Annotated in this window: 57 protein-coding genes and 1 pseudogene (2 of these 58 running past the window's edge); 35 read left to right on the forward strand and 23 right to left on the reverse strand. The window is 64.9% G+C overall.

Annotated features, from left to right (window positions below; genetic code table 11):
- From I6F37_RS05280 to I6F37_RS05290, 3 genes are all read right to left on the reverse strand, one after another.
- A protein-coding gene (locus I6F37_RS05280; protein WP_036012847.1) for a xanthine dehydrogenase family protein subunit M crosses the window boundary here: on the reverse strand, positions 1–603 show its 5' portion. It extends 204 nt beyond the left edge of the window; the window shows 603 of its 807 coding nt (coding positions 1–603); it begins with the start codon at positions 601–603; its stop codon lies beyond the left edge, outside the window.
- Between the two features lie 27 nt (positions 604–630).
- A complete protein-coding gene (locus I6F37_RS05285; protein ID WP_014494194.1) occupies positions 631–1,116 on the reverse strand; it encodes a (2Fe-2S)-binding protein in 486 nt (161 codons plus the stop codon).
- A gap of 149 nt (positions 1,117–1,265) precedes the next feature.
- The gene (locus I6F37_RS05290; protein WP_036012850.1) at positions 1,266–1,712 is read right to left on the reverse strand and encodes a carbon monoxide dehydrogenase subunit G; all 447 of its coding nucleotides are present in this window, start codon (positions 1,710–1,712) and stop codon (positions 1,266–1,268) included.
- 172 nt (positions 1,713–1,884) lie between these two features.
- Here I6F37_RS05290 and I6F37_RS05295 point away from each other — a divergent pair, with 172 nt between their 5' ends.
- The 3 genes from I6F37_RS05295 to I6F37_RS05305 all read left to right on the forward strand — a co-directional run bounded on the left by I6F37_RS05295 (position 1,885) and on the right by I6F37_RS05305 (position 4,540).
- Positions 1,885–3,240 (forward strand): 3-carboxy-cis,cis-muconate cycloisomerase, encoded by a 1,356-nt coding sequence (locus I6F37_RS05295; protein ID WP_225150516.1) that lies wholly within the window; start codon positions 1,885–1,887, stop codon positions 3,238–3,240.
- 15 nt (positions 3,241–3,255) lie between these two features.
- Entirely contained in the window at positions 3,256–4,038 is a 783-nt protein-coding gene (gene pcaD, locus I6F37_RS05300) for a 3-oxoadipate enol-lactonase (protein ID WP_225150518.1), read from the forward strand.
- A 109-nt stretch (positions 4,039–4,147) separates the two neighbouring features.
- The gene (locus tag I6F37_RS05305) at positions 4,148–4,540 is read left to right on the forward strand and encodes a carboxymuconolactone decarboxylase family protein (RefSeq protein WP_024340834.1); all 393 of its coding nucleotides are present in this window, start codon (positions 4,148–4,150) and stop codon (positions 4,538–4,540) included.
- On the opposite strand, the gene I6F37_RS05310 is transcribed toward I6F37_RS05305, so the two are convergent.
- Together I6F37_RS05310 and I6F37_RS05315 are read right to left on the reverse strand one after the other, a co-directional pair.
- Complete coding sequence (locus tag I6F37_RS05310; RefSeq protein ID WP_036012858.1) at positions 4,502–5,041, reverse strand: hypothetical protein; 540 nt, start codon at positions 5,039–5,041, stop codon at positions 4,502–4,504. The genes I6F37_RS05305 and I6F37_RS05310 overlap by 39 nt on opposite strands.
- Before the next feature lie 301 nt (positions 5,042–5,342).
- Positions 5,343–5,504, reverse strand: coding sequence for a hypothetical protein (locus I6F37_RS05315; RefSeq protein WP_192893160.1), 162 nt, complete (start codon positions 5,502–5,504; stop codon positions 5,343–5,345).
- Between the two features lie 263 nt (positions 5,505–5,767).
- On the opposite strand from I6F37_RS05315, the gene I6F37_RS05320 reads away from it, so the two are divergent.
- From I6F37_RS05320 to I6F37_RS05340, 5 genes are all read left to right on the forward strand, one after another.
- The gene (locus I6F37_RS05320) at positions 5,768–6,685 is read left to right on the forward strand and encodes a branched-chain amino acid ABC transporter permease (RefSeq protein WP_057029507.1); all 918 of its coding nucleotides are present in this window, start codon (positions 5,768–5,770) and stop codon (positions 6,683–6,685) included.
- 12 nt (positions 6,686–6,697) lie between these two features.
- Complete coding sequence (livM, locus tag I6F37_RS05325; RefSeq protein WP_225150520.1) at positions 6,698–8,017, forward strand: high-affinity branched-chain amino acid ABC transporter permease LivM; 1,320 nt, start codon at positions 6,698–6,700, stop codon at positions 8,015–8,017.
- Positions 8,014–8,847 (forward strand): ABC transporter ATP-binding protein, encoded by an 834-nt coding sequence (locus I6F37_RS05330; protein WP_036012867.1) that lies wholly within the window; start codon positions 8,014–8,016, stop codon positions 8,845–8,847. Before livM ends, I6F37_RS05330 begins: the two co-directional genes overlap by 4 nt.
- Entirely contained in the window at positions 8,844–9,581 is a 738-nt protein-coding gene (locus tag I6F37_RS05335; RefSeq protein ID WP_025037253.1) for an ABC transporter ATP-binding protein, read from the forward strand. Before I6F37_RS05330 ends, I6F37_RS05335 begins: the two co-directional genes overlap by 4 nt.
- Before the next feature lie 151 nt (positions 9,582–9,732).
- Positions 9,733–10,851, forward strand: a complete 1,119-nt coding sequence (locus I6F37_RS05340; RefSeq protein ID WP_036012868.1) for a branched-chain amino acid ABC transporter substrate-binding protein — start codon at positions 9,733–9,735, stop codon at positions 10,849–10,851.
- A 94-nt stretch (positions 10,852–10,945) separates the two neighbouring features.
- Here I6F37_RS05340 and I6F37_RS05345 read toward each other — a convergent pair.
- A pseudogene (locus tag I6F37_RS05345) lies at positions 10,946–11,333 on the reverse strand (response regulator).
- A gap of 233 nt (positions 11,334–11,566) precedes the next feature.
- Here I6F37_RS05345 and I6F37_RS05350 point away from each other — a divergent pair.
- From I6F37_RS05350 to I6F37_RS05360, 3 genes are read left to right on the forward strand one after another with little or no spacing between them, the layout of a single operon-like run.
- Complete coding sequence (locus I6F37_RS05350) at positions 11,567–14,380, forward strand: PAS domain S-box protein (protein WP_036012869.1); 2,814 nt, start codon at positions 11,567–11,569, stop codon at positions 14,378–14,380.
- Positions 14,381–14,435: 55 nt separating this feature from the next.
- The gene (locus I6F37_RS05355) at positions 14,436–15,434 is read left to right on the forward strand and encodes a P1 family peptidase (RefSeq protein ID WP_036043568.1); all 999 of its coding nucleotides are present in this window, start codon (positions 14,436–14,438) and stop codon (positions 15,432–15,434) included.
- 48 nt (positions 15,435–15,482) lie between these two features.
- Positions 15,483–15,695, forward strand: coding sequence for a KTSC domain-containing protein (locus I6F37_RS05360; RefSeq protein WP_036027804.1), 213 nt, complete (start codon positions 15,483–15,485; stop codon positions 15,693–15,695).
- Between the two features lie 13 nt (positions 15,696–15,708).
- Here the strand turns inward: I6F37_RS05360 and I6F37_RS05365 are convergent, their stop codons facing one another.
- Entirely contained in the window at positions 15,709–16,461 is a 753-nt protein-coding gene (locus I6F37_RS05365; RefSeq protein WP_225150521.1) for an EF-hand domain-containing protein, read from the reverse strand.
- Positions 16,462–16,715: 254 nt separating this feature from the next.
- Here I6F37_RS05365 and rpe point away from each other — a divergent pair, with 254 nt between their 5' ends.
- The 5 genes from rpe (at position 16,716) to I6F37_RS05390 (ending at position 18,693) form a co-directional block, all read left to right on the forward strand.
- Complete coding sequence (gene rpe, locus I6F37_RS05370; protein WP_036012875.1) at positions 16,716–17,417, forward strand: ribulose-phosphate 3-epimerase; 702 nt, start codon at positions 16,716–16,718, stop codon at positions 17,415–17,417.
- Between the two features lie 47 nt (positions 17,418–17,464).
- A complete protein-coding gene (locus I6F37_RS05375; protein WP_225150523.1) occupies positions 17,465–18,064 on the forward strand; it encodes a hypothetical protein in 600 nt (199 codons plus the stop codon).
- 90 nt (positions 18,065–18,154) lie between these two features.
- Entirely contained in the window at positions 18,155–18,295 is a 141-nt protein-coding gene (locus I6F37_RS05380; RefSeq protein WP_167361692.1) for a hypothetical protein, read from the forward strand.
- Between the two features lie 5 nt (positions 18,296–18,300).
- Positions 18,301–18,483 (forward strand): hypothetical protein, encoded by a 183-nt coding sequence (locus I6F37_RS05385; protein WP_225114378.1) that lies wholly within the window; start codon positions 18,301–18,303, stop codon positions 18,481–18,483.
- Between the two features lie 54 nt (positions 18,484–18,537).
- A complete protein-coding gene (locus tag I6F37_RS05390; protein ID WP_225130793.1) occupies positions 18,538–18,693 on the forward strand; it encodes a hypothetical protein in 156 nt (51 codons plus the stop codon).
- Positions 18,694–18,720: 27 nt separating this feature from the next.
- Here the strand turns inward: I6F37_RS05390 and I6F37_RS05395 are convergent, their stop codons facing one another.
- The 5 genes from I6F37_RS05395 to I6F37_RS05415 form a co-directional block, all read right to left on the reverse strand.
- Positions 18,721–20,154, reverse strand: a complete 1,434-nt coding sequence (locus I6F37_RS05395; RefSeq protein WP_225150525.1) for a bifunctional serine/threonine-protein kinase/universal stress protein — start codon at positions 20,152–20,154, stop codon at positions 18,721–18,723.
- Positions 20,155–20,157: 3 nt separating this feature from the next.
- The gene (locus I6F37_RS05400; protein ID WP_036043558.1) at positions 20,158–20,898 is read right to left on the reverse strand and encodes a metallophosphoesterase; all 741 of its coding nucleotides are present in this window, start codon (positions 20,896–20,898) and stop codon (positions 20,158–20,160) included.
- A gap of 118 nt (positions 20,899–21,016) precedes the next feature.
- Positions 21,017–21,622, reverse strand: coding sequence for a hypothetical protein (locus I6F37_RS05405; RefSeq protein WP_036027815.1), 606 nt, complete (start codon positions 21,620–21,622; stop codon positions 21,017–21,019).
- The gene (locus tag I6F37_RS05410; RefSeq protein ID WP_036012886.1) at positions 21,615–22,301 is read right to left on the reverse strand and encodes a hypothetical protein; all 687 of its coding nucleotides are present in this window, start codon (positions 22,299–22,301) and stop codon (positions 21,615–21,617) included. The genes I6F37_RS05405 and I6F37_RS05410 overlap by 8 nt, the downstream gene beginning before the upstream one ends.
- Positions 22,298–23,068, reverse strand: a complete 771-nt coding sequence (locus I6F37_RS05415) for a MotA/TolQ/ExbB proton channel family protein (RefSeq protein ID WP_036027818.1) — start codon at positions 23,066–23,068, stop codon at positions 22,298–22,300. Before I6F37_RS05415 ends, I6F37_RS05410 begins: the two co-directional genes overlap by 4 nt.
- A gap of 198 nt (positions 23,069–23,266) precedes the next feature.
- On the opposite strand from I6F37_RS05415, the gene I6F37_RS05420 reads away from it, so the two are divergent.
- The 3 genes from I6F37_RS05420 to I6F37_RS05430 all read left to right on the forward strand — a co-directional run bounded on the left by I6F37_RS05420 (position 23,267) and on the right by I6F37_RS05430 (position 25,714).
- Entirely contained in the window at positions 23,267–24,637 is a 1,371-nt protein-coding gene (locus I6F37_RS05420) for a sensor histidine kinase (protein WP_225150527.1), read from the forward strand.
- 7 nt (positions 24,638–24,644) lie between these two features.
- On the forward strand, positions 24,645–25,298 hold the full coding sequence (locus I6F37_RS05425; RefSeq protein WP_036027820.1) for a response regulator transcription factor: 654 nt from the start codon (positions 24,645–24,647) through the stop codon (positions 25,296–25,298).
- Between the two features lie 110 nt (positions 25,299–25,408).
- Positions 25,409–25,714 (forward strand): hypothetical protein, encoded by a 306-nt coding sequence (locus tag I6F37_RS05430; protein ID WP_074448241.1) that lies wholly within the window; start codon positions 25,409–25,411, stop codon positions 25,712–25,714.
- 35 nt (positions 25,715–25,749) lie between these two features.
- On the opposite strand, the gene I6F37_RS05435 is transcribed toward I6F37_RS05430, so the two are convergent.
- Positions 25,750–26,337: a TetR family transcriptional regulator gene (locus I6F37_RS05435; protein ID WP_036012895.1), complete on the reverse strand. Its 588-nt coding sequence runs from the start codon at positions 26,335–26,337 to the stop codon at positions 25,750–25,752.
- A 563-nt stretch (positions 26,338–26,900) separates the two neighbouring features.
- Between I6F37_RS05435 and purB the strand changes: the two genes are divergently transcribed.
- Both purB and I6F37_RS05445 read left to right on the forward strand, forming a co-directional pair.
- Positions 26,901–28,208 (forward strand): adenylosuccinate lyase, encoded by a 1,308-nt coding sequence (purB, locus tag I6F37_RS05440; RefSeq protein ID WP_109143240.1) that lies wholly within the window; start codon positions 26,901–26,903, stop codon positions 28,206–28,208.
- A gap of 168 nt (positions 28,209–28,376) precedes the next feature.
- Positions 28,377–29,549, forward strand: coding sequence for a M20 aminoacylase family protein (locus I6F37_RS05445; protein WP_036012899.1), 1,173 nt, complete (start codon positions 28,377–28,379; stop codon positions 29,547–29,549).
- Positions 29,550–29,568: 19 nt separating this feature from the next.
- Here the strand turns inward: I6F37_RS05445 and I6F37_RS05450 are convergent, their stop codons facing one another.
- Positions 29,569–31,395 (reverse strand): caspase family protein, encoded by a 1,827-nt coding sequence (locus I6F37_RS05450; protein ID WP_225150529.1) that lies wholly within the window; start codon positions 31,393–31,395, stop codon positions 29,569–29,571.
- Between the two features lie 168 nt (positions 31,396–31,563).
- Positions 31,564–33,471 carry an acyl-CoA synthetase gene (locus I6F37_RS05455; protein WP_036012901.1) on the reverse strand — a complete coding sequence of 636 codons (1,908 nt, stop codon included), beginning with the start codon at positions 33,469–33,471 and terminating at the stop codon, positions 31,564–31,566.
- Between the two features lie 226 nt (positions 33,472–33,697).
- Here I6F37_RS05455 and I6F37_RS05460 point away from each other — a divergent pair, with 226 nt between their 5' ends.
- The 8 genes from I6F37_RS05460 (at position 33,698) to I6F37_RS05495 (ending at position 40,828) form a co-directional block, all read left to right on the forward strand.
- Entirely contained in the window at positions 33,698–34,777 is a 1,080-nt protein-coding gene (locus I6F37_RS05460; protein ID WP_225150531.1) for a preprotein translocase subunit SecD, read from the forward strand.
- A gap of 229 nt (positions 34,778–35,006) precedes the next feature.
- Positions 35,007–35,813, forward strand: coding sequence for a Crp/Fnr family transcriptional regulator (locus tag I6F37_RS05465; protein WP_036012905.1), 807 nt, complete (start codon positions 35,007–35,009; stop codon positions 35,811–35,813).
- A gap of 136 nt (positions 35,814–35,949) precedes the next feature.
- Complete coding sequence (gene murI, locus I6F37_RS05470; protein WP_036012907.1) at positions 35,950–36,747, forward strand: glutamate racemase; 798 nt, start codon at positions 35,950–35,952, stop codon at positions 36,745–36,747.
- Positions 36,748–36,808: 61 nt separating this feature from the next.
- Positions 36,809–37,582 carry an HpcH/HpaI aldolase/citrate lyase family protein gene (locus I6F37_RS05475; RefSeq protein ID WP_225150533.1) on the forward strand — a complete coding sequence of 258 codons (774 nt, stop codon included), beginning with the start codon at positions 36,809–36,811 and terminating at the stop codon, positions 37,580–37,582.
- A 221-nt stretch (positions 37,583–37,803) separates the two neighbouring features.
- The gene (locus tag I6F37_RS05480) at positions 37,804–38,571 is read left to right on the forward strand and encodes an acyltransferase (protein ID WP_036012914.1); all 768 of its coding nucleotides are present in this window, start codon (positions 37,804–37,806) and stop codon (positions 38,569–38,571) included.
- A gap of 222 nt (positions 38,572–38,793) precedes the next feature.
- Positions 38,794–39,411 carry a 30S ribosomal protein S4 gene (gene rpsD, locus I6F37_RS05485; protein WP_036012915.1) on the forward strand — a complete coding sequence of 206 codons (618 nt, stop codon included), beginning with the start codon at positions 38,794–38,796 and terminating at the stop codon, positions 39,409–39,411.
- A 71-nt stretch (positions 39,412–39,482) separates the two neighbouring features.
- Positions 39,483–39,698: a hypothetical protein gene (locus I6F37_RS05490; RefSeq protein ID WP_036012917.1), complete on the forward strand. Its 216-nt coding sequence runs from the start codon at positions 39,483–39,485 to the stop codon at positions 39,696–39,698.
- Between the two features lie 62 nt (positions 39,699–39,760).
- Entirely contained in the window at positions 39,761–40,828 is a 1,068-nt protein-coding gene (locus I6F37_RS05495) for a low specificity L-threonine aldolase (protein ID WP_036012919.1), read from the forward strand.
- Positions 40,829–40,940: 112 nt separating this feature from the next.
- Here I6F37_RS05495 and I6F37_RS05500 read toward each other — a convergent pair whose 3' ends face one another.
- Genes I6F37_RS05500 through grxD form a run of 4 tightly spaced genes read right to left on the reverse strand, consistent with a single transcriptional unit; the run spans position 40,941 to position 44,416 of the window.
- On the reverse strand, positions 40,941–42,200 hold the full coding sequence (locus tag I6F37_RS05500; RefSeq protein ID WP_036012920.1) for a serine hydrolase: 1,260 nt from the start codon (positions 42,198–42,200) through the stop codon (positions 40,941–40,943).
- A gap of 1 nt (position 42,201) precedes the next feature.
- Positions 42,202–43,488, reverse strand: coding sequence for a serine hydrolase (locus I6F37_RS05505; protein WP_036012922.1), 1,287 nt, complete (start codon positions 43,486–43,488; stop codon positions 42,202–42,204).
- 46 nt (positions 43,489–43,534) lie between these two features.
- Positions 43,535–44,086: an O-acetyl-ADP-ribose deacetylase gene (locus I6F37_RS05510; RefSeq protein ID WP_109143232.1), complete on the reverse strand. Its 552-nt coding sequence runs from the start codon at positions 44,084–44,086 to the stop codon at positions 43,535–43,537.
- 3 nt (positions 44,087–44,089) lie between these two features.
- Entirely contained in the window at positions 44,090–44,416 is a 327-nt protein-coding gene (grxD, locus tag I6F37_RS05515) for a Grx4 family monothiol glutaredoxin (RefSeq protein ID WP_018647423.1), read from the reverse strand.
- A 238-nt stretch (positions 44,417–44,654) separates the two neighbouring features.
- Between grxD and egtB the strand changes: the two genes are divergently transcribed.
- Positions 44,655–45,950, forward strand: a complete 1,296-nt coding sequence (gene egtB / locus I6F37_RS05520) for an ergothioneine biosynthesis protein EgtB (protein WP_036012927.1) — start codon at positions 44,655–44,657, stop codon at positions 45,948–45,950.
- Between the two features lie 48 nt (positions 45,951–45,998).
- Positions 45,999–46,970 carry an L-histidine N(alpha)-methyltransferase gene (gene egtD, locus I6F37_RS05525; protein ID WP_036012966.1) on the forward strand — a complete coding sequence of 324 codons (972 nt, stop codon included), beginning with the start codon at positions 45,999–46,001 and terminating at the stop codon, positions 46,968–46,970.
- Between the two features lie 9 nt (positions 46,971–46,979).
- Here egtD and I6F37_RS05530 read toward each other — a convergent pair whose 3' ends face one another.
- Entirely contained in the window at positions 46,980–48,173 is a 1,194-nt protein-coding gene (locus I6F37_RS05530; RefSeq protein ID WP_192893417.1) for a low temperature requirement protein A, read from the reverse strand.
- A gap of 42 nt (positions 48,174–48,215) precedes the next feature.
- Positions 48,216–48,452: a BolA family protein gene (locus I6F37_RS05535; protein ID WP_036012929.1), complete on the reverse strand. Its 237-nt coding sequence runs from the start codon at positions 48,450–48,452 to the stop codon at positions 48,216–48,218.
- 197 nt (positions 48,453–48,649) lie between these two features.
- On the opposite strand from I6F37_RS05535, the gene I6F37_RS05540 reads away from it, so the two are divergent.
- Positions 48,650–49,009 carry a DUF427 domain-containing protein gene (locus I6F37_RS05540; protein WP_036012931.1) on the forward strand — a complete coding sequence of 120 codons (360 nt, stop codon included), beginning with the start codon at positions 48,650–48,652 and terminating at the stop codon, positions 49,007–49,009.
- Positions 49,010–49,165: 156 nt separating this feature from the next.
- On the opposite strand, the gene I6F37_RS05545 is transcribed toward I6F37_RS05540, so the two are convergent.
- Positions 49,166–49,339: a DUF1328 domain-containing protein gene (locus I6F37_RS05545; protein ID WP_036012969.1), complete on the reverse strand. Its 174-nt coding sequence runs from the start codon at positions 49,337–49,339 to the stop codon at positions 49,166–49,168.
- A 175-nt stretch (positions 49,340–49,514) separates the two neighbouring features.
- Between I6F37_RS05545 and I6F37_RS05550 the strand changes: the two genes are divergently transcribed.
- On the forward strand, positions 49,515–50,702 hold the full coding sequence (locus tag I6F37_RS05550; RefSeq protein WP_085969166.1) for an acyltransferase: 1,188 nt from the start codon (positions 49,515–49,517) through the stop codon (positions 50,700–50,702).
- 126 nt (positions 50,703–50,828) lie between these two features.
- Here I6F37_RS05550 and purL read toward each other — a convergent pair whose 3' ends face one another.
- Positions 50,829–53,039: a phosphoribosylformylglycinamidine synthase subunit PurL gene (purL, locus tag I6F37_RS05555; RefSeq protein WP_036012933.1), complete on the reverse strand. Its 2,211-nt coding sequence runs from the start codon at positions 53,037–53,039 to the stop codon at positions 50,829–50,831.
- A gap of 186 nt (positions 53,040–53,225) precedes the next feature.
- Between purL and I6F37_RS05560 the strand changes: the two genes are divergently transcribed.
- A complete protein-coding gene (locus I6F37_RS05560) occupies positions 53,226–53,705 on the forward strand; it encodes a PaaI family thioesterase (RefSeq protein ID WP_036012934.1) in 480 nt (159 codons plus the stop codon).
- A 76-nt stretch (positions 53,706–53,781) separates the two neighbouring features.
- Positions 53,782–54,703, forward strand: the 5' portion of a protein-coding gene (locus I6F37_RS05565; RefSeq protein WP_036012972.1) for a DMT family transporter. It continues 44 nt past the right edge of the window; 922 of the gene's 966 nt are visible here — the first part of the coding sequence; it begins with the start codon at positions 53,782–53,784; its stop codon lies beyond the right edge, outside the window.

The raw sequence follows: 54,703 nt of genomic DNA on the forward strand, positions 1-54,703 counted from the left end.
GACCGCAACGCGCACGTCCGAAGGACGCCGCGCCACGAACACCCCGACAAGCGCATAGCGCGAGGCCTGGTTGCGGAACTTGACGTAAGCGGCCTTCTTCGGCAGCGGGAACATCACCTTGGTGATGATCTCATCCGCTTCGAGCGCGGTCGTGAACAGGCCCTGGAAGAACTCTTCCGCCTTGAGGCGGCGCTTGTTGGTGACGATGGTGGCCCCGAGCGCGAGCACCGCGGCCGGATAATCGGCAGTCGGATCGTTGTTGGCGAGCGAGCCGCCGATCGTGCCCTTGTGACGCACGGCGGGATCGCCAATGCCGCCGGCAAGGTTCGCCAGCGCCGGAATGGCTTCACCGACGATGGCGGAGGTCGCGACCTCGGCATGCTTGGCGGTGGCGCCGATCACGAGCGAGCGGCCCTTCATCTCGATCGCATTGAGCCCCTCGATGTGGGAGAGGTCGACCAGATGCGGGGGACTGGCGAGGCGCTGCTTCATGACGGGAATCAGCGTGTGGCCGCCGGCGATCACCTTGGCGTCCTCGTTCTTCACCAGGAGGTTGGCCGCCTGGCGAACGGTCCCAGGGCGATGATATTTGAATTCGTACATCTGTATGTCCTGATCGCGGGAGGCGCGTTACGCGAGGTCGGATTTGGCCATCGCCTTCGCGCCGGCGGAGATCGAGGCGACGATGTTCTGGTAGCCCGTGCAGCGGCAGAGATTGCCTTCGAGCTCCTCGCGAATGGTGTGGTCGTCGAGCTCGTGGCCCTTGCGGTGCACGATGTCGATCGCGGTCATGATCATGCCGGGCGTGCAGAAGCCGCACTGCAGGCCATGGTGCTCGCGGAAGGCCTCCTGCATCGGATGCAGCGGCGCGCCGTCCGCAGCCAGCCCCTCGATCGTTTTGACCTCGTGGCCATCGGCCATCACCGCAAGCGTGGTGCAGGACTTCACGGCCTTGCCGTCGAGATGCACGACGCAGGCGCCGCACTGCGAGGTGTCGCAGCCGACATGGGTGCCGGTCAGCCGCAGATTCTCGCGCAGGAATTGCACCAGGAGCGTGCGGGGATCGACATTGGCGGTGACTGGATTGCCGTTCACGATGAGGGAGATTTTTGCCATAAGCACTCTCTGTCAGCACCCCGACGGGTCCCGTCGAAGCGGTTCTTATAATTATTCCAACCCATCATATGGGCCATTATGCCCCGGGGCAACATCGCCCCGGGCGCAAGGCGCCATGCCGAAGGCGCTACCCTAAAGGTATTGGACCTTCAGCCCTGTACGGCCTTGGCGAAGTTCGCGAAAAACTCGTCGGCAAGCTTCTTGGCGGCGCCGTTGATGAGGCGCTGGCCGAGCTGCGCCAACTTGCCGCCGATCTGCGCCTCGACGTCGTAGGAGAGCAGCGTGCCGCCGTCCTTCTCGGCGAGCTTGACGGCCGCACCGCCCTTGGCGAATCCGGCCACCCCGCCTTCGCCCTCACCGGAGATTTTGTAGCCGTTCGGCGGGTCGAGATCGGACAGCGTGACCTTGCCCTTGAAGCGCGCCGACACCGGGCCGACCTTCATCTTCGCCGTCGCGCGGAAGCCGCCGTCGTCGGTCTTCTCCAGCTCCTCGCAGCCGGGGATGCAGGCCTTCAGCACCTCGGGATCGTTGAGCTTGGCCCACACGGCCTCGCGCGGCGCTGCAAGCTGGACTTCGCCGTTCATCGTCATGGCCATGAGGGTGCCTCCCGGATCGCGTAACTATAGTGCTGATCAAGTAACGCAGCGGCGCGGCAAAGAAAAGGCCGGCGCCCGGTCACGTGCAATGCATATTCGCAACTGCAAAATGACGTGTGCGGGCGGTGGGGGATTGGCACGGCCGGGCCATGATGATTAGGTCGCGCGCAACATGAGCACATCCATCTCCCCCCTGCTCGCACCGATGCTGTCGAGCGCCGCCATGCGCGTGGTCTGCGACGATCGGTCGACCTTGCAGGACATGCTCGATTTCGAGGCAGCCTTGGCACGGGCCGAGGCGGCCAGTGCGGTGATTCCCGCATCCGCCATCGGACCAATCGAGGCGGCGTGCAAGGCCGATGGCTTCGACATGGCCGCACTGGCCGAGGCCGCGACGCGGTCGGGCAATCTCGCGATTCCCCTGGTCAAGATGCTGACCGCCAATGTCGGCAAGAAAGACGCGGAGGCCGCGCGCTACGTGCATTGGGGCGCGACCAGCCAGGACGTCATCGACACCGCGACCATGCTGATGCTGCGCGCCGGCATCGCGGCGCTGGATGCCGACCTCAGCCGCGCCATCAAGGGCTTTGCCGCACTGGCGCGCAGCCATCGCAACACCGCGATGGTGGCGCGGACCTGGCTCCAGCACGCGCTGCCGATGCCATTCGGGCTGAAGGCCGCCGAATACGCCTCGAGCCTTGCCCGTGCCCGCTGCCGGCTGCGGCGGCTCTCCCGCGAGGGCCTCGCGCTGCAATTCGGCGGCGCCGCCGGCACGCTCGCTGCGCTCGGCGACAAAGGGCTCGCGGTGGCCGAACGGCTGGCGCAGGAGCTCGATCTGCCGCTGCCCGAGGCGCCTTGGCATACCCATCGCGACCGGATCGCCGAGGCCGCATCCTGCTTTGCCATTCTCGCCGGCAGCTGCGGCAAGATCGCGCGCGACGTCTCGCTGCTGATGCAGACCGACGTCGCCGAAGCGTTCGAGCCGGCCGGCGAAGGCCGCGGCGGCTCCTCGACCATGCCGCACAAGCGCAACCCGGTCGCCGCCGCAAGCGCGCTGGGCGCTTCCACCATGGCTCCGCAGCTCGCCGCGACGATCTTCGCCGCCCAGGTGCAGGACCACGAACGCAGCGCCGGCCCCTGGCACGCCGAATGGCCGACGCTGCCGCAATTGATGCTGGTCACATCAGGCGCGTTGGCTGCCGTCGTCGACATCGCCGAGGGTCTCGAGGTCGATGCGGCGCGCATGCGCAGCAATCTCGATGCGACGCATGGCTTGATCATGGCCGAGGCCGTCACCTTCGCGCTCGCCGAAGCCATCGGCAAGAGCAACGCGCATCATCTCGTCGAGGCCGCGAGCAAGCGTGCCGTCGCCGAGAAGAAGCATCTGCGCGAGGTGCTGTCGGCCGATTCGCAAGTCATCGCGCACCTTTCGCCGGAAAAAATTGCGGCATTGTTCGAGCCGATGGCCTATCAAGGGGCGTCACAGGCGCTGATCGACCGGCTGCTCGACAACCTCGATCAAGATTAAGAACGGAGACGCCGCATGCCCATGATCGATGCCGACGGATGCCTGCTCAACGTCTCCGTCGAAGGCCGCGACGGCGGGCCGACCTTGATGCTGTCGAACTCGCTCGGCTGCACGCTGCAGATGTGGGAGCCGCAGATGAAGGCGCTGACGCAGGTGTTCCGTGTCATCCGCTACGATCGCCGCGGCCACGGCAAGTCGAACGTCCCGCCTGGCCCCTACACGATGGAGCGGTTCGGCCGCGACGTGCTCGCGATCCTCGACGACCTCAACATCGAGAAGGTGCATTGGTGCGGCCTGTCGATGGGCGGCATGGTCGGGCAATGGCTCGGCGCCAATGCGCCCGAAAGGTTCGGCAAGCTGATCCTCGCCAACACGTCCTGCTACTATCCCGATCCAACAAACTGGCACAACCGCATCAAGGCGGTAAAGGAGGGAGGCATCGCCGCGGTCGCGGATGCCGTGATCGCGGGCTGGCTCACCCAGGATTTCCGCGAGCGCGAGCCTGCGATCACCGCGAAGATGAAGTCGATGCTGCTCGCCTCGCCTGTCGAGGGCTATCTTGCCTGCTGCGAGGCGCTGTCGACGCTCGACCAGCGCGCGCTGCTGCCGAAAATCAAGAGCCCGACGCTGGTGATCGCCGGCCGCCACGACGTGGCGACGCCGATCTCGGCGGCCGAATTGATCCGCTCCAGCATTCCCGGCGCCAGCATGACGATCATCGACGCCGCGCACATTTCGAACGTCGAGCAGCCGTATGCGTTCACGGATGCGGTGGTGGGGTTCCTGACGCAGCGCTAGCAACAACCGTCATTGCGAGGAGCGTAGCGACGAAGCAATCCAGTCCGTCTCCGCGGACACATGTCTGGATTGCTTCGCTGCGCTCGCAATGACGAAAGAGGAGGATGGAATGGACGACCAGAAGCGCCGCGATGCCGGCATGAATGTGCGCCGCAAGGTGCTGGGCAATGCCTGGGTCGACAAGTCGATCGCGAACCGCAATGCCTTCAACACCGACTTCCAGGACCTGATCACCCGCTACGCCTGGGGCGAGATCTGGACGCGGCCGCATTTCGACGAGCGCACGCGGCGCGTGCTGGTGATCGGCACCATGGTCGCGCTCGGGCAATGGGACGAATTCCGCCTGCACGTGCGTGCGGCGCTGGCCGAGGGCGGCTTCACGCCCGACGACATCAAGGAGATCCTGCTGCAGCAGGCGATCTATTGCGGCGTGCCGGCGGCGAACCACGCGGTCAAGGAAGCCTCAGCGATTGTGCAGGAGCTCGGCCTGCTCAAGACCTAGAGGCTGAAGATTCGGCGGTGCGGCGACCTCGGCCGCCTTCGACGCTGCCTCCGGCTTCTCGATCACGAGCACGACGGCGGCACCGAGCAGCATCAGGAGCTCGGTGGCGTGGAGCCGAAGCGCGGCCATCTCGCCGACCTTCGAGGCCATCACCATGCTGGCAAAGGAGATCAGGCTGCCGATCGCCAGCGCAATCCCGAGCGCCTCGTCACTGCCGCCGCCCTTACGGGTGCGGGGAATACAGAGCAGCACGAGGTAGATTGCAAAGAACGCCACCACGGTCAGCCTTCCGAGCGCCAGCAGCCAGGCGGCACGCACCGTGTCCATGCCCGCCATCTGCAGATGGTCGCTCAGGTACAGCGCCACCGCGACGCTCGGCCGCTCGTAGAGGCCGCGCACGGGCGCGACGATGATGCTGAAGGCTATGAGGCTCCAGACGGGAATGAAATAGGCCGCCAGCAGCGCGCCGTTGACCGAGCCGATCCGCCAATTCCTGAACATGCCGCTTCCCGCCTGGTTTGCCGAGCCTTCGATGGAAGGCGGCGGCCATGCCGGAGCTAACTCGCATCAGACTGTGGCGGCAATTTAAACCCTTTGTTTACCTTAACTGCCCGCCCGCTTTCGTCATTCCGGGGCGGCTCGCAGGAGCCGAACTATGGTGCGCAATTGCGCACCTGAGAATCTCGAGATTCCGGGCCTGCTGCTGACGCACCATCCCGGAATGACGGGCAAACGATTGCCCCAAGAAAAAAGGCCCCGCCTTCCGGCGGGGCCTCTCCTCACTCCTGGGCTCCCAAACTCGCTATTCCTGGTCGCGCTGGCCGCCCTGCTGCTGGCCCGGGCGATCGCCCTGGCGCGGGTCCTGCTGCTGCTGTCCGGGTTTCTGGCCACCACCCTGCTGCGGATTGCGCTGGCCGGGATTCTGATTCTGCTGACCCGGATTCTGGTTCTGCTGCTTCGTCATTCGGGGAAACTCCCTTGTTGGACGTCAGAGGGGAGACAACGGCCGGCATCCACTTTGGTTGCCTCGGGAACCGGGTTCCTCGCAGGACCTCAGGGAACCCGGCGCCGAAATGATCTCTGTACAAGCCTTAAGGTGGAGACCGGGCCAGTTGCAGCCGCCAGTTCCCTCCTGTTACAAAACCCAAACGCTCAAGGGCTGCCGGGGCCCAAGAACTCTCTGCAAGAGCTCCCTTTGAGCCGCGTCAAGTTTGGGTACGGCAGCTTATGGATTATTTCGCCCAGCAGCTCATCAACGGCCTCGTGCTCGGCTCGATCTACGGCCTGATCGCGATCGGCTACACGATGGTCTACGGCATCGTCGGCATGATCAACTTCGCCCATGGCGACGTCTTCATGATCGGCGGCTTCATCGCCCTCATCACCTTCCTGATCCTGATCTCGCTCGGCCTCACGGCCATTCCCCTGATCCTGCTCGTGGTGCTGCTGGTCTCGATGGCGATCACCGCGCTCTATGGCTGGACCATCGAGCGCATCGCCTACCGGCCGCTGCGCCATTCCTTCCGCCTCGCCCCGATGCTGTCGGCCATCGGCATGTCTTTCGTGCTGACGAATTATTCGCAAGTGGCGCAAGGCGCCCGGGTCAAGCCGATCCCGCCGGTCATCACCGGCGGCTATACGCTGCATGAAAGCGCGGACGGCTTCGTCATCCAGCTTTCCAACATCCAGATCATCGTCGTCATCACCACCATCGTGCTGCTGGCGATCTTCACCTGGCTGGTGTCGAACACCCGGCTCGGGCGCGACATGCGCGCCTGCGAGCAGGATCAGACCATGGCAGCGCTGCTCGGCGTCAACGTCGACCGCACCATCTCCATGACCTTCGTGATCGGCGCGGCGCTCGCCGCCGTTGCGGGTCTGATGTACCTGCTCTATTACGGCCTGGTCGACTTCTTCATGGGCTTCGTCGCCGGGATCAAGGCCTTCACCGCCGCGGTGCTCGGCGGCATCGGCTCGCTGCCCGGCGCCATGCTCGGCGGCCTTGCGATCGGCCTGATCGAGACGTTCTGGTCGGCCTATTTCTCGGTCGAGTACAAGGACGTTGCTGCGTTCTCGATCCTGATCGTCGTGCTGATCTTCATGCCGACCGGCCTGCTCGGCCGTCCCGAAGTCGAGAAAGTCTGACGGACCGGCCGCGTGACAGCACCCTCCACCCACACGACCAAACCTGCAACGAGCGTCCCCGCTCTCCTCAAGACCGCCGTCATCAACGCAGTGATCGCGCTGGTGCTGTTTTCGCTGATGGTGGGCGTCCGCACCGAGGCGGGCTCCGACGGCCAGCTCACCTATTGGACGCGATTCGGCGAGCTCGCCTCCCTCGTCGCCGCGGTGTTCGGCGGCTCGATCGTGATCGAGCTGCTCAGGCAATGGATCGGCCCGGCCGGCACCGAGCAGCTGGTGCCGCCAGCGTTGCAGAAGGGCATGTCGCTGGTCGGCCGCTACCTTGCGCCCGCGCTGCTGATCTTCACGCTGCTGGTGCCCGTGATCTTCTATAACCAGCGCTACATCCTCGACCTCGCCATTCTCGTGCTCACTTATGTGATGCTCGGCTGGGGCCTCAACGTCGTGGTCGGGCTCGCCGGCCTGCTCGATCTCGGCTACGTCGCGTTCTATGCCGTCGGCGCCTATTCCTACGCGCTGCTCGCCACCAATTTCGGCTGGTCGTTCTGGATTTGCCTGCCGCTCGCCGGCATCCTCGCCGCGTTCTGGGGCGTGCTGCTCGGCTTCCCCGTGCTGCGCCTGCGCGGCGACTACCTCGCCATCGTGACGCTCGCCTTCGGCGAGATCATCCGCCTCGTCCTGATCAACTGGCAGGATCTGACCGGGGGACCGAACGGCGTGTCCGGTATTCCGCGTCCGACCCTGTTCGGCATTCCGCTGAGCAACACTGACGATGGGCTGGCCAACAAGCTCGGCATCGAGTACTCGGCGACCCACCGTATCGTCTTCCTGTTCTATCTGATCCTGGCGCTGGCGCTGCTCACCAATTGGGCGACGATCCGCCTGCGCCGGCTGCCGATCGGGCGTGCCTGGGAAGCCTTGCGCGAGGACGAGGTCGCCTGCCGCGCGCTCGGCATCAACACCACGACGACCAAGCTCACGGCATTTGCGACCGGCGCCATGTTCGGCGGCTTCGCCGGTGCGTTCTTCGCCACCCGCCAGGGCTTCATCAGCCCGGAATCCTTTACCTTCCAGGAATCGGCGCTGGTGCTCGCCATCGTCGTGCTCGGCGGCATGGGCTCGCAGCTGGGCGTCGCGCTCGCCGCGCTGGCGATGATCGGCGGCTTCGAGCTGTTCCGCGGCCTCGAGACCTATCGTATGCTGGTGTTCGGCTGGGCCATGGTGCTGATCATGATCTGGCGGCCACGCGGCCTGGTCGGCCATCGCGCGCCGACCGTTTATCTGAAGAAGGCGCAGGCCATCTCCTCCGACCTCGTCAAGGAAGGACACGGATGAGCGGCGACAAGATCCTCAGCGTCGACCGGCTGACGATGCGCTTCGGCGGCATCGTCGCCGTGCAGGATCTCTCGTTCGCCGCCGAGCGGAAGAAGATCACCGCGCTGATCGGGCCGAACGGCGCCGGCAAGACCACGGTGTTCAACTGCATCACCGGCTTCTACAAGCCGACCGGCGGCGCCATCCGCCTCACCCACGATGACGGCAAGGAAATCGCGCTCCAGCGGCTCAACGACTTCCGTATCGCCAAACAGGCCAAGGTCGCGCGCACGTTCCAGAACATCCGCCTGTTTCCCGGGATGACCGTGCTCGAAAACCTGATGGTGGCGCAGCACAACATGCTGATGCGCGCCTCGGGCTTCACCTTGCTCGGCCTTGTCGGCGCGCCTGCCTATCGCGACGCAGAAAAGCGCGCGATTGATCTCGCCTCCGACTGGCTGAAGCGGGTCAACCTGCTGGACCGCGCCGACGACGCGGCCGGCAATCTCGCCTATGGCGATCAGCGCCGCCTCGAGATCGCGCGCGCGATGTGCACCGAGCCCGCACTGCTGTGCCTCGACGAACCGGCTGCCGGCCTCAACGCGCGAGAGAGCGCCGCGTTGAACGAGCTCCTGCTTTCGATCCGCAACGACCTGGGAACGTCGATCCTGCTGATCGAGCATGACATGTCGGTGGTGATGGAGATCTCCGACCACATCGTGGTGATGGATCACGGGGTGAAGATCGCACAAGGCACGCCGCGCGAGGTGCGCGACGATCCCAAGGTGATCGCCGCCTATCTCGGCGCCGACGAGGAAGAGGCCATGGCCGTCATGGAGAGCGGATCGTGACGGCGGCATCCCCCCTGCTCGCGATCCGGGGCCTGCGCGCGGCCTACGGCAAGATCGAGGCCTTGAAGGGCGTCGACGTCGACATCAATTCCGGCGAGATCGTGGCGCTGATCGGCGCCAACGGCGCCGGCAAGTCGACGCTGATGATGACGATCTTCGGCAAGCCGCGCGCCCGCGCCGGGCAGATCCTGTACGAGGGCAAGGACATCACGGCCGTCCCGACCCACGAGATCGCCCATTTGCGCATCGCGCAGTCGCCCGAAGGCCGCCGCATCTTCCCGCGCATGAGCGTCGCCGAGAACCTCCAGATGGGGGCCGACGTCACCGAGAGCACGCCGGCGGAACGGGAGAGCACACTCGAGCGCGTGTTCGCCCTGTTTCCCCGCCTGAAGGAACGTTTCGCCCAGCGCGGCGGAACCCTGTCCGGCGGCGAGCAGCAGATGCTGGCGATCGGCCGCGCCTTGATGAGCCGCCCTCGCCTGCTCCTGCTCGATGAACCCTCGCTGGGGCTCGCCCCGCTCATCGCGCGGCAGATTTTCGACGCCATCCGCACACTGAACCGGCAGGACGGCCTGACCGTGCTGATCGTCGAGCAGAACGCCAACCACGCCCTCAAGCTGGCCCATCGCGGCTATGTCATGGTCAACGGCCTGATCACGCTGGCCGGCAGCGGCGCCGAATTGCTGCAGCGCCCCGAAATCCGCGCCGCTTATCTGGAAGGCGGCCGGCACTGACCGGCCCCGCCCTGCGCGAGAATGCGGCTAGATATCTTGGCGTATGCCCGTATTTTGCCGGTGACTTCTCCTCGAATTCATTCAAGAATGGCGCCGGTTTGAACCGGGCATGCCCGGCAACTTCCACAGGCGACCACCCGCGAGGTATCTCATGAAATCACTGAAGCTCATCGGTCTGGCATTCGGCGCATCGCTCGCGCTATCGAGCGCGGCATTCGCGCAGGATGTCACCGTCGCAGTCGCAGGCCCGATGACCGGCGGCGAGTCCGCCTTCGGCCGCCAGATGAAGAACGGCGCCGAGATGGCCGTCGCCGACATCAACGCCGCCGGTGGCGTCAACGGCAAGAAGCTCGCGCTCAACGCCGAGGACGACGCCTGCGATCCGAAACAGGCCCGCTCGATCGCGGAAAAGATCGCCGGCGCCAAGATCCCGTTCGTCGCCGGCCATTTCTGCTCGTCGTCTTCGATCCCGGCCTCTGAAGCCTATGCGGACGGCAACGTCCTGCAAATCACCCCGGCTTCGACCAACCCGCTCTTCACCGAGCGCAAGCTGTGGAACGTGGCGCGAGTCTGCGGCCGCGACGACCAGCAGGGCCTGATCGCCGCGCAGTACATCGCCAAGAACTACAAGGGCAAGAACATCGCGATCCTCAACGACAAGACCACTTACGGCAAGGGTCTTGCCGACGAGACCAAGAAGGCGCTCAACAAGGCCGGCATCACCGAGAAGATGTACGAATCCTACAACAAAGGCGACAAGGACTTCAACGCGATCGTCTCGCGCCTGAAGAAGGACAATGTCGAGCTCGTCTATGTCGGCGGTTACCATCAGGAAGCCGGCCTCATCCTCCGCCAGATGCGCGATCAGGGCATGAAGACGGTGCTGATGTCGGGCGACGCGCTCGCGGACAAGGAGTACGCCTCCATCACCGGTCCCGCCGGCGAAGGCACGCTGTTCACCTTCGGTCCCGACCCGCGCAACAAGCCGACCGCGAAGAAGATCGTCGAGGCGTTCAAGGCCAAGGGCATCGATCCGGAAGGCTATACGCTCTATACCTACGCTGCGCTGCAGGTCTGGACGCAGGCGGTCAAGAAGGCCGGCACCACCGACGCCAAGAAGGTCATGGAGACCATCAAGGCCGGCAAGTGGGACACGGTGCTCGGCCCGATCGAAATTGACGCCAAGGGCGACCTCAAGCAGATCGACTATGTCGTCTACAAGTGGGACGCCAAGGGCAATTACGCCGAGCTCGGCGCCAAGGGCTCTTGATCGAGAATGCTCTTCGGGGATCCCGATCAGCGATCGCCCGAAGGCTCCCGCCATCGCGACCACGCCCCGGCTTGCCGGGGCGTTCTTTTGCCGGTCAGACCGCGGCCGAAATCTCGTCGCCGGCCGCGGCCTGGGCCTTTCCGCAGGGCCTGCAGCAGATCGTTCGGCCGAAACGGCTTTTGCAGGCCGACCACGTTGGCGAGGTGGGGCGATTGGTCCATGAAATCGAGTGCCGTCATCCCGGATACCGCAATCACCGGCAGCGCCGGCGCGCGTTCGCGCAAGGCGGTGATGACGTCGACGCCGCTGGTATCACCGAGGAAGATGTCCACAATCGCCGCGTCAAAGCGGCTTTCCGCAAAGGCCTTCAGCCCCGCCGCGCCGGTTTCGGCCTCCACGACCTCGAAATGGTTGACCCGAAGCACGATCGCCACCATCGCGCGGACGTCCTTCTGGTCGTCGATGATGAGAACGCGGGGCATGGGCAAACTCCCGATCTCGAAATCAAAATCGCCTGTTTCAAGCCTGGAACCGGCCGCAGCGGCAGGGCATTATGACACCGCCCAGTAAAGTGCCCCTTACCAATCCCTGTTCCGTGCTCTCACCGAAATTAGGTAAGCTGTAACCCTCGGTTGAGTCGTAAACCGGTTCCGTGACCACCTGCGCCCAGAACCCGCTACGATAAACGGACTGCCGGCGAATGAGACTAGCGGAGATGCTCAAGCCCATCTACTCGCGCGAAATGGACGTGCCTGCGCCGATCGACCGAAGCACATTTCTGTCGACCCTGCCGGCCACGTCGGCCGACCGCACTGCAGCATTGACGATTGTCGGTGTGTCCTCGCTCCTGTTCGCCGCAGCCGTGCCCTTCGCCGGTACCCCGCTCCTGCCGGTGCCAGCCTTCGTCGCCAGCTATCAATCCGCGCTGGCCGTGAGCGACATCGTCACGGCAGTGCTGCTGCTGTCGCAATTTGCGATCCTGCGCACCCGCGCGCTGCTGTGGCTCGCCAGCGGCTATCTCTTCACCGCCGCGGCGGCGCTGGTTCATGCCCTCACCTTCCCAGGGCTGTTCACCCCGACCGGACTCCTGGGCGCGGGCCGACAGACCACGGTGTGGCTCTACATGATCTGGCACGCCGGCTTTCCGCTCTGCGTGATGGCATATGCCTGGCTGAAGGAGAAAGACGGTGGGCCCCGGATCCGCGGCGCGGTAAGCACCGCGATTTATGCCTGCGGGCTCGGCGTCGTCGCCGCGATGGCGGTCTTCGCCTGGATCGTCACCGCGCAGCACGATCTGTTGCCGGTCCTGTTGAGCGAGGGCCGCTACACGGCGACCATGATCGGCGTCGTGTCCTTCGTGTGGTCGCTGAGCTTTGCCGCGCTGGTCTCGCTCTGGTTCCGCAGGCCGCATACGGTAATCGACATCTGGCTCATGGTGGTCATGTGCGCCTGGCTGTTCGACATCGCCCTGTCGGCGATCGTCAACGTCGCGCGCTTCGATCTCGGATTCTATGCCGGCCGGCTCTACGGCCTCGCCGCGGCGACCTTCGTGCTCGCGGTGCTTCTGATCGAGAATGTCCGCCTCCAGGCGCATACAGTGGGCCTCGTCGGAAAGCTGCGCCAGCAATCGGCCTCGCAACGCGACTATTTCGGCAAGCGCCTCGCGCTGTACGGCGCCGTGGTCGAATCCTCCAATGACGCGATCATCACCAAGTCGCTCGACGGCATCATCACCAGCTGGAACAAGGCCGCCGAAAACCTATTCGGCTACTCCGCCGCCGAGGCCGTCGGCAAGCCGATCGACATCATCGTGCCGCCGGATCGCAAGGGCGAGATCAGAAGCACCCTCAACCAGATCGCCAGCAATGAATCGATCGCCCAGCACGAGACGGTCCGAATCCGCAAAGACGGCCGCCCGCTCGACGTCGTCCTGAACGTCTCGCCGCTGCGGACCGACGATGGAGAGATCATCGGCGCTTCCAAGATCGCCCATGACATCACGGAAGAAAAGCAGGCTAGAGAGAAGCTGCGCCGCGAGACCGAGGAACGCCAGCGGATTTTCGAGACATCGCAGGACCTGATCCTGGTCACCGACGGCTACGGCAATTTCGTCCAGGTCAGCCCGAGCGTGCAGAACATTCTCGGCTACAGCCCCGAGGACATGGTCGGGCACAGCGCGATCGAGTTCATCCATCCCGACGATCTCGAGAAGACGCGGAGCGAGATGCGCGCGGCCCGTCGCGGCGCGGTCAAGCGCAGCTTCGAGGCGCGCTACTACCATTACGACGGTCACGAGGTCACGCTGAACTGGATGGGCACCTGGTCCGAGCCGGTGAAACGCCACTTCTTCATCGGCCGCGACCTCACCGACAAGCAGGCCGCCGAAGCCCAGCTCCGGCAGGTCCAGAAAATGGACTCGATCGGCCAATTGACCGGCGGCGTCGCCCACGACTTCAACAACGTGCTGACCGTGATCACGGGCACGATCGGCATTCTCAGCGACGCGGTCGCCGACCGGCCCGATCTTGCCGCGATCACCAAGCTGATCGACGACGCCGCCGAGCGCGGCGCGCAGCTGACCAAGCACCTGCTCGCCTTCGCCCGCAAGCAGCCGCTGCAGCCGCGCGAGATCGACGTCAACGCACTGGCGCTCGAAGCCGCCAAGCTCTTGCATCCGACGCTCGGCGAGCAGATCACCATCATGCCGCAGCTCACCGAGGATGCCTGGCCGACACTGGTCGACCCGGGCCAGCTCTCCACCGCGATCCTCAATCTCGCGCTGAACGCGCGCGACGCCATGCCCGAGGGCGGCACCCTGGTGCTAGAGACCCGCAACATCTTCCTCGACGACGGCTATGCCAGCATGAACCCCGACGTCGTTGCCGGCAATTACGTGATGATCGCGGTCAGCGACACCGGCACCGGAATCCCTGCCGAGCTGATCGACCGGGTGTTCGATCCCTTCTTCACGACCAAGGAGGTTGGCAAGGGCACTGGCCTCGGCCTCAGCATGGTGTTCGGCTTCGTCAAGCAATCGGGCGGGCACATCAAGATCTACAGTGAGGAAGGCCACGGCACGAGCGTGAAGATCTACCTGCCGCGCTCGACGGGTGTGCAGGAGACCGAGTTCGAATCGCTCCAGAATGCGCCAATCACCGGCGGTAACGAGAAGATCCTGATCGTCGAGGACGATGCCTTGGTGCGGCAGTATGTCGTGACGCAGGTCAAGAGCCTCGGCTACACCGCGCTCGAGGCCGCCAACGGCGCCGAGGCGCTCAATATCATCGACAGCGACGAGACCATCGACCTGCTGTTCACCGACATCATCATGCCCGGCAACATGAATGGCCGCCAGCTGGCCGACGAAGCCCACAAGCGCCGCCCCGACCTGAAGACGCTGTTCACCTCGGGCTACACCGAGAACGCCATCGTCCATCACGGCCGGCTCGATTCCGGCGTGCTGCTGCTGGCCAAGCCCTACCGCAAGTCCGAGCTCGCCAAGATGCTGAGGACCGCGCTCGCCGGTTGAGCCTGCGGCATTGCTGCGCTATCGCAGATCGTGAATTCTCAAACACGAGGCCGCCTTGAAGAACCTTCTCACCGATATCGCCGGCGTCCGGGTCGGCCACGCCGAAGATCCGAAAGTCGGTTCCGGCGCGACCGCGATCATCTTCGATTCTCCTGCGATCGCCGCGATCGACGTGCGCGGCGGCGGCCCCGGCACGCGCGAGGATGCACTGCTCGATCTCGCCAACACGGTCGAGCGCGTCGACGCTATCGCGCTGTCGGGCGGCTCGGCCTTCGGCCTCGACACCGGCGGCGGCGTGCAGGCCTGGCTCGCCGAGCAGGGCCGCGGCCACCGGGTTCGCGAAGCGCTGATCCCGATCGTGCCGGGGGCGATCCTGTTCGACCTGCTCAATGGCGGCGACAAGGCCTGGGGACGCTTCTCGCCGTATCGCGACCTCGGCTATGCCGCGGCGACTGCCGCCACCAGCGCGGATTTCGCGCTTGGCAGCGCCGGCGCCGGCTTCGGCGCCACCACCGCGACGTTCAAGGGCGGGCTTGGCTCGGCATCGGCCGTGACGCCGAGCGGAATCAAGGTCGCGGCGATCGTCGCCGTCAACGCCGTGGGCAGCGTCACCGTCGGCAATGGCCCGTGGTTCTGGGCGGCGCCGTTCGAAGTGGACGGCGAATTCGGTGGACGCGGCCTGCCGGACAAGTTCACCGAGGACATGCTCCGCATGCGCATCAAGGGCGGTCCTGCCGCGAGCGCGCGCGAGAACACCACCATCGGCGCCGTCGTGACCAACGCGGTGCTGACCAAGCCCCAGGCCAAGCGGCTGGCGATGATCGCGCATACCGGCTTCGCCCGCGCGATCTATCCGGTGCATGCGCCGACCGACGGCGACGTGCTGTTCGCCGCCGCCACCTGCGAAACGCCGATCGAGCCGCTGGTTGGCCTCACCGAGCTCGGCACGATCGCCGCCAACGTGGTCGCCCGCGCGATCGCCCGCGGCGTCTACAGCGCGACGGCCCTACCGTTTCCGGGCGCGCAGGCGGCTTGGAAGGACCGGTTCGGCTAGAAACGAAACCGTCACCCAAGCGTTACCCGGCGGACAAGGTGTGCGGCCATGCCCTCTTCCGTGATCCGCTTTTTTCGCTATGCGCCAGAGAGACGCGAACTGAAGGTGACGTTCGTCAGCGGGCGCCTCTATGTCTATGAGGATGTTCCGCCCGAGATCGCTGCTGCGTTCAGGGATGCGCGCGCAAAAGGAACGTTCTTCAATCGCGAGATCCGCGACCGCTATGCCTGTCGTGACATCACGCACGAACTTGCCGGGTAACTTCGGGACGCGCTCACACGCTGATCGACATCGATGAAGCTGCTGATCCCGCAGTGGCCTGCGCCTGGCGCTGCATCATCTGCCCGAACCAATCGTAAGGCGAATTGCCGCCACCTTTCGCATTCGACGAGCTGGCGGCGCCCGGCACCGTGGTCGACATCTTGAAGCCGTCGGCATAGGTGACGGTGGTGGTGGTCGAGCCGTCGGCATTGGTCGTCGTGGTCGACGTCGAGCCGCGGCTGGATTGCGACTGGGAATCCGAGTCATCGCCCGCGCCTTCCGCGTGATCACGGCCGTGACCACCCCTCAGCGCCTTCGTCATCTCGCCGAGATTGACGCTGCCATCCGCATTCGCGTCCATCTTCGAGAACACGTCGTCGGCCTGGGCCAGGTTGGTGCCGCCCGCTCCGAGCGCGTCCTCGAACTCGGACTTGGTGATCTTGCCGTCGGCGTCAGCGTCGATCTGCGAGAACAGATCCTTCAGCGCAGCCTCCCGGCCCTTCGACGACGAGGATGTGCCGTTGGCCGACTGGCCCTGCGCCGCGAACAGCGCATTCATCGTCTCCGCCGAGATCTGCGGATATTTACCTGCATTGACCGACGAGGTCGCGCCGGTCGTGCTGCTGCTGCCGCTGTCGATTGCGAACGGATTGGTCGGCGCGCTCTGCGAGGAGCCGGTCTTGTGCGCCGCCGACGACGATTTCGCGTTTGTCAGCGACTGGATCGCGTCGAGCGCGCTCGATACCGCACCAAGGGCGAACAACATTGCACAACTCCAACAGGATGCGGCATGCCGCGACCAATGTTCTGCGGCTGAACTCAGCAAGCGCCGTGCCATCGCGAAAAGCTCAACGAATTCCGCATCCGTCGGGTCGTGCAGGCCGCGGGAACATCGGCAATTCATGCCGCCGGCGGCAGAAATTTCCGCCCACAGGAAGCGCGCCCCTCCTGCATTGCCCGCCACAAGAGCCCATGTTAGGCGAGGCCATTCGTCGTCCGTCCGCCCCGGGAACACGCGCCATGACCCAAGCTTTCGCCCCCCGCCCCCTGGCCATCGCGCCCTCGATCCTGGCCTCGGATTTCTCGAAGCTCGGCGAGGAGGTGCGCAGCGTCGACGCCGCCGGCGCCGACTGGATCCATCTCGACGTGATGGACGGGCACTTCGTTCCGAACATCTCCTACGGTCCTGACGTCATCAGGGCGATGCGCCCGCACACCAAGAAGATCTTCGACGCGCATCTGATGATCTCGCCCTGCGATCCCTATCTCGAGGCCTTCGCGAAGGCCGGCTGCGACCACGTCACCGTGCACGCGGAGGCAGGTCCCCATTTGCACCGCTCGCTCCAGGCGATCCGCGCGCTCGGCAAGAAGGCCGGCGTCTCGCTCAATCCGGCGACGCCGATCAGCGCGCTCGAATACGTTCTCGACCTCGTCGACCTCGTGCTGGTGATGTCGGTCAATCCCGGCTTCGGCGGCCAGGCCTTCATCCCCTCCGCGATCAACAAGATCCGGGACATCCGCGCGATGGTTGCGGGCCGCCCGATCGACATCGAGGTCGACGGCGGCGTCGGCCCCGATGTCGCGGGTGCGCTCGCCGCGGCCGGCGCCAACGCTTTCGTCGCGGGCACCTCGGTGTTCAAAGGCGGCACGCAGGAGGCCTACAAGACCAACATCGCCGCGATCCGCAACGCGGCACTTGGGGCACGCGGCGAGGCGATCTGAGACCATCGCTATCCGAACCGGAGCCGCGGCCGCTACGACCAAGTGGAATGGATAAACTCCGCGCCACTCCGTTTACTGCCGGCCTGCTTCGTCTTCTCGCCGAGTCCCTTCAGGATGGAGAGCAAGTGGTCTGGCAGGGGCAGCCCGACGCCATCGCCAACGCGACAATGTGGCGATTTCTCTGGTGGATCGGATTTCCCTGGTTGTTGCTGACCGTCATCGCCGTCAGCAACGATTGGATCGACCAAGCGACCCAACCTCTGGCAATGATTGGAGTTGGGATGATTGCAGCTCCGTTCGTGATGCTGCTTCAAGACCGGCAGACGCTTTATGTGATCACCGACCGCCGCGCGCTGATCGTGCGCACGGCCTGGAGCAGACGCAGCGTGACCGCTACTTCGTTCGACGCCATGGATGAAGTGTTCGAAATCCTCGACATCGGCGGCGGCGTCGGCCACCTGAACTTTGCGTCAGGGCGCTCGACCCGTTCGCCCGATACCGACTACACCGGGCGCTATGGGTTTCGCTGTGTTCGAGACGCAAGGCGCATCCGGGATATCCTCGATCATGCGCGCACCGGCAAAGTACGTCGGTCGCACGCGGGAAGAACTGCGGCTTCCACGGGTTCTGCAAGGCGCAAAGCTTAAAATTGTAGCCTTGGTCCGTACTCATCCGGACTTCACTGATTCGCGCAAATCATTGCAAGTGATTCCTGCCTGTTTTCGCGGGAGCACATCATGACGACGACCCTGGTTTGGACTGGCGTGGCGTTGTGGATTGGTTTCAGTGCGTTTGTGGTGTTCGGTCCCTCGGCCGGACCGGTCGAGGCCCCGGCACGTCCGGCCCGCAACATCCGCCGCGACCGCACCAGGGGCTGACGTCCATGCAGATCGCACTCGTGAGGCGTCAGCCGAAGCGCCGGTGCCGGATTCCACGGCGCCCGCATCCGAGCCTCGATTATTTCTTCGGCCGCCTCGAGCGCGGCGATGGCACGCTGGACGACGATGCCGGGCTCGACAATTCGGACCTCGACCTCCGTTCGCCCGGCTCGCCGCGCCGACACTAAGACCTCTTTTCCGGACCGCCCATGAAACCGCATTGCCCGAACTGCCTGAAGGAAATGACAAAGGCGTCCGCGTCGCGTAACCTGTTCAATTGCGAGCCCTGCCGCGAGATCATCCAGTATTTCGGCGGCAGCGCCGATCACGGCGAGCCGGGACCGCAATTCTCCTGGCCGATCCGCCGCAAGCGCGCATTTGCCGTCCACGCGGCCTGATCCGGCCCGCAAATCGCCCCGGCCGGCCTAACCTTCGCCGGCATCCGGCCCGCCGCCGTCCCCCGCCAATCGCGGCGGCCGCACCACGGTGACGGTGCAGCTCGCCTCCGAGGCCACCTTGGCCGACACGCTGCCGAGCAGCATGCGCCGGAACGAGCTCTGTCGCGCGCCGATGATGACGTGGTCGACCTGGTTGGCCTTGGCAAACTCCAGGATCGCGGCGGCGGGATCGACCGCCTCCAGCACATGAGCCGACAGCCGGCTCTCGTCCAGCTTGAGCGGCGTTGCCCAATGCCTGAGCGCGACCAGACGATCGATATGCTTGTTGGAGCCCTGCTCGTCCAACGTCCGATCGATCGCAATCCGGTTCAGCTTGAGCACGTTGACGCAGGCAAGCCGCGCCGAGGGCAAGGTGGCGAGGATGCGCTGGGTGGTCACGCGCAGCGCCTCGTTCAGCTCCGGAGCGCCCTCCGCCGTGTCGAGCGCAACGGCGAGGATCGGGCTCGATGCGATCTGGGCTGCGACATCCGATTTCGCGCGCGGCACCATTGCGCCCTGGTTGAAGCGCCGGCGCCAGACGATGCCGAGGGAATCGCGCTTCACCCGCTCCGAGCGCGCGGTGAGCTTGACCTGGTCCGGATAAGCGAGATCGAAGGCAAGCTGGGCCGCAGTCGGATAGCGCCACACCGGCTCGATCTCCAGACAGCGCAACACCACCTCCTGAAGCCAGGGCGGATAATCCGCACGAAGCTTCCGCGGCGGATGCGGATCGCGCCACAGCCGGCGCCGCATCGCCCGCAGCGTCTCGCCCTCGCCGAACGGCCGCTCGCCGGTGGTGAAGAAATAGAGCAGCACGCCGAGCGAAAACACATCGCTGCGCGGATCGTCGCGCACCCCGAGCAGCCGCTCGGGTGCCATATAGGGCGCGGTGCCGTAAGGCAGGCGGAATTCCTCCTGCAACAGGTCCGGCAGGTGGTTGTGATGCGACAGGCCGTAGTCGATCAGCACCGCTTCGCCGCTCTCGCGGAACATGATGCTGCTCGGCTTGATGTCGTGGTGGATCACGTTCTGCCGGTGCAGATCCGCAAGCGCCGTGGCGATCCTGGCGACGAGCTGCCGCGCCTCGTCATAGGGCAGCGGCAGGTCGGGGAGCCGCTTGTACAGCGTGGCACCGGGAATGCGCTCGATCACGACATAGGCTTGGCGGGCGAAATCACCGGTGCCGAAGCAGGCCGGCACGTGCGGCCCCGCCAGCCGCGGCAGGATCATCATCTCCATCTCGAAGGAGACGATCGCGGCGGCGTCCTCGCCCTCCGACACCCGCGGGATCTTCATCAGCAAGGGGACGTCGATGCCGGGATGGGTGACGGTCCACAGCGTCGCCATGCCGCCGGCATGAACGCATTCGCCGATCGTAAAACCGTCGATCTCCGCGCCTGACTTGACCAGGGGTTTCGGCATCCGTCAGCGCCCCTGCAACAAGCGGTCGGCAAGCCAAGGCGGCAGACCGTTGTCGCGGATCCTGCTCGCTGCGGTCTCGACGTCATAGGGCGCGCGGCAATAGGTGATCTGGCACGACTCGGTGTCGAACAGCACGAAGGCCGCCGACGGATCGCCGTCGCGGGGCTGGCCGACCGAGCCGAGCACGGCGAGCCATTGCCGTCCGCGCAGGAGCTGCACGGGGACGTCGGTCTTCGGCACGAAGCTCGTCATCTTCGCCGTGACCGACATCGAATAGAGCGCCGGCCTGTGGATGTGGCCGCAAAAGGTGACGTGGGCCCGTGTCGCAATCAGGCTCTTGGCGGCGTCCACGGTCGAGCGGACATAGTGCCAGCGCTGGGGATGCGAGGCTTCCGCATGCACGAACAGGCGGCCATCGTCCTCCACCTGCATCGGCAATTCGGCCAGAAACCGCCGCTGCGCCGTGTCGAGGCGGCCGCGGGTCCATTCGATCGCGATCTGCGCCTCGGCGTTCATCGTCTCGGCCGTGGAATTGATCGCCTGGTCATGATTGCCGCGCACCGCGACGGCGCCCTGCGCGACCAGCTCCATCGCGGTGTCCACCACCCATTCCGGATCGGCGCCATAGCCGACGAAGTCGCCGAGCAGGACGATGCCCTCCGCGCCCTTCGCACGCGCGATCTTCAGGCAGGCCTCGAACGCCTGCCTGTTGCCATGGATATCCGAGAAGACAGCGAGAAGCACGCACCCTCCACCCCTCAAATTCTTATTCGGGGCCGATGAGGCCAAATTGAGGGAGGTCAACAGGATGCGCCAGCACTGGGCCGTTTGCCAGCGCTGCTCTACGATGATGGTGATGGGCCTATTGCTCGTCCTTCGGCGGCATCCGGGGCGGCGGAATCGGCGTGAACACCGCGTCCTGGGCACCGGCCGGCGGCGCAGTGAACTCGCCGGTCGAGGAATCGCCGCCGCTGGTCTCCAGGATGGTCTTCGGCGTCACATATTCTCGAACCAGGTCGATCAGGCTGCCGTCGCCGCCGCCGAAATCCGCCGCGCGCCCTCCTTGGGGATGTCCGGCCGCGATCTCGTTCTCGGCGGCGTGGGTCTTGTCGGCCAGCCGGTCATTGTACGGCACACGAAAAGCGCGCGGGATGCCGCTCGGGCGATTGTCCTCGTCCAGCGCCTCGACCCAGAGATAGATCGAGCCGGGATCGCCCTCAAGCGAATGCGGCTCGACGATGCGGGCCTTCAGCAGCTTGAACGTGGTCGGCAGCCGCTCCGTGCTGGCCCAACCGAGCAGGCCGCGCATTTCCGTGAAGCTGACGATGTAGAAGGTGCTGGTCACGACCACGGCGACCGCCTTCAGCGACCAGTGCAGCCGCGCATAGACCAGAACGACCAGCAGCAGCGCGCCGATGACGGCATACGCGACCGATAACGTCAGGATGACCGTTTGCAGGTTACTCACGGCGTACCCTCGTAGCGTTCCTGCTCACACCGGTCCTGGCATCGAGATCGCCGCCGTTGCGCCAGCTGCTGCGGAACGTCTCCAACAGCGATTTCGGCCGCTGATCGACATCGACGACCTTGCCTTCCGCATCGATCCGGAATCGGACCGCGGTCTTCTCGTCGCCGGTGTGGTCGAGCGTGAACTTGTTGTCGAAGATCACCTGCGCGGTGGGATTGAGCTTCTGCACCTTCACACCGGCCGTCACAGGCTCGCCGGTGGTGGCGACGAAATGCGAGACGTTCACGACGTACTCGCCGGCGAGGATGCCACGCACGGTGACGATCTCCTCGCGGATCGGCGAGGCGATCTTCTTGCCGTTGACGATGATGAAATTGTTGGCCCCGCCGCGGTCGTCGCGGTCGAGCGTGAGGAAGCCGGCCTCGCGGTGGCGATACCAGGCGATGTTGCCGGCGGGATCCTGCACGAACAGGTCGAGATCGTCGGGGTGGTTGTCCGGCCAGTCCAGCGTGATCATGAACTCCGCCTTGGAATCGATCTTGCCGTCCTTGGCGTCGGGGGAGACCGCCAGCAGCGCCAGGAAGAACAGGAAGGCGATCACCTGGAGCGCCTTGAACAGCATCACGCCCAGCGGGTCGAACGGCTCCTCGCGCGGATAGAGACCGAAATCATCCATCATGACGGCGTTCCCGAACCCTTGCGCTCCAGCACCGGCGTCACATAGGTCTCGGTCAGCACCACCGCGTCCGAGAACACCCGCTGGGTCGCGGCGTCGAGCATGTAGTACTGGATGCGGATCAGGATCGAGCCGACAAGGCCGGCCAGCGTCGTGTACATCGCGATCGCCATGCCGTCGCTCATCAAGCCCATCGAGGAGCGCATCGCGACCTTGTCGGCGGCGTCCAGCCCCGCGATCGGCGCCAGCATGATGATGAAGCCGATGATGGTGCCGAGCAGACCGAGCTTCATCAGCGTATCGGAGACGAAGGCGCCGAACCCGTTGGAGCCGCGCAAGCGATCGGCGAGATTACGTAGCAGCAGCGTCTGGTCGACCGGCCGGTAGTCCTGCGCCGCGGCCTTGGTCACCAGGCTTTCGATGTGGTCGCGCACCAGACCGCGCGGCAGCGCCACGGCGCTCGCATCGAGCGCCTTGCTGCCGCCCGCTGCCGACAGCACCGCGCGGCAGCGCCGCGTCGCCGCCCCTTCCCGCGCGATGGCCCGGGTCCGCAGGAAGCAGTGGCCGCAGGTGAGGACGTAGAGCGCCGCGATCACCGCTGAAATGTAGGTGCGATCCGAGGTCAGCATCAGGTGAATCAGGCCGAAGCGCCACAGCAGCACGACAGCGAAGATCGACAGCCCGGTGAAGATCATCCAGAACAGCAGCGCGCTGCGCTCAGATGGATCGGCAGCCTGGCTTGCGATTGGTCCAATCGTTATCGAACTCATGCTGCACCGCTCCTGGCTTGCAGGCGCCGGCCTGCAACGTGTCCTCACCGATTAGATCAAAGCCGCCGTTTCTGGTCCAAAGACCCATGCCCAATCCGGCTTGGGAAATTTGCCCGAGCTGCAATCCCTAGCGTTCTGCGATTGGCAAGGCACGGCGGCGTTGTTAGGCTGACCTTAGCAAACGTCGGGGGTGATCGCATGCGCCTCGTGCTTCAGCTTGTAGCTCGCCTGCTTCTAATCGTAGCGCTGTGCCTGGGAGCCGCGACCGTATGGGCCACGTTCGATGCCTATCGCAGCGTCGATCGGGCGACGGCGGCGTCGGCGCAGCGGGTCGCGCAGGCGCTTCAGGCGCTGTATTGGCGCGAGCTGTTGTTGCGCAGCAGCAGGGCGCGCGAGCATCTCCTGCCGGTTCCGGAGTGGCGCACGCTGGAGACGATGAAGCTGATCTCGCCCGGCGTCTGCGTCGAGTTCCAGCCCGCGGCGGCCTTCGAGAAGCCGCTCTGCGGCCAGAGCGAGGGGCTGGGCAAGACGCCGCCGCGCTGGTTCGCCGCCATCGTGCCGACCTTCCTCGGCAGCCACGCCGAGGTGGTGCGGCCCGTCAGCCCCCGCGCCGCAGCCGCCGGCACCGTCGTTGCGACGCCCGATGCAACCGCCGCGATCGCGCTCGCCTGGGACTACATCCTCAACGTCATCGACGTCGCGCTGCTGATGGCGGCGGCGATCGCCCTGCTCGCCTCGCTCGCCATCGCGCACGCGCTGGCGCCGGCGCGCGCGATCGTCACCGCGCTTCAGCGCATGGCGCGCGGTCAGTATCGCACCAGGCTGCCGCGCTTCCGCTCCATGGAGCTGGCAATGATCGGCAGCGCCGTCGGCGAGCTCGGCGGCCGGCTGGAGGAAGCGACCGAGCAGCGCGCCGCGCTGACGCGCCGCCTGATCGAGATCCGCGACGACGAGCGCCGCGCGCTCGCCCGCGAGCTGCACGACGAGTTCGGGCAGAATCTGTCCGCCATTCTCGCCTTCGCCAACACGATCGAGACGGCGAGTACGAAGCGGCACAAGGATGATGGGATCGCGCAGGACGCGCGCATGATCTCGCAGGCGACGCACCATCTGATGGCCTCGCTGCGCGACGCGCTGAACCGGCTGCGCAATCCGCTGCCGGAGGAGCTCGGGCTCGAGGCGAGCTTGGTCAATCTCGTCGACAGCTGGCGCTCGCACAGCGCCGCGCGGCCGGCGATCCAGCTCGATCTCAGGGGCGACCTCACGGACATCAGCGGCCCGGCCGCCACCACCGCCTATCGGGTCGCACAGGAATGCCTGACCAACGCGCTGCGCCACAGTGCAGCGCGCGAGATCTCGCTCCGCGTCGAGCGGCGCGCCGGCGAGGACGATGCGCTGCTGATCCGCGTCGAGGACGACGGCGGCGGCGATGCGGAGCGTGTCGCGCAATCGGCCGGCTTCGGCCTCACCGGAATCCGCGAGCGCGTCACGGCCGCCGGCGGATCGCTGTCGATCCTGCCCGCGAACCGCGGCCTCAGCATCGCCGCCACCATTCCGCTCGCTGCATGAGGCCGGAATGAACGAGGTGGCGGCAACAGGCATCTCCGTGCTGCTGGTCGACGACCATCCGATCGTGCGGCAAGGCTATCGGCGCGTGCTGGAGAGCCAGGGCGATTTGCATGTCGTGGCGGAAGCCGACAACGCCGCCGACGCCTACGGCGCGTTCAAGGCGCATGACCCCGACGTGGTGGTGCTCGACATTTCGATGCCCGGCGCGAGCGGGCTGGAGGCGATCCGCAACATCCGCGCCCGCAGCCCGCGGGCGCGCATTCTCGTCTTCACCATGCACAATGAGGCCGTGCTGGTGAAGGCGGCCTTCGGCGCTGGCGCCTCCGGCTTCGTCACCAAGAGCAGCGAGCCGTCCGCGGTCGTGAACGCCATTCGCAGCGTCGCCCGCGGCGAGCGCGCCATGAGCGATGACATCGCGCATGTGCTGGCGGAGGACAGCCTGTCCCCGACCGGCTCGGTGCTGGACCAGCTGGGCGAGCGCGAGATCGAGATCTTGCGCCAGTTCGCCGGCGGCGCCACCACCGAAGAGATCGCGGCGCATCTCAATCTCAGCGTCAAGACCGTGCAGAACTATCACTACCTGATCAAGTCGAAGACCGGCGCGCGCACCGATGCGCAGCTGGTGCGGCTCGCCGCGACCTGCGGGCTGACGAGGATCTAGCAGCAAAGCTGCCGCACAGGCTCATCCCTCGCGATCCTCAATCTGCCGAACGAAATTGGAACGGTTCCGATCCGGCTCCGGTTAGTACGGCAGACAAGGAGTAAAGGGTCATGAGTAAGGGTCACCCCAAAGCAGTCGACCATCCCCCCATCATCACAGTAGGCGAGCTCATCGACGAACTTTGCCGCCTGCCGGACACCGCCATCGTCCACTTTCGCTGTCCGATGTTCGATCAGGAGCTGACATTCTACCGGCTTCGAAGGCGGTCGAAGGACGCCGTCGAAATCGCGGTCAACGCTTATCCGGATAGTCCGCCGGTCGTGCCATCGTCCGATCCTGCCTTCCACACGCGCAGACATTCGGCATCCGCACCCTTGCCCCGCGACGGCGCCGCTCTCCAGAAAACGCGAGGTTGATTGACAGCACCCAGGGCTGAACGGGTTCTGCGGCCTTAGGCCGCCTTCAGCCCACGCAGCAGCAGCGCCAGCGTCGCATCGAGGCGCGCGGGGAGATCGGCGTCCTTCCATTCCTCGGCATGGGCCGGATGGTGGAAGCGGACGGTCGCATCGAAGATCGCGCGCGCGGTCACCTTGACGTCGCCCACGGCGAACTCGCCCTGCTGCACGCCGTCGGTCAGGATCGCGGCGATCTGGTCGATCATAGTGTCCTTGTGGCACTTGACGGCCGCGCAGGCCTCACGCGCCAGAGTCAGATAAGTCTCGAACATTTCAGGATCGTCGAGCACACGCGAACGCTTGGCCGCGAACAGCGTGCGCAGCCAGCGGTCGAGCCTGTCGGGCGCCGATCCCTGCTCCCTGGCGATCGCCAGCAGCGGGGCGTCGATGCGGTCCAGCCAGCGCTTGGCAACGGCCTCGCGCAGCGAGGCCTTGCTGGGGAAATGACGGTAGACGCTGCCGTGGCTCACATCGAGCGCACGGGCAACGTCGACCACGGTGGCCTTGGCAAGTCCGTAACGCCTGAGCACGTCCTCGGTGACTTCGAGGATCCGCTCCGGCGTCAAGACAACGGCTTCATTCATGCCAGCACCATGTTCCCGTTCAGGGCTCAGTTTACTCCGGCAGTAGGGCTGCTTCCGAAGCGCCCTGGCCGGTCGTTTCGGAAAGCCTATGCCTTAATGCGGCAGTTTTGCAGCCTGCGCCGCGATCTGGCGCGCCACCAGCAAATTGAGCCAATGCCCAATCACGCCAGTGAAATTGAGGATTTCGGTCGTCATTGTCTAAGTCTCCATTCGTCCGCGGTCCCCGCTCTTCAATCCGCCCTCCGATCCGAGCGTGGCTCGGATGTCGGGCTCCCCGGGGCTTGTCGCGGGACGCCCAATCGGAGCGTCCGAGAACGGATATACACGTCTCGCTGACAGATTTCAATATCTGTCAGTCAATGATCCGTGATTGACAGTTAATATCTGCGGCCAAGCGCCGCCATCCCGGCCGGCCGGTCCGGTGGAAAGGTCGGCGATGCCCTTCTTCCGGGGCCCAGACCGTTTGTTTCGCCCTGCCTGCTCTGTTACATCACGGCGTAAAAAGCATTTTGGCCGGCGCCGCCGTTCTCGGGACCGCCCGCCCACCTTCCTGGAGCCGCCCCATGATCCCCCGCTACACCCGCCCGGAAATGGCCTCGATCTGGGAGCCGCAGACCCGGTTCAAGATCTGGTTCGAGATCGAGGCGCATGCGGCGGACGCCCTCGCCGAGCTCGGGACCATCCCCAAGGAGGCCGCCCGGACGGTCTGGGCCAAGGCCAAGGACGCCATCTTCGACGTCGCCCGCATCGACGAGATCGAGCGCGAGACCAAGCACGACGTCATCGCCTTCCTCACCCACCTCGCCGAGATCGTCGGCCCCGAGGCGCGCTTCGTGCACCAGGGCATGACCTCCTCCGACGTGCTCGATACCTGCCTCAACGTCCAGCTCACCCGCGCCGCCGACCTGCTGCTCGCCGACCTCGACAAGGTGCTGGCCGCGCTGAAGAAGCGCGCCTTCGAGCACAAGATGACGCCGACCATCGGCCGCAGCCACGGCATCCATGCCGAGCCCGTCACCTTCGGCCTCAAGCTCGCTTATGCCTATGCCGAATTCACGCGTGCCAAGGAACGTCTGATCGCGGCGCGCAAGGAGGTCGCGACCTGCGCGATCTCCGGAGCCGTCGGCACCTTCGCGCAGATCGATCCGCGCGTCGAAGAGCATGTCGCCAAGGCCATGGGCCTGGTGCCGGAGCCGATCTCGACCCAGGTGATCCCGCGCGACCGTCACGCGATGTATTTCTCGACCCTCGGCGTGATCGCCTCCTCGATCGAGCGCATCGCCGTGGAGATCCGCCACATGCAGCGCACCGAGGTGCTCGAGGCCGAAGAGTTCTTCTCGGAGGGACAAAAGGGCTCCTCCGCCATGCCGCACAAGCGCAACCCGGTGCTGTCGGAGAACCTCACCGGCCTCTCCCGCATGGTGCGCGCCTATGTGACGCCGGCACTGGAGAACGTCGTGCTCTGGCACGAGCGCGACATCTCGCACTCCTCGGCCGAACGCATGATGGGCCCGGACGCCACCGTGACGCTCGACTTCGCGCTGGTGCGCCTCGCCGGCCTGATCGACAAGCTGCTGGTCTATCCCGCCAACATGCAAAAGAACCTCGACCGCCTCGGCGGCCTCGTGCATTCGCAGCGCGTGCTGCTAGCACTGACCCAGAAGGGCGCCAGCCGTGAGGATGCCTACAAGCTCGTGCAGCGCAATGCCATGCCGGTCTGGCGCGGCGAAGGCGACTTCCTTCAGCTGCTGAAGAAGGACAGTGAGGTGAAGACATATCTCACCGACGCCGAGATCGAGGAGCAGTTCGACCTCGGCTATCACCTCAAGCACGTCGACACGATCTTCAGGCGCGTGTTCGGGGAAGCGTAGGATCGTAGGGTGGGTTAGCCTTGCGGCCTGCGCCAAGCGCAGTCCGCTGGGCGTAACCCACCTCTTTCGCTCCCACGGAAACCGTGGTGGGTTACGCCTAGTGGATGCGCTTGCGCATCCACGGGGCTAACCCACCCTACAAACGACAACCAGAAAACGGATTCCCTCATGCCCATCGTCAATCGCGTCGCCGCCCTCTCCGACGAAATGGCCGCCTGGCGCCATGACTTCCACGAGAACCCCGAGCTGCTCTACGAAGTCCACCGCACCGCCGGCATCGTCGCCGATCGCTTGCGCGAATTCGGCTGCGACGAGGTGGTGACGGGCATCGGCCGCACCGGCGTGGTCGGCGTGATCCGCGGCCGCAAGTCGGCCTCCGGCAAGACCATCGGCCTGCGCGCCGACATGGACGCGCTGCCGATCATGGAGACGTCGGGCGTGTCTTATGCCTCGAAGGTCCCCGGCAAGATGCACGCCTGCGGCCATGACGGCCACACCGCGATGCTGCTGGGCGCGGCCAAATATCTCGCCGAGACGCGCAATTTCGACGGCACGGCCGTGATGATCTTCCAGCCCGCCGAGGAAGGCGGTGGCGGCGGCAAGGCGATGGTCGAGGACGGACTGATGACGCGCTGGAACATCCAGGAGGTCTACGGCATGCACAACATGCCGAACCTGCCCGAGGGCCATTTCGCCACCACGCCGGGTGCGATGCTCGCCTCCTCCGACAACATCCAGATCACGGTCCGCGGCAAGGGTGGCCACGCCGGCGCCGGTCCGCACAAATCTGTCGACAGCGTGCTGATCGGCTCGCAAATCGTGAACGCGCTGCAATCGATCGTGGCGCGCAACGTCGATCCGCTGAAATCGGCGGTGATCTCGATCACACAATTCCACTCCGGCACCGCCTTCAACATCATCCCGGAGGTCGCCGAGCTCGCCGGCACCGTGCGCACGCTCGACCCCGAAGTGCGCGATCTCGTCGAACGCCGCATCGGCGAAGTCGCCGACAGCATCGCCCGCGCCTATGGTGGCTCGGCCGAAACGAAATACACGCGGATGTATCCGGTGACGATGAACCATGCCCGCGAGGCCGCACTCGCCGCCGACGTCGCGCGCGACATCGTCGGCACTGAGCGCGTCAACGACAAGTTCGTCCCGATGATGGGCGCCGAGGACTTTTCGTTCATGCTGGAAGCACGCCCCGGCGCGATGGTGCTGGTCGGCATGGGCGACGGCAACGAGTGTCACCACCCGGCTTACGTCTTCAACGACAACATTCTGGGTCACGGCGCCTCGTTCTGGGCGCGGCTGGTGGAAACACGAATGCCTGCGGGGTAGCAGGCGGGCAATCACCAGCTCAGTTGCAGACTTCGACCATGCTGGTGCCGCCGCCGGCCGTTTGGCCGGCAGTCCTATTGCCCCACGTCTCGAGCCGACAACCCTGCCGGACCGGCCGGCACCCTGCACTGTTGCAAAAGACCTGACCGGTCGCCTGCGGTTTTGACGGCGCGGACTCGCTTGCCTTCCGCTCATGGTCTCGCGGTCTGGAATTCTCGCGCGTCGCAACCGGCTTCTTCTCCTGCACCTTTTCGCATTCGTTATCGTCGTTGACACGATAACCGGCCCGGCAGGTGATCTTCACGCATTGGTCGCCGTCGGCCTTGAATCCGAAATTGCACACCAGCGGACAAACCCGTCCCGGCTTGGCCTTCAAAGCATCGAGTGCGTCGACGCTGGCCAGCTTCACGTCGAACTTGGTGCCGGAATCTTTGTTGAACAGCGTCAGCGAGCGCTGCGCGGCCGAGCTCCACTCGCTTTCCGCAGACGAGGTCAGGCAACCGACGCGGCGCAGTTCGCTTTGTACCGATTTGGAAAGCTCGGCCGCCGATAATGTGGATGTGGGTCCGGGCGAGAGCGCAGCCACTTTCTGGTTCTCGACTTCGGGCATCTGCCGATCGGCGGCCGGCTTGGCGGCCTGCTCCGCTTTCTCGGCGGCCTGCTTGGCCGCCAGCTCGGCCTTGGCCCTCTCTGCCGCCTGTTTCTCGGCCAGCGCTTTCGCGGCCGCCGCCTCGGCAGCTTTGCGCTGCTGCTCGGCCGCTTCCGCCCTGGCCTGTTCAATCTGCTTTTGCTTCTCCGCAGCGATTCGCGCCTCTTCAGCGGCCTTCGCAGCAGCAGCCGCCTTCTCCTGCTCGGCTTTCTGGGCGCGCTCGGCGATAAGCCTTGCCTTTTCCTGCTCGGCCGCCTTGGCCTTTTGCTCGGCAGCCAGACGCGTCTCTTCGGCACCGATCTTGTTCAACTGCCCCTTGGCGAGGCTGGCATAGAAGCCGTCCGGATAGGTCGCCAAAAAGGCTTCCCAGGCATCGCGCGTCGCAAGCTGGAGCGCGAGCTCGTAGTCCCTGCGAACCGCGTCCTGGGGATTTGCCTGCGGACCGGTTGCGGCCGGCTTCATTACGAGCGGCACGTCGTCGCCGCCGAGCGAGCCATAGACATAGGGCTCTTGCTTGTAGCCGGTGCTCTTGAGCACGTCGTCGCGCACGAAGCCGAACGCCTTGCGCAGATCGAGGCCCGGCTTCGGCAGGTGCTCGACCAGCGCGGCAGCAAACGGACTGTTGCGAGAATCGCCGTCGGATGCGGTCGAGCCGGCCTTCGCGGCGAAGGCGATCATCGTGTTCGGGCTGGTTGGCTCGACCTTAGCGAGGCCGCGTCCGATCGCCCGCGAGGCCAGCGTGCGCTTCATCGTCTTCGCAAAGGGGTTATCGCGGCAGGCATCGAGGATGATCAGGCGCAGCTGTTTGGCCGGCTCGACCGCGAACAATGCGCGCTCGACAGGAATGGTTTCGTCGAGAACGTCGCCATTCGTCTCCAGCGTCGCGTCGGTCGGAATGAGATAATTGTTGCCGTCGAGCTCGATGCCGTGGCCGGCATAGTAGATCACCGCCATGTCCGCATCGCGTGACCTGCCGGCGAACTCGCGCAACATGCGCCGCATCTCGCTCGCACTGAGATCCAGCCTGACATCGACGGAATCGAAGCCGGCCTTCTTGAACATGCCGCCGATCAGCGTGGCATCGTTCGCGGGATTGGTGAGCTTGGGCGCGCTCTTGTAAGCGGAATTGCCGATGACGAGCGCGACCCGCCGATCGGCGTGTGCCGATCCGCAGGCCAGTAAGGTCGCAAAAATCAATAAACCAAATAGCCGAAACGGAATCACTGCAGCCCCCTCGGATGCAATTTCCTGAGACTATTCGGAGCGCCGACGAAAGCCAAATTTTTCTATGTGAGGCCCATCACATAAACGCCTCGATCGCGGCTTATAGCTAATGCAGTCAGCCCTCGCCCCGCAGGCGCGGACCTACGCCTGCACCACCTCGTGGCGCATCACGAAGGGTGCGAGCAGTGCGTGCACCTCCCCCTCCACCGCTTCGCGCTGCCCAGCCGGCAGGCCCGTCAGCGTGACGGTCGCGATCGAGCCGTGGCTGCCGTGCGGACCGACCTTCACCTTGCAATCGATGCCGCGCTCGACCAGCGGCGCCAGCACCTTGGTGAACACGCGTTCGGCCGCGTCCCAGCGCAGCTGCGGCTTGAACACCTTGCCGACGCCCGTCACCGGCATTGGATCGATCGGAATGACCTGCACAGGAACGGCGGCGCGCTCCGGCGTGCGCTCGCGCACCCAGGCTTCCAGCTCGCCCGGCTCAACCTTTGCGCCGGGCTTCAACTGCACGTAGCCTACCGGCAATTCGCCGGCGTAAGCGTCGGGCTGGCCAACCACCGCGGCGAAGCCGACGGCGGGATGGCGGAACATGATCTCCTCGATCGGCGCCGGATCGATGTTGTGGCCGCCGCGGATCACGAGATCCTTGGCGCGGCCGGTGATCCACAGATAGCCGTCGGCATCGAGCCGCCCGAGATCGCCGGAATTGACCCAGACCCCGTCAATGAAGGCACCCTTGTTGTGCTCGTCGTTGAGATAGCCGCCGAACACGCCGGGCCCGGCCATGATGACGACACCAATCTCGTCCGGCTTGCAGTCGCGGATCAGGCGGCCGTCGGCGTCGAGCTGCACGATGCGCACGCGCGCATAGGGCATGGGAAGGCCAACCGAGCCGAGCCGGATCGGCCGGCCCGGATAAGCGAGCGTGTGCACGCTCGAGGTCTCGGTCATGCCGTAGACCTCGACCACCGGCAGCTTCAGCGTCTCCTGAATCGCCGAGCCGACCGCGACCGGAATCGCCGAGCCGCCGCCGGCCGCATATTTCAGGCTCGAGATATCCGCATTCCCCGGCGGCACCGCGAGCGTCGCGGCGAGCACGGTCGGCACGCTCGACAGCGCTTCGGGCTTGAAGCGCTCGACGAGCTGCCAGATGTTCTTCACCGCATTCGGGTTGCGCCAGCCGCTCGGCGACAGCACGACCAGCGAGCCCCCGCCCGACAGCGTCGTCAGCACCTGGGTCAGCGATCCACCGACGTGAAACAGCGGCATGCCGAACAGCAGGTTGGCGCCGGGCTTGCCCTTCAACAGCAGATTGAGTGCCCAGGCCTGATAGACCTGGTTGGCATGGGTATGCCGCACCAGCTTGGGCGTACCCGTGGTGCCGCCGGTGTGGAAATAGGCTGCGATGTCGCTGCCGCGAATCTTGCGCCCGCTGACCAGCCGATCCGACGGCTGCTGCTTGATCAGGTCGCTGAAGGCGAAGATGCCATCGGCCGGATCGCCGCCGCCGAACACCTGCACGATGGCTTTCAGATGCTTCAGATGCGGGCGGATCTGCTCGACCTTCTGCCAGATGTCGGTGCCCGGCATCGGCCCGAGCGCCACCAGGATCTTGGTGTTCGCAGCTTCCAGGATTTCGGCGAGCTGGTGCGGCTCGAGCAGCGGATTGACGGGATTGGCGATGCCGGCGGCCTCGGCGCCGAACAGAGTGACGAACGCATCCGGCACCAAGGGCAGCATGAAGCTGATGACGTCGCCCTTCTCGGCGCCGAGCGCGTGAAACATGTTGGCGGCCTGGGTGACGCGCGCGATGAAATCGCGGTGCGTGACGACCAGCGGCGCGTCGGCGGGATCGGCATTTTGCAGGAACTGGATCGCCGCCCCGTCGGGATTGCGCTCGGCACCAAGCCTGATGGCGTCATAGGTGCTCTCGGCCGTGACGCGGTCGGCGTAGGGGACCTGCTCGAACGCCCGGACCTCCTCGTCCGTCAACAGTTCCGGATAGTCGTTGCCGATCAACCGATCGAGCGCGTGGATGCCCGCCATGAATTCCGTCCTCCCTCAGATGCATGTCCCCGCCGCCGTATCTTTTGACAGTTTGGTTCGGCGAGGTCTCGGCCGTGTTCGGCCGAGCCGGACCAGAATGATGGATGATTTGCCGTTCGTCCATTGCCTACCGGCTGCGCCACTTGAACCTCTGCGCCTGATCGAGGGACCAAGAACTGCCACTGAATTCACTCGCCAGCGCCCTGCCGCAAGACTCGAGGTCATCATGACGACGCCCCTGCGGAACCGGATCGCACGGCTGGTCGCTGCGTTCACAATGGTATCCGCGATCGCCCTGCCCGGCGCCGCGCTTGCCGACAGCCAGCTCGACAAGGTGCGGATCAAGGTTGCCGCCTTCATCGCCGACAAGATGGAGAAGCTGGGCGGATCGCGGATCGTCTACAGGGTCGACACCGATGCCTTGCGGGAGGCGGTCGTCACGGATTTGCGCGACGACGTTTACAAGATCCTGCGCGAGGGCCGCATCGCGTTCTCCGGACTTGCGATCCGCGACGGCGGCGTCGACGTGAAGATCGCTGACGGCAAAGGCCGCGAACAGTTCACGCGCAAGCTCGTCGCGGCGGCGGAGGGGTTGCCGACACACGCGCTCAACGTCACCGACGCCGGCGACGGGCTGCTCAGGCTCGCGCCGACCGATGCCGCATCCGCCGCGCGGCTGCGCGATCTCGTCGAAGATTCCATCGCCATGATCGAGCAGCGCCTCAAGGACGCCGGCGTCAAGCTCGCCAGCGTCCAGCCCGAGGGAATGGACCGTATCCGCATCTTGCTGCCCGGATTGATGGAGCCCGAGCAAATCACCGCGATCTTCGCCAGGAAGGTCAAGGTCGGCTTCCGCCTGATCGACCTCTCGATGTCCGCAGAGCAGGCGCAATCGGGCACGCCGCCGGCGGGCACGGAAGTCCTGCTCGGCTTCAAGGACAAGCTTCCTTATCTCGTCGCCAAGGACAGCGCGCTCGAGGGCGGCGAGATCAGCTATGCCGGCCCGGGATTTACCGGCGACAGCAAGGAGCCGATCGCATCGTTCCGCTTCAACGGCCGCGGCACGCGGCGCTTCGCCCATATCACGGCAGAGAATGTCGGAAAGCCTTTTGCCATCGTGCTCGACGACAAGGTGATCTCCGCGCCCGTGATCCGCGAGCCCATCACCGGCGGCTCCGGCCAGATTTCCGGCAATTTCACCCTGGAAGAGGCCAACAGCGTCGCCATGCTGCTGCGCGCCGGCTCTCTGCCGGGGCGGCTCGGCCTCGTCGAGCAGCGGGTCGTGCAACCCGCCGCCAAGCCGTAAACGAAGGTCGCTTCGGGCCCGTCAGCGACGCCCAAGCCCGCACGGCTGGCCCGAATCACGGGCCTGCGCGGCCGGACGCGCAACCAACGGGCAATTGCCGAAACGCCCGATCAGGCTAAAATTTGCCCCTTGCGGCACGATGGCCGGAAGCGTCATTCAAGCGGTCGTCATTCGATTTCGGCTATACGGGTGCCGACCAGGACTGAATGCCTTACGTGGGGTTAGTACCATGCCGTCCGGCAGCGCAGACGTTTCGTCGATCCTCGACCGCATCCTCGAAGCGGCCACGGACAACCTCAGGATCGCGAAAATCCTGGTCCAGATGGGGCTCGATCCCGACAGCGTCACCTACGAGGCGATCTTCAACCGGCTCCTGGAGATCTTCGTCCACAACATCACGCTCGCCAATCTGTTCGCCGTGGTCGGGGCGGTCTTCTTCGTCGCCACCCTCTTGATGCGGACAATGGTGCCGCTGCGCGTCGCCAACATGATCGGCTGCGCGTTCTTCGCTCTTTTCGGCGCGCTCTCCGCCAACGTCGCGACGTTCCTGCTCTATCTCCTGATGCTTCCGATCAACGCGCTGCGCCTGCGGCAGATGCTGAAGCTGGTCAAGAAGGCGCGCCATGCGGCCGAAGGGGACATGTCGATCGAATGGCTCAAGCCATTCATGACCGAGCGCAGATACCGGCGCGGCGACATCCTCTTCAAGATGCGTGACCCAGCCAACGAAATGTTCCTCACCGTCACCGGCAAGTTCCTGGTCAAGGAGATCAACGTCGAGATCGGCCCCGGGGCGCTGATGGGCGAGCTCGGCTTCCTCACGCCGGACAACCGGCGCACGGGGACGGTCGAATGCATCGAGGACGGCCAGGTGCTGACCATCACCTATGACCGGCTGCTCGAGATCTACTTCCAGGATCCGCAATTCGGCTATTACTTCCTGGTGCTGACCAGCCAGCGCCTGTTGCAGAACATCGATCGCCTGCAGAAGCAGCTGGCAACCGAGCGCGGGACCACCACCAACAGGATCGCGTGAGCGCCGCGCGGCCGATCTGACGCCGGGGATGACGACGCAGCGCGTCCGTGACACGAGACGCCCCCCGGTCTTTGCGGGATCGCCGCAAAATCGCCCTAAAAACCGAATGGTAACCATGCCGGGCTAGGGTGGCGACGTGACCAATTCTCCGACGATCCTGGTGTTCGATTCCGGCCTTGGCGGGCTCACGGTGCTCCGCGAGGTCGTGGCGGCGCGGCCCGACGCGCATTACGTCTACGTCGCCGACGACGCCTTCTTCCCCTATGGCCACCACAGCGAGGACGAGATCATCGCCCGCGTCGTGCCGCTGATGGGGGAGCTGATCGGCCGGCATAGTCCAGACCTCGTCGTCATCGCCTGCAACACGGCGTCCACCCTGGTCCTGTCTCACTTGCGCGCCGCCTATTCCGTAGCCTTCGTCGGCACGGTGCCGGCGATCAAGCCGGCCTGTGCGCAGTCCAGGACCCGCCGCGTTTCGGTGCTCGGCACCAAGGGCACGGTGAAGCGCGAGTACACCAAGGCGCTGATCCGCGATTTCGCACAAGGATGCGAGGTGACGCTGGTCGGCTCGCCCGAGCTCGCTTCGCTGGCCGAAGCCGTGCTCGGCGGTAGCCCGATCAGCGACGAAGCCATCCTCGCCGAGCTCGCTCCCTGCTTCGTCGGCGACGCCTCGGATGCGAGCGCGCGCACCGACACTGTGGTGCTCGCCTGCACGCACTACCCGCTTCTGCTGGACCGGATGAAGAAGCTCGCGCCCTGGCCGGTCGACTGGATCGATCCGGCGCCCGCGATCGCCCGTCGCGTCTCCGACCTGCTCGGCCCGCCGACCGGCGGCATCGCGCAGTCCGGCGCCGAGATGATTTTTACATCGAACCGCGTGCATGGTCTCAGCGCCACGCTGACGCCGTTCTTCGGCGGACGCGCGGTGGCCTGAGCTTGCGCACTGGCGGCGCGCTGCTAGGCTTTGCCGTCGCCATCGTCCCGCAGGATTTTCCATGTCGGTCCCCGCAAAGCCGCTGAACCGCCTCCGCCAGCTCTGGCGCGAGGGTCGCCCCGCCTTCGGTGCGATCGCGACCATCCCGAGCGTGCAGATGGTGCAGATCATGGCGCGCTCGCTCGACTGGATCATCGTCGATCTCGAGCACGGCCCGATCGGATTGACCGAAGCCCACGCGATGATCGCCGCGACCACGGGCACGCCGTGCACGCCTCTGGTGCGGATCGCCGCCAACGAGCCGTGGCTGGCGAAAGCGCCGATGGACATCGGTGCCTTCGGCATCAACTTCCCGATGATCACGAGCCGCGCGGATGCCGAGAAAGCGGTGCGCAGCGTGCGCTACCCGCCGCGGGGCGATCGGCTCTGGGGCCCCTTCCACGCGCCGTTCCGCTGGGGCCAGTCGATGCCTGATTACATGGCCTCTGCCGACGACGAGATGATCTGCATGATCACGATCGAGCACGTCGACGCGGTCGATCGCATCGACGAGATCATGGCAACGTCCGGTATCGACGTCGCGGTCATCGGTCCCGGCGATCTCGCCACCTCCATCAACAAGCGCGGCCAGATGGATGATCCGCAATTGCTGGACCTGATCGCGCGCGCCGAGGCGGGCATCCTCAAGAGCGGGGTGCCGATCGGCGGGGTGGCGCGCACCGCCGATCAGGCCAATGCGCTGATCGACCGCGGCTACCGCGCGATTGCGCTGGGCTTCGACTGGTCGCTGTTCCAGCGCGGCATCATGGCGGCCTACGAGGGGGTCAGGCGCTGATCGGGCCGATCGACGCATGACCGACCGACGCGACCAAGAGCGCCTGATCGAGATATAAATCATTGAAAATGGATGATTTTTTGGTCTAAAGGGGGTCAATCTTTGGCGCTGCTCGGTGCGGCGAACCGACCGGCCCCAAGCGGGTTGGTTCGTGCTAGAGCGAGCAGGCGGGCCCCGCTCGTTGCACATATTTTGATCTTTTGATTTGGAACCGGAGGCCTATGCGCGGGACGCCCAAGACCATTTCGCTGCGTCGTCGTGTGATCTGCGACCTCATGCACGCCTCGAAGGGCGTACCTTTCGTTTCATTGGCCCGTTCGCTCAATATCCGCCCCCTGCTGGAGGCCCGCGCGGACGCGGCCGCGCCCGCCGGCTGGGCCGCGATGTTCGTCAAGGCTTTCGCCCTGGTTGCAAAGGACGAGCCGATCCTGCGCACCCTTTACGTCAAATGGCCCTGGCCGGCTCTGTATGAGCTTCCAAAGAGCGTGGCGACGGTCGCGATCGCGCGGGTCGAGGATGGCGAGGAATGCGTGCTGCTGCAGCGAATCGCGGGTCCCGAGGCTCTTTCGCTGGCAGAAGTCGATGCGGAAATCCGACGCGGCAAGACGGCCCCGATCGAGGATGTTCCGATGTACCGCAAGATCATGCGGGCGACCCGCTTGCCGTTGCCATTGCGGCGCCTGTCCTTGGCCATCGGTCTGAATTTCGGCCGTCAGCGCGGTAACTGGTTCGGCAGCTTTGCGGTAAGCTCGGTCGCCGCCTACGGCGGCGGCGAGCTCCACCCGATCACGCCGGGCCCCTTTGTCCTGAGCTATGGGCTGGTCGAGCCAGATCAGACCATCCATGTCGTGATCCGCTGGGACCACCGCGTCACCGACGCCGCCCCGATCGCGCGGGTCCTGACCCGGCTGGAACAGGTCCTGAACACTGAAATTGCTGCCGAATTGCGGGCGGCGGGGTCAAAGCCGGTCCGGGCGGTCAGGACATAAGAATACCGTCGTCGCAGGTCCCGGAATGACAGGCTAAAGAATTGACAGCCAACCCCAAAGTCCCCTAAAAGCCGCCTGCTCGCGGGCCGATTTCGGCCCGCGAAGCGTTTCGCGACCCGTGGTCCTCTCCCTTAAGCTTTGGGGATCGGACCTGTCGGTGCCGGGATCATCCCGTCACACAGGAGGGCGCGTTTCCTCAAACCATGACCTGAAGAGGACGCGATGACTAAGCGCAGTGAGGCGAAGTACAAGATCGATCGCCGTATGGGCCAGAACATCTGGGGCCGCCCGAAGAGTCCCGTCAACCGCCGCGAATACGGCCCCGGCCAGCATGGCCAGCGCCGCAAGGGCAAGCTCTCCGACTTCGGCGTGCAGCTGCGCGCCAAGCAGAAGCTGAAGGGCTATTACGCCAACATCTCCGAGCGTCAGTTCCACGGCATCTATGTCGAGGCCAGCCGCCTCAAGGGTGACACCGGCGAGAACCTGATCGGCCTGCTGGAGCGTCGTCTCGACGCGGTCGTGTACCGCGCCAAGTTCGTCTCCACGATCTTCGCCGCACGCCAGTTCATCAACCACGGCCACATCAAGGTGAACGGCCGCAAGGTCAACATTTCGAGCTATCAGCTCAAGGTCGGCGACGTGGTCGAGGTCAAGGAAGCCTCCAAGCAGCTCGCCCACGTGCTCGAAGCCAGCCAGCTTCCCGAGCGCGAGGTCCCCGACTATCTCGAAGTCGACCACGGCAAGATGACCGCGAAGTACGCCCGCATCCCCGGCCTCTCCGACGTGCCGTTCCCGGTGCAGATGGAGCCGCATCTGGTCGTCGAATTCTATTCGCGCTGATAAGTTTCGGCAGATCGACATTCAAAAGGCTCCGGTTCTCCGGGGCCTTTTTGTTTGGTAGCATGTCATCGATGTCTCGCGCGGCCGACCAGTTCGCCAACACTCTGCCTTCTGCAACGCCGATTGAAGCGGCGCTTCGCGCGTGGGAGGCCCTCTCCCGCGCCGAGCAGATCTGCCGATATCAGGGGCTGTTCGCTCTGCCCGATTGCAATATCTTCACAGCAGACACGCCAGACGACATCCTCCTTGCCGCGCGACAGCGCGTCGCTCAACGTTCTCGTGGCTAGTACAGGTCATCGGGGCACGCACGCAATACGTCGCAATTGTTCGACTAGAGATGAGACACGCCATGCTCTACACCCCTCCCCCCGTCGATCCCAAGGCGCCGCCGGTGCGCATCAATCTGCTCTCGGACACGCAGACCAAGCCGACGGCAGGGATGCGGGAGGCGATGGCGCGGGCGGAAGTCGGCGACGAACAGGTCGGCGACGATCCGACCGTGAACGCGCTGTGCGAGCGCGTGGCCGATCTGCTCGGCAAGGAAGCTGCGGTCTACATGCCCTCGGGCACGATGTGCAACGTCACCGCCACGCTGGTGCATTGCCGCCCCGGCGACGAGATCCTCGCCCATGAGACCGCGCATATCATCGCGCGCGAAGGCGGCGCGCATGCCGCGATCGGCGGTTTCCAGGTCACCCAGCTCAAGGGCCCCGATGGCCAGTTCACGCCGGAGACTCTTCGCAAGGCGCTGCATCCGCGCACCCGCTACCAGCCGCCGCAGACCGTCGTCAGTGTCGAGCAGACCGCCAATATCGGCGGCGGCACGATCTGGAAGAAGGCGGTGCTCGACGAGATCGTCGCGATCGCCAGGCAGCACGGCCTCGTCACCCACATGGACGGCGCGCGCCTGCTCAACGCCACGGTTGCGAGCGGCATCTCGCCCCGCGACATGACCGCAGGCTGGGACTCGGCCTGGATCGACTTCTCCAAGGGCCTGGGCGCACCGATCGGCGGCGTGCTCGCAGGCTCGCGCGCCTTCATCGACGCGGTCTGGCAGTGGAAGCAGCGGCTCGGCGGCTCGATGCGGCAGGCCGGCATCTGCGCGGCAGCCTGCATCTACGCGCTCGACCACCACGTCGAGCGCCTGGCCGACGACCACGCCAATGCGCGCGCGCTCGCCCGCGGCCTGTCGCAGATCTCGGGCATCGAGGTGCAGGAGCCCGAGACCAATCTCGTGTTCTTCAAGCCCGACGGCGCCGGCATCCCCGGCGACAAGATGGTCTCAGCCCTCCGTCAGCGCGGCGTGACGCTGGCGATGATGGACGGCCGCATCCGCGCCTGCACGCATCTGGACGTCAATGCGAGCCAGATCGAGGAGACGATCGGGTACGTGCGCGAGATCGTGCGCGGGGCGTAAAGCTCAGCCCCGTAGCCCGGATGGAGCGCAGCGAAATCCGGGATCTATCCACGCGGTGAGGACGTCCCGGATTGCGCTTCGCTCCATCCGGCTACGCAAAGGGGGAGAGGTCTCACCGCCCCATCGCCTGATAGATCAGCGTCTTCAGCTCGAGCTGGATCCGGCCGCGCTGCGAGGGGGTCTGCACCATGAAGATTCCGAACAGGTCGTCTTCGGGATCGATGAAGAAGAAGGTGCCGCCAACGCCGTCCCAGCGATATTCGCCAAGCGGCCAGTTCGTGCCCGGCGGCACTGCGGTACGTACGGCGAAGCCGAGGCCGTAGCCGCTGGTCTCACCCGGATAGTAGTGCTTGTCGCGCTCGACGCGGGTTTCGGGACCGATATGATCCCTCGCCATCAAGGCGATGGTTTCCCGCTTCAGATAACGTCGACCTTCAAGCGTGCCGCCGTTGAGCAGCATTTGCGAGAAGCGGGCATAATCGCCGACCGTGCCGACGAGGCCGCCGCCGCCCGACTCCCATCGCAGCGGTTTCCTGATATCGCGAACCTGCGTGATCGGGCTGATCGCCCGATCCTGCGGCATCGGCTCGGCGATACGCGGCCATTTGGCGGGATCGGCGAGGTAGAATTCCGTGTCCTTCATCCCGAGTGGGTCGAGCAGCCGCGTCTTCGCGAACTCGAGCAGCGATGTCCCCGAGATCACCTCGATGATGCGCCCGAGCACGTCGGTGGAGTGGCCGTAGTCCCAGATCGTGCCGGGCTGTTCGGCGAGCGGAAGCGCGGTGATCTTCGCGACGAATTCGGCATTGGTCGAATTCCTGTCGAACAGTCCGGCGTCGGCGTAGAGCTTGTTCACCAGGTCCCCGCCATAATAGCCATAAGGAATCCCGGCGGTATGCCGCATCAAATCCTCGATCGTCACCGGACGGTTGAGCGGCTCCAGCTCCAGCGAGACCTTGTCGTCCTCGGCCTTCTTCTCGACGCCGACCTTCATGCCGGCAAAGGCCGGAATGTATTTCGAGACGGGATCGCTGATCGCAAGCTTACCCTCCTCGACCAGCATCATCGCCAGGACCGAGGTGATCGGCTTGGTCATCGAATAGAGGCGGAAGATCGTGTCCGCACTCATCGAAAGTTGGGTCGCGACGTCGCGGACGCCGAAATTCTCGCAGTAGACCGGCTTGCCGTGTTGCTGGAGCAGCAGAATCGCTCCCGGAAATTTGCCGGTCGCGATCTCATTCCTGATGTAGTCGGAGACTTTTGCCAGGCCTTCGGGCGTGAATCTGTGCGCGCGGCCCTCCGAGCCCGCCCGCGCACTTACGGCGCCGAACAAAAGAACGAGCGCCGCGAACAGCGCGCGGCGCCCGTTCATGTCACTTCTCCATGGCTTCATAAACCAGCTGCTTCAATGTCCGCTGCACGCGCTGGCGCTCGCTCGGGGTCTGCTCCAGCAGCACGAAGAACATGTCCTGCTTGGGGTCGATCACGAAATAGCAGCCGGAGGCGCCGTCCCATTTGAGTTCGCCGAGGTTGCCGGGCGGCGGCGGCTTGGCATTGCCGGGCTCGGTACGGACCGCAAGCCCGAGGCCGAAGCCAAAGCCGTCGCCGGGGAAATAGAAATAGTCGCGCTCGACGCCGGAGCCGGGGCCGACCTGATCAGTGGTCATCAGCTTGAACGTCTCGGGCTTGAGGATGGTCTTGCCGTCGAGACTGCCGCCATTGAGCAGCATCTGCGAAAAGCGCCTGTAATCCGCCATGGTCGTGACCATGCCGCCGCTGGCGAACTGGATCTTCTTGACGACCGTCGGATCATTGATGCGGCCGACGCGGAAATCGGCATCGTTCGGCACGGGCTGGGCCAGAAGCTTCTGCTTCGCGGGGTCCGTGACCAAGAAGCCGGTATCGACCATGCCGAGAGGATCGAGCAGCTTCTCGCGCATGATGTCGATCAGCGGCTTGCCGGCGGCGACCTCCATCACACGCGCCAGCACGTCGGTCGAGTGGCCGTATTGCCAGAGCGCGCCCGGCTGGTTGTGCAACGGCAGCTTGGCGATGCGTTCGGCGAACTCGGCCAGATCGAAGTCGCCGGCATAGATGTTGGCCTCGCGATAGGCCTTGCGGACCAGGCTGTCGCCGTAGAAGCCGTAGGTGATGCCCGAGGTGTGCGTCATCAGATCGTGCACGGTCATCGGCCGCTTCGGCGGCACCAGCTCGAGCGATTTCGTGCCGTCCTCCGCCTTCTTCTCGACACCGACCTTCACATTGGCGAAGGAGGGAATGTATTTCGAGACGGGATCGTCCAGCTTGATCTTGCCCTCCTCGACCAATTGCATCGAGACCACCGCAGTGATCGCCTTGGTCATCGAGAACAGGCGGAAGATGGTCTTGTCCGTGATCGGAGCCTTGCTGACCACGTCCTGAACGCCGAAGACTTCGTGATAGACCGGCTTGCCATGCTGCTGGATCAGCACGTTTGCACCGGCGATCTTGCCCGTCGCAACCTCGTTCTTGAAGAACTCGGTGATCCTGCCGAGCTTCTCCTGGTTGAAACGTGCGCCGGCCGGAATCTCGTAAGTGCCCTCCGCGCGCGCCGGCGAGATCGCGGCAAGCGACACCAACGCGCCGCAGGCGAGCGCACGCAGTCCAAATTGTGAAATCATATCCCCTCCCCGGAACATGGCGCATCGGAGTGTACCGACCGCGTCATCAGGCACAAGGGCTGCCGTACCGCGCCAAGACATCCGAATGGAGGGCGGCGCTTGCCTCCGAGAAACAACAAAATATGACGTGCGCAACCAGCGGCGCAGCAGGCAGGGCTTCGATGGCGGCATGGACCGCGATCTTTGCCGCCTGGTCGGCAGGAAAACGATATACGCCGGTCGAGATCGCGGAGAACGCCAGCGAAGTCAGCCCATTGGCCTGGGAGAGCTCCAGCGCACGGCGGTAACAGGAACGAAGTGCCGCCGCCTCGCCGCGAGTGCCGCCGTGCCAGACCGGACCGACGGCATGGATCACGTATCGGGCGGGCAGACGATAGCCCTTCGTGATCTTGGCATCGCCGGTCGGGCATCCCCCGAGCGTCTGACATTCGGCGAGAAGCTCGGGACCAGCGGCGTCATGGATCGCGCCATCCACGCCGCCCCCGCCAAGGAGCGACGTGTTCGCGGCGTTGACGATGGCGTCAACGCCGAGTGTGGTGATATCGGCGACGATGACCTCGAGCTCCGCGCCGCCAATCCGGCGCGTCAGCACGGTCACGTGTCAGGCCGCGACGACGACGCCCTTCTCGGAGAAGAGCTGCTGCAATTCGCCGGCCTGGAACATCTCGCGGACGATGTCGCAGCCGCCGATGAACTCGCCCTTCACATAGAGCTGCGGGATGGTCGGCCAGTTCGAATATTCCTTGATGCCGTTGCGCAGCTCGGCGGATTCGAGAACGTTGAGCCCCTTATAGCCGACACCGATATGGTCGAGGATCTGGACCACCTGGCCGGAGAAACCGCACTGCGGAAATTGCGGCGTCCCCTTCATGAACAGAACCACGTCGTTCGACTTCACTTCATTGTCGATGAATTCCGCGATGCTCATATCCGTGTCCTTCTGGGGCAGAGCCCTCACCAATTGCTTCGGGCCGGCTCAGCCGATTTAACCCGATACCTGCCCATATATGTAGCCCAAACCGTTGTGCATCCAAAGTAAAATGGCGGCGACGGGTCCCCGCGGCCGGATTGACCCCAGCCGGGTCCATAGGCTGATGACATCAATATCATCGCCGCAGAGGACTTTCATACCGTAACGGAGCCCCTATCTAGGACGAACCCTGTTCATGGAACCGGGTCGTGCGAACAACGTTCTCTTGTCCTGTCTGGAGAAAAACGTGACGAAACAAGCCTCAGCCACGGCCTCCCTGCGTTCGTCACCGTCCTCCCGCGAGGACGAACTCGCCCAGCGGCTGGAAGCGGCGTTCTCGACTGTCCGCAATGAGACCGAACGCCGGGCCGCACCGCTATCGCCCGAGGACCAGCAGATCCAGTCCATGCCGGATGCCAGCCCGACCAAATGGCACCGGGCCCATACGACCTGGTTCTGGGAGCAATTCCTGCTCGGCGAGCATGCTGCGGGCTACCGGCCCTTCCACCCCGATTTCGCGTTCCTGTTCAATTCCTACTACGTCAGCGCCGGCCCGCGACATGCTCGCAATCATCGCGGCGACATCACCCGCCCCAGCGCCGACGAGGTCGGCGCCTATCGCAAATACGTCGATACGGCCGTCGGCAAATTCTTCCGCGAGGCCGGCGCGGACAAGCTCCGCGCAATCGCGCCGCTGGTCGAGGTCGGGCTCAATCACGAGCAGCAGCATCAGGAGCTGATGTTCACCGACATCCTGCATGCCTTTGCGCAGAACCCGATCTATCCGGCGTATGACCCGGCCTGGCGCTTCCCGGCCGCAACGCGCGGCGGCGATGACTGGCTCGCACTGAACGAAGGCATCCACACCGTCGGCCATGTCGACGACGGCTTTCATTTCGACAACGAGAAGCCGGCGCACCGCGTCCTGGTCGGTCCGGTCAGGATCGCCCGCAATCTGGTCACCAATGCCGAATGGCTCGCCTTCATGCAGGACGGCGGCTACCGGACCGCAACCCTGTGGCTGATGGACGGCTTTGCCGCGGCCAGCAAGGAAGATTGGCAAGCCCCCGGCTATTGGCGCGAGGTCGACGGCGCATGGCAGGTGATGACGCTGGCCGGCCTCAAGCCGGTCGATCCGGACGCGCCGGTCTGCCACATCAGCTATTACGAAGCGGACGCCTTCGCGCGCTGGTCCGGAAAACACCTGCCGACCGAGATGGAATGGGAGGTCGCGGCCCGCGCTGGCCAGCTCAACGACGCCTTCGGCCTCGTCTGGCAATGGACCCGCAGCTCGTACGCGCCCTACCCCGGCTATCGCGCCGTCGAGGGCGCGCTCGGCGAGTACAACGGCAAGTTCATGGTCAACCAGCTGGTGCTGCGCGGCTCCTCGCTTGCAACTCCGCAAGGCCACAGCCGTACCACCTATCGCAACTTCTTCTATCCGCACCACCGCTGGCAGTTCACCGGGCTGCGGCTTGCCGATTACGACTAAGTATTCCGACGACAGATGCGCGCCGGACAGCGCGTTCAGGAGAGTATCATGAATGTGCACGCCAGCGCTTTGGCCGAGGCCCATCTTCCCGACGAGCAGACCACCGCTTTCGCCCGTGAGGCCATCGAGGACCTCTCGCAGCAGCCGAAAAAGCTGTCGCCGAAATATTTCTATGACGCGACCGGATCGGAGCTGTTCGAGGCGATCACCAAGCTGCCGGAATATTATCCGACGCGCACCGAGCTATCGATCCTGAAGGAGCGCGGAAGCGAGATCGCAAGCATCATCCCGGAGCACGCCGCGCTGGTCGAGTTCGGCGCCGGCGCGACCACGAAGGTGCGCCTGCTGCTCGATCATTGCAAATTCGCAGCCTATGTCCCAGTCGACATCTCCGGCGACTTCCTGAAGGCACAGGCGAGCGGCCTGAAGCGGGATTTCCCGGCGCTCGGCATCTATCCGGTGGCGGCCGATTTCACGACGCCGTTCGAGCTGCCCAAGCAGGTTGCATCCATGCCGAAGGTCGGCTTCTTCCCCGGCTCGACCATCGGCAATTTCGAGCCGCAGGAAGCGCAGGCCTTCCTGAGAAGCGCGCGCAAGATCCTCGGCAAGGGCGCGCAGATGATCATCGGCGCCGATCTCGAGAAGGACGAGCGGATCCTCTTCGACGCCTATAACGATGCGGCCGGCGTCACCGCGCGCTTCAACCTCAATGTGCTGGTGCGCATCAACCGCGAGCTCGGCGGCAATTTCGACCTGTCCGCCTTCACCCATCGCGCGATCTACAACCGCGAGCGGCACCGCATCGAGATGCACCTGATCAGCAGGAAGAGCCAGACCGTGCGCCTGCTGGGCACCAGCTTCTCGTTCCGCCCGGGCGAAAGCATCCACACAGAGAACAGCTACAAATACAGCATCGCGCGTTTTGCCGCGCTGGCCCAGGGCGCGGGCTGGCGGGTCCGCGAGAGCTGGACGGATGCGGCGAAGATGTTCTCGGTGCACGCGCTGGAGGTCGCGGAGTAAGGCCGGGCTTCAATGCTCCCCGGCCTCCTCCACCTTCGACCCCAGCGACACCGACTCCCACACCGCCACCACGATTAAGATGGCGCTCGTCGCCATTGACAGCCACAGCGGCGACAGTTCCGACGCGAACCACCACAGCACCAGCAGCAGGATGATGCCGATGCCGTGCGAGAGCTGGAGGAAGCCGCGGACCGCGTGCTTGAACAGGATGGTGCCGATCAGAAACACCAGCGGGCCGCCGATCGTGCTCAGAACCGTGCGGGCGTCGGAATGGCCGGACGGATGCTTCAGCACCAGTTCGTCCGAGACCGCGGTCAGGATGATGCCGGCGATGATCGGCATATGCAGATAGGTGTAGGCGAGCCGCGCCAGGCGGCCGGACTCGCTTGACTTCGAGATCCGCTCCAAGCCGGCCTCCGCGCCCTTGTGGAAATAGATCCACCACATCGCGATGGCGCCGACCAGCGCTGAGACGAAGGCGAGAATGTTGCTCGCGGTCCACTCCAGTTCAGCGAAGGTCGCGCCGTTGACGATAATGGCCTCGCCGAGCGCGATGATGACGAATAGACCGCAACGCTCGGCCATATGGCCGCCTTCGACCGCCCAGGCCTCAACGGAAGAAAAGCCCAGCTTCGGCACCCAGAACCGCGCGGCCGGCGAGATGTATTCCCAGGTAACCGCCGCGATCCACAGCCACAGCCGCCTCTCGCCCTCGGCCAGGCCGCCCGCGATCCACAACGCCGCGGAGATCGACAGCCAGGTCAGGATGCGGATTGCGTTATGCCGCACCGCTGTTCGATGCAGCGGCGTTGCGAGCAGCCAGAACGCGGTACGCCCCACCTGCATGGCCGCATAGGCAATCGCGAACCACAGGCCACGGCCCTCGAAGGCGGTCGGGATCGTGGTCGACAGCACGAGGCCGCCCAACATCATCGCAAAGAGCAGGAGCCGGACCGGGGTCAGCTCGGGATTGAGCCAGTTGGTAACCCAGGCGGTGAAAACCCACAGCCACCACACCGCGAGAAACAGCACCGCGACGTGCACGGCGCCGAGCGGCGTGAAATGGTGCAGCAGCGTGTGCGATATCTGCGTGACGGCGAAGACGAAGACAAGGTCGAAGAACAGCTCGACGAAAGTGACGCGGCTGTGCTGGTTCGGCACAATGACGCGGAACATCGCGCCGTGCGGATTGTCCGCAGCCATCATCGTCCCCTCGTGGCGCTGGTCAGGTCAGGTGCAGCTTCGTCAGTTACCTGGCACGCCGGTTTGCAGCGCCAGCGCGTGCAGCACGCCGCCCATCTGGCCACGCAGGGACTGGTAGACGATCTGGTGCTGCTGGACGCGCGATTTGCCACGGAAGGATTCCGAGATCACGGTCGCGGCATAGTGGTCGCCGTCGCCGGCGAGGTCACGGATGGTCACCTCGGCATCGGGGATCGCTGCCTTGATCATCGCCTCGATATCGTGGGCGTCCATGGGCATTCGGGTCTTGCTCCTTATCTCGGCTGCAAAGCAGCCTCATCATCGAATCGCTGCCGGGGGTCCCCTCGCCGGCAAGGTCAAACTTAGCGTGAACGGCCTTCTACGTCACGCCTTCCGGCACTATATCCCTGATCCCATCAGGACAAAGGCACGACAAAGTGCCGCGCGCGGCAGATTGATCGAAAAGGCGTGAAATCATGAAGCTTCCAGGGCCCGACCACCCGATCACCATCACCCCAAATCCCCGGCGCGTCCGCGTCACGGCGGGCGACATCGTGATCGCCGAGACCAGCAAGGCGCTGACCTTGAAGGAGGCCAGATATCCGGCAGTGCAATATGTACCGCGGGAGGACGCCAACATGGCCCTGTTGGAGCGTACCGACCGCGTCACCCATTGCCCCTACAAGGGGGACGCGAACTATTACAGCGTCAAGGCCGACGGCAAGACGCTGGACAACGCGATCTGGACCTACGAGATACCCTTCCCCGCGATGACGGAGATTTCAGGCCATCTCGCGTTCTATCCGGACAAGGTGAAGATCGAGGAAGTGGGATAAGCGCCGCAACCCACGACCGTCATGCCCGGGCTTGTCCCGCCTGCGCGGTCGAAGCCGCTCCGGCTAGGCGAAGGCCCGGGCATCCACGTTCTGTACGCGGTAAGGCGTGGATGGCCGGGTCAAGCCTGGCCATGACGGCGGAGAGGGCTGAATCAGCTACGTCCTGAAGATCGTGAGTCCCAGTATCAGCAGCACCAGGAAGATCGCCACGAAGACGTAGAACAGGAAGCGCGCGATATCGGCGGAGGCGGCCGAGATTCCGGTGAAGCCGAGCACGCCGGCCACGATCGAGACAAGTAGGAAGATCAGGGCCCATTTCAGGATCGACATCGCCAGCTCCGAACTGCCGCGTCTCACGGCCTACGCTGTTTTCGGCGAACGCTAACATTGCTGCGAGGAACTGGTTCCTAGAGGTAGTCGGGGGCGACCTCCGAAACAAACGGCCCTTGCTGAATCGAGTTCCCGGCGGCACAGTCCAGCCGAGGTCAGGATCGGGGCGGCCACGATGACGATGTCACATTCAGCGACGATCGGCGCGGAGGTGCATGCCGCGCCCACGAGCAAGGTGCGCAATCTGGCGATCGATCGCGCCCGCACCTTCCTTACTCTGGTGGTGCTGCTGCATCACGCGGTGATCCCCTATACCTATTTCGGTCATACCGATCCGAGCTATTTCTTCGGCTTCGACATGATCGTGCTCGCCACCGACAGTTTCTTCATGGCGATGTTCTTCTTCCTGTCGGGACTGTTCGCCTGGTCTGGCATCGCCCGGAAGGGAGTCCGGAGCTATTTGGCAGATCGCCTGCTTCGGCTTGGCCTACCCTTCGCGATCTGCGCCTTTACAGTCATTCCGCTCGCCTATTACGCGATCTCCCTGCGGCACCATCCCGAGATCGGTTTTGCGGAATTCTGGTGGAATATGGTCACGAAGGGCCCGTGGCCGAGCGGCCCGATCTGGTTCCTGTGGGTCTTGTTCGCCTTCGACCTGGTTGCCTGCCTTTTGTACCGGCTGTCACCCAACCTGCTCGATCCGATCAATCGCCTCTCGCTACATGGTCGCCGCCGGCCCGCCGTGTTCTTTGCGGTCATGCTGGCGGTCACCGCCGCGTTCTACATTCCCGGGCTGGTTCACTACGGACACAGCAGCTGGTTCGAGTTCGGGCCGTTCTCGGTCCAGCACGGGCGCGTGATGCTGTACGCGACCTATTTCTTTTTCGGTGCCGGCATCGGCGTTGCGCAAATGGATCGTGGGCTGCTCTCTGTCGACGGCCGCATGGCGAAGGTCAGCTGGGACTGGATGGTCCTGGCGATCGTTCCGTATTGCCTGTTGTGGGGGCTGATCTTCATCAAGCGCGAAATAATGGGCAACCCGTCGCCGTTGCCGGACTGGTATGAAGCGCTTTATGCCATCTGCTTCACCGTCTTCAGCGTGGCCATCATGTTTCTGATCCTGGCCCTTTTCCAGAGATTCAAGCAATCAGGCTCAGCCAGGCTGCTCGATCCAATGCAGGGCGACGCGTTCGGCATGTTCCTTGTGCACTATCCGATCGCGCTGTGGCTGCAATACTGGCTGTTCGACTATGACCTGCCGGCGATCGTCAAGGCCACGATCGGCTTTGTACTGACTGTCGCGGCGAGCTGGGCGCTGACGCGCGCGTTGCGGCAGATCCCGGGCGCGTCACGCGTGTTGTGAGGCGCGGTCCCTCGGTCCGTAGCCCGGATGGAGCGCAGCGCAATCCGGGACCTCGCCACAAGTGATAGCGGTCCCGGATTACGCTTACGCTCCATCCGGGCTACAGATCTGATTTGTGGCAGCGCCTTACGCCGCCTTGCCGCTCATATATTCCGGCAGCCAGCGCTCGAACGACTTGCGCAAGCTGTCGATCGTAACCGGCGTCTCGCCCGCGATCGCGATGGCATCGCCGCCGGTGGTGCCGATCCGCACGCAGGGCACCTCGCAGCCGCGCATCTTGGCGAGCACGCGGCCGGCTTCGGTTTCCGGCACGGTGACGAGATAGCGCGCCTGGTCCTCGCCGAACCAATAGGCCTGCGGCACCAGCGCAGTCGGTGCCGCCAGCAGCTTGGCGCCGATGCCGCCCGCCATCGCCATCTCGGCCAGCGCGATCAGGAGGCCGCCGTCCGACAAATCATGCACCGCAGTCGCGGTGCCCGCATGGATCATGCCGCGCACGCAATCACCGTTGCGCTTCTCGGCGGCAAGATCGACCGGCGGCGGCGCACCCTCCTCGCGGCCGCAAACGTCGCGCAAATAGACGGACTGGCCGAGCCAGCCATGGGTCTCGCCGATCAGGAGGATCGCCTCGCCCTCTGCCTTGAAGGCGAGCGACGCCGACTTGGTGAAGTCGTCGAGCAGGCCGACACCACCGATCGAGGGCGTGGGGAGGATCGCGCGGCCGTTGGTCTCGTTGTAGAGCGAGACGTTGCCGGACACGACCGGGAAGTCCAGCGTGCGGCAGGCTTCCGAGATGCCCTTCAGGCAGCCGACGAACTGGCCCATGATCTCGGGCCTTTCAGGGTTGCCGAAGTTGAGATTGTCGGTGATCGCGAGCGGCTTGCCGCCGACAGCGGTGATGTTGCGCCAGGCTTCCGCGACCGCCTGCATCCCGCCTTGATAAGGATCGGCCTCGCAATAGCGCGGCGTGACGTCCACGGTCAGGGCCAGCCCTTTCGGCCCGTCCTGCACGCGCACGACGGCGGCGTCGCCACCGGGACGCTGCATGGTGTTGCCGAGGATGACGTGATCGTACTGCTCCCACACCCAGCGCTTAGAGCACATGTCCGGCGTGCCGATCAGCTTCTCCAGCGCCGCACCGAGCCCCATCGGCGCCGGCACGTCGCGGGCGTGCACGACCGGCAGCGCTGTGGACGGGACGTGCGGGCGGTCATAGACCGGCGCCTCGTCGCCAAGCTCCTTGATCGGCAAATCGGCCATGACGTCGCCGCCATGCTTGACCACGAAGCGCTTGCTCGGCGTCGTGTAGCCAACCACGGCGAAGTCGAGGCCCCACTTCTTGAAGATCGCCTCGGCTTCCTTCTCCTTCTCGGGCTTGAGCACCATGAGCATGCGCTCCTGGCTCTCCGAGAGCATCATCTCGTAGGCGCTCATGCCGGTCTCGCGAGTCGGCACCGCATCGAGATCAAGGTCGACGCCGAGGTCGCCCTTGGCGCCCATCTCCACCGCCGAACAGGTCAGGCCCGCCGCGCCCATGTCCTGGATCGCGATGACGCAGCCCTTCTCCATGATCTCGAGGCAGGCCTCTAGCAGCAGCTTCTCGGCGAAGGGATCGCCGACCTGCACGGTCGGGCGCTTCTCCTCGGACTTGTCGTCGAACTCGGCCGAGGCCATCGAGGCGCCGTGGATGCCGTCGCGGCCGGTCTTGGAGCCCAAATAGACGATCGGCATGTTCACGCCGGAGGCCGCGGCATAGAAGATCTTGTCGGCATCGGCGAGGCCGACCGCCATGGCATTGACGAGGATGTTGCCGTCGTAGCGGGTGTGGAAGCGGACCTGGCCGCCGACCGTCGGCACGCCGAATGAATTGCCGTAGCCGCCGACGCCCGCCACCACGCCGGAGACCAGATGTCGCGTCTTCGGGTGCTCGGGCGCGCCGAAGCTCAGCGCATTGAGGCAGGCGATCGGGCGCGCGCCCATGGTGAAGACGTCGCGCAGGATGCCGCCGACGCCGGTGGTCGCGCCCTGATACGGCTCGATATAGCTCGGATGGTTGTGGCTCTCCATCTTGAAGACCACAGCCTGGCCGTCGCCGATGTCGATCACGCCGGCATTCTCGCCGGGGCCCTGGATCACCCAGGGCGCCTTGGTTGGCAGGCCGCGCAGATGGATTCGCGAGGATTTGTACGAGCAATGCTCGTTCCACATCGCCGAGAAGATGCCGAGCTCGGTGAAGGTCGGCTCCCGCCCGATCAGCTTCAGGATGCGCTCATACTCGTCGGGCTTGAGCCCATGGGCGGCAACCAGTTCCGGGGTGATCTTGGGTTCGTTCTTCATGGATTCGAGGCTTTCGGCGGCGGTTTGGCCGTTCTTAGGAACATCGGACGGCTTCGAAAAGCCCTTTATGGCGCATTTTCCCGCTGTCCCACGTTTTGCGCCGGCAGGGCCGGCGGGAACGGGAATTGCTCGGCGCGGTCGGATCGGATTTAAGGTCTAAAGACCCGCAATTGAAGGCCTATTTCCTTGCACGAATTGACCAAAGCGCCCCCGCCCCGCCGCCCCGACCTCCACGTCGCCACCGAGGGCGAATTTGTGGGCTGGCGGACCTGGATTCGCGACAGTTTTGAGTCCCATGTCGGCCCCTTCTGGCACCGGATCGAAGCGGACGGCAGCGTCCGCAGCGCCTTCCGCGTCGAGAAGAAGCACCTCAATGGCTCCGGCAACGTCCATGGCGGCTGCTACATGGCCTTTGCCGACTACTCCCTGTTTGCGATCGCCACCCACGTCCTGGACAGCCGGGCGGTGACGACCAATTTCGCCTGCGAGTTCCTCGATGCGGCACGCGAGGGCGAGCTCATCGAATGCACCGGCGAGGTCACCCGCGCCGGCGGCTCGCTGATCTTCCTGCGCGGCAAGATGATGTCCGGCGAGCGCGTGCTGCTCACCTTTTCCGGAACGATCAAGCGGATGAAGCGGACGGCACTCCCTCATCCAAACGCATAGCTCTCCGCCTTCCCTTTTCGCGCGCCCTCGCCCAGACTTCCCACCAAGCGCTTTGGCGCCGGGGAGCAAGAACAAGGTGCCGCAGAGCACATCCGAGGCGGGTCGCGCGACGGCGGCCGCATCGACGCCGTTGCCGTCCACAGCCGCTACCGGCGTGCGAAGCTGGCGCGACTATGCGTTGCTGCTCGCGCTCGCCTGCTGCTGGAGCTCGACCTATCCGCTGACCAAGCTCGCGCTTCCCACCATTCCGCCGATCACCTTCATCTCGGCGCGCTCGCTGATCGCGTTCCTCTTTCTGTTCGCGATCCTGCGGATGCGCGGCGTCAAGCTGCCGACCGACGTGAAGGCGTGGAAGCTGTTTGCGACCCAGCAGCTGATCAACTCGACCTTTCCGTTTCTGGTCATCACCTGGTCGCAGCAATACGTGCCGGCGTCGAACACGGTGGTGCTGGCTTCGACGACGCCGATCTTCGCCTTCCTGATCACCTCGCTGATCACGCGGCACGAGCCGGCGACGCTGCTCAAGCTCGCGGGCGCGATCCTGGGACTGGCCGGCACCGTCGCGATCGTCGGGCTCGATGCTTTGCATGGCCTTGGCAGCGAGATCGTAGCGGAGATCGCGATCCTGCTTGCCACCATTTCCTTTGCCTGCGCGACCATCTTCGGCCTCCGTCTCTCCGAGTACGATCCGATGGTGGTGGCAACCGGCTCTCTGCTGTTCGGCGGTCTCGTGCTGCTGCCGCCCGCGCTGATCATCGACCAGCCCTGGACGCTGCAACCGACTCTGACCGCGATCGTCGCCACCATCGTCATGGGCATCGTCTCCAGCGCATTGGGCCTGATGTTGTTCTATGTCTGCCTCGGCCGGCTCGGCACGCTGACGACCAACGCCCAAGGCTATTTGCGCATCCCGATCGGCGTCGGCCTCTCGGTGCTGCTGCTCGGCGAGAGCGTGCCGTCGAACCTCGCGCTGGGGTTATTGCTGGTGATGGCCGGTG

It is taken from the genome of Bradyrhizobium sp. NBAIM08 (genome assembly GCF_020193935.1).
Lineage (GTDB): Bacteria > Pseudomonadota > Alphaproteobacteria > Rhizobiales > Xanthobacteraceae > Bradyrhizobium > Bradyrhizobium yuanmingense.

What these genes read in the sequence shown, in the direction of transcription:
- I6F37_RS05285 (WP_014494194.1), bottom strand. Translation starts at nt 1,116, where the DNA reads ATGGCAAAAATCTCCCTCATCGTGAACGGCAATCCAGTCACCGCCAAT.
- I6F37_RS05290 (WP_036012850.1), bottom strand. Translation starts at nt 1,712, where the DNA reads ATGGCCATGACGATGAACGGCGAAGTCCAGCTTGCAGCGCCGCGCGAG.
- I6F37_RS05295 (WP_225150516.1), top strand. Translation starts at nt 1,885, where the DNA reads ATGAGCACATCCATCTCCCCCCTGCTCGCACCGATGCTGTCGAGCGCC.
- pcaD (WP_225150518.1), top strand. Translation starts at nt 3,256, where the DNA reads ATGCCCATGATCGATGCCGACGGATGCCTGCTCAACGTCTCCGTCGAA.
- I6F37_RS05305 (WP_024340834.1), top strand. Translation starts at nt 4,148, where the DNA reads ATGGACGACCAGAAGCGCCGCGATGCCGGCATGAATGTGCGCCGCAAG.
- I6F37_RS05310 (WP_036012858.1), bottom strand. Translation starts at nt 5,041, where the DNA reads ATGTTCAGGAATTGGCGGATCGGCTCGGTCAACGGCGCGCTGCTGGCG.
- I6F37_RS05315 (WP_192893160.1), bottom strand. Translation starts at nt 5,504, where the DNA reads ATGACGAAGCAGCAGAACCAGAATCCGGGTCAGCAGAATCAGAATCCC.
- I6F37_RS05320 (WP_057029507.1), top strand. Translation starts at nt 5,768, where the DNA reads ATGGATTATTTCGCCCAGCAGCTCATCAACGGCCTCGTGCTCGGCTCG.
- I6F37_RS05330 (WP_036012867.1), top strand. Translation starts at nt 8,014, where the DNA reads ATGAGCGGCGACAAGATCCTCAGCGTCGACCGGCTGACGATGCGCTTC.
- I6F37_RS05340 (WP_036012868.1), top strand. Translation starts at nt 9,733, where the DNA reads ATGAAATCACTGAAGCTCATCGGTCTGGCATTCGGCGCATCGCTCGCG.
- I6F37_RS05350 (WP_036012869.1), top strand. Translation starts at nt 11,567, where the DNA reads ATGCTCAAGCCCATCTACTCGCGCGAAATGGACGTGCCTGCGCCGATC.
- I6F37_RS05360 (WP_036027804.1), top strand. Translation starts at nt 15,483, where the DNA reads ATGCCCTCTTCCGTGATCCGCTTTTTTCGCTATGCGCCAGAGAGACGC.
- I6F37_RS05365 (WP_225150521.1), bottom strand. Translation starts at nt 16,461, where the DNA reads ATGTTGTTCGCCCTTGGTGCGGTATCGAGCGCGCTCGACGCGATCCAG.
- rpe (WP_036012875.1), top strand. Translation starts at nt 16,716, where the DNA reads ATGACCCAAGCTTTCGCCCCCCGCCCCCTGGCCATCGCGCCCTCGATC.
- I6F37_RS05375 (WP_225150523.1), top strand. Translation starts at nt 17,465, where the DNA reads ATGGATAAACTCCGCGCCACTCCGTTTACTGCCGGCCTGCTTCGTCTT.
- I6F37_RS05380 (WP_167361692.1), top strand. Translation starts at nt 18,155, where the DNA reads ATGACGACGACCCTGGTTTGGACTGGCGTGGCGTTGTGGATTGGTTTC.
- I6F37_RS05385 (WP_225114378.1), top strand. Translation starts at nt 18,301, where the DNA reads ATGCAGATCGCACTCGTGAGGCGTCAGCCGAAGCGCCGGTGCCGGATT.
- I6F37_RS05390 (WP_225130793.1), top strand. Translation starts at nt 18,538, where the DNA reads ATGACAAAGGCGTCCGCGTCGCGTAACCTGTTCAATTGCGAGCCCTGC.
- I6F37_RS05395 (WP_225150525.1), bottom strand. Translation starts at nt 20,154, where the DNA reads ATGCCGAAACCCCTGGTCAAGTCAGGCGCGGAGATCGACGGTTTTACG.
- I6F37_RS05410 (WP_036012886.1), bottom strand. Translation starts at nt 22,301, where the DNA reads ATGATGGATGATTTCGGTCTCTATCCGCGCGAGGAGCCGTTCGACCCG.
- I6F37_RS05415 (WP_036027818.1), bottom strand. Translation starts at nt 23,068, where the DNA reads ATGAGTTCGATAACGATTGGACCAATCGCAAGCCAGGCTGCCGATCCA.
- I6F37_RS05420 (WP_225150527.1), top strand. Translation starts at nt 23,267, where the DNA reads ATGCGCCTCGTGCTTCAGCTTGTAGCTCGCCTGCTTCTAATCGTAGCG.
- I6F37_RS05425 (WP_036027820.1), top strand. Translation starts at nt 24,645, where the DNA reads ATGAACGAGGTGGCGGCAACAGGCATCTCCGTGCTGCTGGTCGACGAC.
- I6F37_RS05430 (WP_074448241.1), top strand. Translation starts at nt 25,409, where the DNA reads ATGAGTAAGGGTCACCCCAAAGCAGTCGACCATCCCCCCATCATCACA.
- I6F37_RS05435 (WP_036012895.1), bottom strand. Translation starts at nt 26,337, where the DNA reads ATGAATGAAGCCGTTGTCTTGACGCCGGAGCGGATCCTCGAAGTCACC.
- purB (WP_109143240.1), top strand. Translation starts at nt 26,901, where the DNA reads ATGATCCCCCGCTACACCCGCCCGGAAATGGCCTCGATCTGGGAGCCG.
- I6F37_RS05445 (WP_036012899.1), top strand. Translation starts at nt 28,377, where the DNA reads ATGCCCATCGTCAATCGCGTCGCCGCCCTCTCCGACGAAATGGCCGCC.
- I6F37_RS05455 (WP_036012901.1), bottom strand. Translation starts at nt 33,471, where the DNA reads ATGGCGGGCATCCACGCGCTCGATCGGTTGATCGGCAACGACTATCCG.
- I6F37_RS05460 (WP_225150531.1), top strand. Translation starts at nt 33,698, where the DNA reads ATGACGACGCCCCTGCGGAACCGGATCGCACGGCTGGTCGCTGCGTTC.
- I6F37_RS05465 (WP_036012905.1), top strand. Translation starts at nt 35,007, where the DNA reads ATGCCGTCCGGCAGCGCAGACGTTTCGTCGATCCTCGACCGCATCCTC.
- I6F37_RS05475 (WP_225150533.1), top strand. Translation starts at nt 36,809, where the DNA reads ATGTCGGTCCCCGCAAAGCCGCTGAACCGCCTCCGCCAGCTCTGGCGC.
- I6F37_RS05480 (WP_036012914.1), top strand. Translation starts at nt 37,804, where the DNA reads ATGCGCGGGACGCCCAAGACCATTTCGCTGCGTCGTCGTGTGATCTGC.
- rpsD (WP_036012915.1), top strand. Translation starts at nt 38,794, where the DNA reads ATGACTAAGCGCAGTGAGGCGAAGTACAAGATCGATCGCCGTATGGGC.
- I6F37_RS05490 (WP_036012917.1), top strand. Translation starts at nt 39,483, where the DNA reads ATGTCTCGCGCGGCCGACCAGTTCGCCAACACTCTGCCTTCTGCAACG.
- I6F37_RS05495 (WP_036012919.1), top strand. Translation starts at nt 39,761, where the DNA reads ATGCTCTACACCCCTCCCCCCGTCGATCCCAAGGCGCCGCCGGTGCGC.
- I6F37_RS05500 (WP_036012920.1), bottom strand. Translation starts at nt 42,200, where the DNA reads ATGAACGGGCGCCGCGCGCTGTTCGCGGCGCTCGTTCTTTTGTTCGGC.
- I6F37_RS05505 (WP_036012922.1), bottom strand. Translation starts at nt 43,488, where the DNA reads ATGATTTCACAATTTGGACTGCGTGCGCTCGCCTGCGGCGCGTTGGTG.
- grxD (WP_018647423.1), bottom strand. Translation starts at nt 44,416, where the DNA reads ATGAGCATCGCGGAATTCATCGACAATGAAGTGAAGTCGAACGACGTG.
- egtB (WP_036012927.1), top strand. Translation starts at nt 44,655, where the DNA reads ATGGAACCGGGTCGTGCGAACAACGTTCTCTTGTCCTGTCTGGAGAAA.
- egtD (WP_036012966.1), top strand. Translation starts at nt 45,999, where the DNA reads ATGAATGTGCACGCCAGCGCTTTGGCCGAGGCCCATCTTCCCGACGAG.
- I6F37_RS05530 (WP_192893417.1), bottom strand. Translation starts at nt 48,173, where the DNA reads ATGGCTGCGGACAATCCGCACGGCGCGATGTTCCGCGTCATTGTGCCG.
- I6F37_RS05535 (WP_036012929.1), bottom strand. Translation starts at nt 48,452, where the DNA reads ATGCCCATGGACGCCCACGATATCGAGGCGATGATCAAGGCAGCGATC.
- I6F37_RS05540 (WP_036012931.1), top strand. Translation starts at nt 48,650, where the DNA reads ATGAAGCTTCCAGGGCCCGACCACCCGATCACCATCACCCCAAATCCC.
- I6F37_RS05545 (WP_036012969.1), bottom strand. Translation starts at nt 49,339, where the DNA reads ATGTCGATCCTGAAATGGGCCCTGATCTTCCTACTTGTCTCGATCGTG.
- I6F37_RS05550 (WP_085969166.1), top strand. Translation starts at nt 49,515, where the DNA reads ATGACGATGTCACATTCAGCGACGATCGGCGCGGAGGTGCATGCCGCG.
- purL (WP_036012933.1), bottom strand. Translation starts at nt 53,039, where the DNA reads ATGAAGAACGAACCCAAGATCACCCCGGAACTGGTTGCCGCCCATGGG.